Source organism: Spirosoma lacussanchae, assembly GCF_005870035.1.
In the GTDB taxonomy this organism is placed as follows: domain Bacteria; phylum Bacteroidota; class Bacteroidia; order Cytophagales; family Spirosomataceae; genus Spirosoma; species Spirosoma lacussanchae.
In genome coordinates, this window is sequence record NZ_SWJG01000004.1 from 1 (window position 1) to 57,671 (window position 57,671).

Annotated in this window: 50 protein-coding genes and 1 tRNA gene (1 of these 51 running past the window's edge); 13 read left to right on the forward strand and 38 right to left on the reverse strand. The window is 54.5% G+C overall.

Features of this window, described 5'->3' with window-relative positions; translation table 11 throughout:
- The 11 genes from FBR45_RS15910 to FBR45_RS15960 form a co-directional block, all read right to left on the reverse strand.
- Positions 1-235: hypothetical protein (locus tag FBR45_RS15910; protein WP_138504060.1), on the reverse strand; the 235-nt coding region annotated here is incomplete at its 3' end.
- Entirely contained in the window at positions 235-3,687 is a 3,453-nt protein-coding gene (locus tag FBR45_RS15915; protein WP_138504062.1) for a hypothetical protein, read from the reverse strand. The genes FBR45_RS15910 and FBR45_RS15915, both read right to left, overlap by 1 nt.
- 75 nt (positions 3,688-3,762) lie before the next feature.
- Entirely contained in the window at positions 3,763-4,920 is a 1,158-nt protein-coding gene (locus FBR45_RS15920) for a hypothetical protein (RefSeq protein WP_138504064.1), read from the reverse strand.
- Positions 4,921-4,985: 65 nt separating this feature from the next.
- Positions 4,986-5,873: a hypothetical protein gene (locus FBR45_RS15925; RefSeq protein WP_138504066.1), complete on the reverse strand. Its 888-nt coding sequence runs from the start codon at positions 5,871-5,873 to the stop codon at positions 4,986-4,988.
- 308 nt (positions 5,874-6,181) lie between these two features.
- Positions 6,182-6,253 (reverse strand) — tRNA-Met (locus tag FBR45_RS15930).
- Between the two features lie 76 nt (positions 6,254-6,329).
- Positions 6,330-6,518 (reverse strand): hypothetical protein, encoded by a 189-nt coding sequence (locus FBR45_RS15935; protein ID WP_138504068.1) that lies wholly within the window; start codon positions 6,516-6,518, stop codon positions 6,330-6,332.
- Positions 6,518-6,988, reverse strand: a complete 471-nt coding sequence (locus tag FBR45_RS15940) for a hypothetical protein (protein ID WP_138504070.1) — start codon at positions 6,986-6,988, stop codon at positions 6,518-6,520. The genes FBR45_RS15935 and FBR45_RS15940 overlap by 1 nt, the downstream gene beginning before the upstream one ends.
- Before the next feature lie 144 nt (positions 6,989-7,132).
- Entirely contained in the window at positions 7,133-7,342 is a 210-nt protein-coding gene (locus tag FBR45_RS15945) for a hypothetical protein (protein ID WP_138504072.1), read from the reverse strand.
- Positions 7,327-8,946: a hypothetical protein gene (locus FBR45_RS15950; RefSeq protein ID WP_138504074.1), complete on the reverse strand. Its 1,620-nt coding sequence runs from the start codon at positions 8,944-8,946 to the stop codon at positions 7,327-7,329. The genes FBR45_RS15945 and FBR45_RS15950 overlap by 16 nt, the downstream gene beginning before the upstream one ends.
- A complete protein-coding gene (locus tag FBR45_RS15955; protein ID WP_138504076.1) occupies positions 8,939-9,358 on the reverse strand; it encodes a hypothetical protein in 420 nt (139 codons plus the stop codon). The genes FBR45_RS15950 and FBR45_RS15955 overlap by 8 nt, the downstream gene beginning before the upstream one ends.
- An 11-nt stretch (positions 9,359-9,369) precedes the next feature.
- A complete protein-coding gene (locus tag FBR45_RS15960) occupies positions 9,370-11,193 on the reverse strand; it encodes a hypothetical protein (protein WP_138504078.1) in 1,824 nt (607 codons plus the stop codon).
- A 238-nt stretch (positions 11,194-11,431) separates the two neighbouring features.
- Between FBR45_RS15960 and FBR45_RS26400 the strand changes: the two genes are divergently transcribed.
- Entirely contained in the window at positions 11,432-11,578 is a 147-nt protein-coding gene (locus tag FBR45_RS26400) for a hypothetical protein (RefSeq protein WP_171044908.1), read from the forward strand.
- Here the strand turns inward: FBR45_RS26400 and FBR45_RS15965 are convergent.
- The 20 genes from FBR45_RS15965 to FBR45_RS16055 form a co-directional block, all read right to left on the reverse strand.
- Positions 11,565-13,013 (reverse strand): phage terminase large subunit, encoded by a 1,449-nt coding sequence (locus FBR45_RS15965; protein ID WP_138504080.1) that lies wholly within the window; start codon positions 13,011-13,013, stop codon positions 11,565-11,567. The two genes, FBR45_RS26400 and FBR45_RS15965, sit on opposite strands and share 14 nt — an antisense overlap.
- Positions 13,014-13,282: 269 nt before the next feature.
- Positions 13,283-13,642, reverse strand: coding sequence for a hypothetical protein (locus FBR45_RS15970; RefSeq protein WP_138504082.1), 360 nt, complete (start codon positions 13,640-13,642; stop codon positions 13,283-13,285).
- Between the two features lie 19 nt (positions 13,643-13,661).
- Entirely contained in the window at positions 13,662-14,405 is a 744-nt protein-coding gene (locus tag FBR45_RS15975) for a terminase small subunit (protein ID WP_138504084.1), read from the reverse strand.
- Between the two features lie 48 nt (positions 14,406-14,453).
- A complete protein-coding gene (locus FBR45_RS15980) occupies positions 14,454-14,816 on the reverse strand; it encodes a hypothetical protein (RefSeq protein ID WP_138504086.1) in 363 nt (120 codons plus the stop codon).
- Positions 14,794-15,231, reverse strand: a complete 438-nt coding sequence (locus FBR45_RS15985) for a hypothetical protein (RefSeq protein WP_138504088.1) — start codon at positions 15,229-15,231, stop codon at positions 14,794-14,796. The genes FBR45_RS15980 and FBR45_RS15985 overlap by 23 nt, the downstream gene beginning before the upstream one ends.
- Before the next feature lie 352 nt (positions 15,232-15,583).
- Positions 15,584-16,381 (reverse strand): 3'-5' exonuclease, encoded by a 798-nt coding sequence (locus tag FBR45_RS15990; protein ID WP_138504090.1) that lies wholly within the window; start codon positions 16,379-16,381, stop codon positions 15,584-15,586.
- A gap of 245 nt (positions 16,382-16,626) precedes the next feature.
- Positions 16,627-16,812, reverse strand: coding sequence for a hypothetical protein (locus FBR45_RS15995; RefSeq protein WP_138504092.1), 186 nt, complete (start codon positions 16,810-16,812; stop codon positions 16,627-16,629).
- 14 nt (positions 16,813-16,826) lie between these two features.
- Positions 16,827-19,031, reverse strand: coding sequence for a VapE domain-containing protein (locus FBR45_RS16000; RefSeq protein WP_138504095.1), 2,205 nt, complete (start codon positions 19,029-19,031; stop codon positions 16,827-16,829).
- Between the two features lie 18 nt (positions 19,032-19,049).
- A complete protein-coding gene (locus FBR45_RS16005) occupies positions 19,050-19,412 on the reverse strand; it encodes a hypothetical protein (protein WP_138504097.1) in 363 nt (120 codons plus the stop codon).
- Complete coding sequence (locus tag FBR45_RS16010) at positions 19,409-20,959, reverse strand: DEAD/DEAH box helicase (RefSeq protein ID WP_138504099.1); 1,551 nt, start codon at positions 20,957-20,959, stop codon at positions 19,409-19,411. The genes FBR45_RS16005 and FBR45_RS16010 overlap by 4 nt, the downstream gene beginning before the upstream one ends.
- Before the next feature lies 1 nt (position 20,960).
- A complete protein-coding gene (locus tag FBR45_RS16015; RefSeq protein ID WP_138504101.1) occupies positions 20,961-21,356 on the reverse strand; it encodes a hypothetical protein in 396 nt (131 codons plus the stop codon).
- 288 nt (positions 21,357-21,644) lie between these two features.
- Positions 21,645-22,829 carry a DNA polymerase III subunit beta gene (gene dnaN / locus FBR45_RS16020; protein ID WP_138504103.1) on the reverse strand — a complete coding sequence of 395 codons (1,185 nt, stop codon included), beginning with the start codon at positions 22,827-22,829 and terminating at the stop codon, positions 21,645-21,647.
- 214 nt (positions 22,830-23,043) lie between these two features.
- On the reverse strand, positions 23,044-24,006 hold the full coding sequence (locus FBR45_RS16025) for a hypothetical protein (RefSeq protein WP_138504106.1): 963 nt from the start codon (positions 24,004-24,006) through the stop codon (positions 23,044-23,046).
- Between the two features lie 132 nt (positions 24,007-24,138).
- Complete coding sequence (locus FBR45_RS16030; RefSeq protein ID WP_138504107.1) at positions 24,139-24,450, reverse strand: hypothetical protein; 312 nt, start codon at positions 24,448-24,450, stop codon at positions 24,139-24,141.
- Entirely contained in the window at positions 24,447-24,689 is a 243-nt protein-coding gene (locus FBR45_RS16035) for a hypothetical protein (protein WP_138504109.1), read from the reverse strand. Before FBR45_RS16035 ends, FBR45_RS16030 begins: the two co-directional genes overlap by 4 nt.
- Before the next feature lie 16 nt (positions 24,690-24,705).
- Positions 24,706-24,855: a hypothetical protein gene (locus tag FBR45_RS26405; protein WP_171044909.1), complete on the reverse strand. Its 150-nt coding sequence runs from the start codon at positions 24,853-24,855 to the stop codon at positions 24,706-24,708.
- Between the two features lie 146 nt (positions 24,856-25,001).
- A complete protein-coding gene (locus FBR45_RS16040) occupies positions 25,002-25,271 on the reverse strand; it encodes a helix-turn-helix domain-containing protein (protein WP_138504111.1) in 270 nt (89 codons plus the stop codon).
- Positions 25,272-25,273: 2 nt separating this feature from the next.
- Complete coding sequence (locus FBR45_RS16045; RefSeq protein ID WP_138504113.1) at positions 25,274-25,465, reverse strand: hypothetical protein; 192 nt, start codon at positions 25,463-25,465, stop codon at positions 25,274-25,276.
- 32 nt (positions 25,466-25,497) lie between these two features.
- Entirely contained in the window at positions 25,498-26,001 is a 504-nt protein-coding gene (locus tag FBR45_RS16050; RefSeq protein ID WP_138504115.1) for an antA/AntB antirepressor family protein, read from the reverse strand.
- A gap of 3 nt (positions 26,002-26,004) precedes the next feature.
- Positions 26,005-26,247, reverse strand: coding sequence for a hypothetical protein (locus FBR45_RS16055; RefSeq protein ID WP_138504117.1), 243 nt, complete (start codon positions 26,245-26,247; stop codon positions 26,005-26,007).
- Positions 26,248-26,349: 102 nt separating this feature from the next.
- Between FBR45_RS16055 and FBR45_RS16060 the strand changes: the two genes are divergently transcribed.
- The 3 genes from FBR45_RS16060 (at position 26,350) to FBR45_RS16070 (ending at position 28,154) form a co-directional block, all read left to right on the forward strand.
- A complete protein-coding gene (locus tag FBR45_RS16060; protein WP_138504119.1) occupies positions 26,350-27,201 on the forward strand; it encodes a LexA family transcriptional regulator in 852 nt (283 codons plus the stop codon).
- Between the two features lie 6 nt (positions 27,202-27,207).
- Entirely contained in the window at positions 27,208-27,744 is a 537-nt protein-coding gene (locus FBR45_RS16065; protein WP_138504121.1) for a hypothetical protein, read from the forward strand.
- Positions 27,745-27,836: 92 nt separating this feature from the next.
- Entirely contained in the window at positions 27,837-28,154 is a 318-nt protein-coding gene (locus FBR45_RS16070; RefSeq protein WP_138504123.1) for a helix-turn-helix domain-containing protein, read from the forward strand.
- On the opposite strand, the gene FBR45_RS16075 is transcribed toward FBR45_RS16070, so the two are convergent.
- From FBR45_RS16075 to FBR45_RS16090, 4 genes are all read right to left on the reverse strand, one after another.
- Positions 28,151-28,372 (reverse strand): hypothetical protein, encoded by a 222-nt coding sequence (locus FBR45_RS16075; RefSeq protein ID WP_138504125.1) that lies wholly within the window; start codon positions 28,370-28,372, stop codon positions 28,151-28,153. The genes FBR45_RS16070 and FBR45_RS16075 overlap by 4 nt on opposite strands.
- Positions 28,373-28,445: 73 nt before the next feature.
- The gene (locus FBR45_RS16080) at positions 28,446-29,690 is read right to left on the reverse strand and encodes a phage integrase SAM-like domain-containing protein (protein WP_138504127.1); all 1,245 of its coding nucleotides are present in this window, start codon (positions 29,688-29,690) and stop codon (positions 28,446-28,448) included.
- Between the two features lie 435 nt (positions 29,691-30,125).
- Positions 30,126-30,617 (reverse strand): glycerophosphodiester phosphodiesterase family protein, encoded by a 492-nt coding sequence (locus FBR45_RS16085; protein ID WP_246082267.1) that lies wholly within the window; start codon positions 30,615-30,617, stop codon positions 30,126-30,128.
- Complete coding sequence (locus FBR45_RS16090; RefSeq protein WP_138504131.1) at positions 30,607-31,008, reverse strand: WD40 repeat domain-containing protein; 402 nt, start codon at positions 31,006-31,008, stop codon at positions 30,607-30,609. The genes FBR45_RS16085 and FBR45_RS16090 overlap by 11 nt, the downstream gene beginning before the upstream one ends.
- Positions 31,009-31,513: 505 nt before the next feature.
- On the opposite strand from FBR45_RS16090, the gene FBR45_RS16095 reads away from it, so the two are divergent.
- On the forward strand, positions 31,514-35,434 hold the full coding sequence (locus FBR45_RS16095; protein ID WP_138504133.1) for a PAS domain S-box protein: 3,921 nt from the start codon (positions 31,514-31,516) through the stop codon (positions 35,432-35,434).
- A 55-nt stretch (positions 35,435-35,489) separates the two neighbouring features.
- Here FBR45_RS16095 and treF read toward each other — a convergent pair whose 3' ends face one another.
- From treF to FBR45_RS16110, 3 genes are all read right to left on the reverse strand, one after another.
- Positions 35,490-37,097: an alpha,alpha-trehalase TreF gene (treF, locus tag FBR45_RS16100; RefSeq protein WP_138504135.1), complete on the reverse strand. Its 1,608-nt coding sequence runs from the start codon at positions 37,095-37,097 to the stop codon at positions 35,490-35,492.
- 31 nt (positions 37,098-37,128) lie between these two features.
- A complete protein-coding gene (treS, locus tag FBR45_RS16105) occupies positions 37,129-40,494 on the reverse strand; it encodes a maltose alpha-D-glucosyltransferase (protein ID WP_138504137.1) in 3,366 nt (1,121 codons plus the stop codon).
- 152 nt (positions 40,495-40,646) lie between these two features.
- Positions 40,647-42,047 (reverse strand): chloride channel protein, encoded by a 1,401-nt coding sequence (locus FBR45_RS16110; protein ID WP_138504139.1) that lies wholly within the window; start codon positions 42,045-42,047, stop codon positions 40,647-40,649.
- Between the two features lie 147 nt (positions 42,048-42,194).
- Here FBR45_RS16110 and FBR45_RS16115 point away from each other — a divergent pair, with 147 nt between their 5' ends.
- From FBR45_RS16115 to FBR45_RS16150, 8 genes are all read left to right on the forward strand, one after another.
- Positions 42,195-43,115: a hypothetical protein gene (locus FBR45_RS16115; RefSeq protein ID WP_138504141.1), complete on the forward strand. Its 921-nt coding sequence runs from the start codon at positions 42,195-42,197 to the stop codon at positions 43,113-43,115.
- A 97-nt stretch (positions 43,116-43,212) separates the two neighbouring features.
- Entirely contained in the window at positions 43,213-43,764 is a 552-nt protein-coding gene (locus FBR45_RS16120) for a hypothetical protein (RefSeq protein WP_138504143.1), read from the forward strand.
- 170 nt (positions 43,765-43,934) lie between these two features.
- Positions 43,935-45,668 (forward strand): tetratricopeptide repeat protein, encoded by a 1,734-nt coding sequence (locus FBR45_RS16125; RefSeq protein WP_138504145.1) that lies wholly within the window; start codon positions 43,935-43,937, stop codon positions 45,666-45,668.
- A gap of 472 nt (positions 45,669-46,140) precedes the next feature.
- Positions 46,141-47,295 (forward strand): efflux RND transporter periplasmic adaptor subunit, encoded by a 1,155-nt coding sequence (locus tag FBR45_RS16130; protein ID WP_138504147.1) that lies wholly within the window; start codon positions 46,141-46,143, stop codon positions 47,293-47,295.
- Between the two features lie 71 nt (positions 47,296-47,366).
- On the forward strand, positions 47,367-50,585 hold the full coding sequence (locus FBR45_RS16135; protein ID WP_138504149.1) for an efflux RND transporter permease subunit: 3,219 nt from the start codon (positions 47,367-47,369) through the stop codon (positions 50,583-50,585).
- Entirely contained in the window at positions 50,563-52,020 is a 1,458-nt protein-coding gene (locus tag FBR45_RS16140; protein ID WP_138504759.1) for a TolC family protein, read from the forward strand. The genes FBR45_RS16135 and FBR45_RS16140 overlap by 23 nt, the downstream gene beginning before the upstream one ends.
- A 151-nt stretch (positions 52,021-52,171) precedes the next feature.
- Positions 52,172-56,251 (forward strand): hybrid sensor histidine kinase/response regulator, encoded by a 4,080-nt coding sequence (locus tag FBR45_RS16145; RefSeq protein WP_138504151.1) that lies wholly within the window; start codon positions 52,172-52,174, stop codon positions 56,249-56,251.
- Positions 56,252-56,735: 484 nt separating this feature from the next.
- Positions 56,736-57,671 carry the 5' end (the start) of a hybrid sensor histidine kinase/response regulator transcription factor gene (locus FBR45_RS16150; protein WP_138504153.1) on the forward strand. It continues 3,174 nt past the right edge of the window, so only the first 936 of its 4,110 coding nucleotides appear in the window; the start codon lies at positions 56,736-56,738; the stop codon falls past the right edge of the window.

Consider the following 57,671-nt stretch of genomic DNA (forward strand, 5'->3'; position numbering starts at 1 on the left):
AGTACAGCACCGCGCCCCCGGTTGTGCCGCCACAGACGGGCAGCTGGCTGTAGTCGCGGCCGTCTTCGTCGAGGTAGGGCGTGAAGTTGATCCACAGGTCGGCCACGACCTTATTGATCTTTTGCCCCTTTTCGACCGTCACGCCCAGGGGAATCGAGCGGATGTGAATCTGCTGGGTCGTATCGTCGCGGATGCGAACGACCTTGAGGTTAAGTATATCCTCGGTAGTAGCCATCAGAATGTTTCGTTAAGGTGATTGCGGATGAGTCGGGCCATCGTCTGCCGGGCTTTGCCCGTCGGGTCCGAATAGGGGTGCACGTTATCCGGCAGCGAAAACCGCAGCGCCGTCATGTCCTGGCTGGTCGAACCGGCTTCCCGGCTTTCGGCATCGGCGGCAAATTGAGCCCAGGGCATCTGCGCCCAGCGGGCGGCCGTGTTGGGCATCCGGCGCTGACTCCAGCCCGTTTGCTGCCAGAGCCGCCAGAGGGGATACTGCCAGTAGTCGGCCAGCTTCTGCTGACCCAGAGCCACCCGGGCCACCCCCGGCTGCTGGTTCTCGAAGTGCCCCTCGATGACGATTTTTTGCAGGGGGTTGTACTTGAGAATCTCCCGGAACAGGAAATTAGCCGCGCCCAGAAAGTAGCTGCGGTCGAAGGGATCGGCCGGAATGGTCAGGTAGCTGGCCTCCGACTCGCCCGCCAACACGTCGTTATAGCCGTGGCTGAAGACGATCAGATCGACGCCCGGCACCTCGGGGTTACTGCCATCGATGTAGGGAATTATGCGCCGTTCGAAGGAGCAGTTGCGGATGAATTCGGCTTGTTCGGCGGTGAAACTGGTCGGGGCCACATCCGCGTTGACAAAATCCAGCCGGTAGCTGGCCCAGTTAGCCAGCAGGTCATTTTTCTGCGCAACCGTATGCGTCAGGGCGTACGCGCAGTTCTCCCAGTGCATGCCGTTTCGGGTGCCGTCTGAGTTCAGGATGCGTACCGGTGAGCTGGGTACGGCCACCATGATACACCGCGCACCCAGCTCCGCGCAGGCCTGCTCCCAGTACCCTGATCCGGCCGGAATGGACGTCCCCCCTACCAGGATGATTTTGTCGGCGGCCCGGGAGGATACGACCAGATTAGCGGCCGTGCGTCGGCCGTAGGGGCTGTAGCTGGTCGGGACTACGCTGCCTTCGACAATCTGATAGGTATCCTTTTGGGCTACGGGCAGCGAGGGGCGTATATAGGCGGTATCGGCGGTCGTCTCAAACTGCAGCTCCTCCCGATCAAACCGCACGCCCCCCACCCACTGCTTATTCTCATTAAAGAACGTGACGAACTGCTTACTGGTAGCGGTGTAGACGGTGCCCGGCTTGACCCGCTCAAACGGCCCCACGACGTAACCGGGCAGGGCTTCAAGCGTACCGTTTTCCCACATAAAGCTGCCCTCGATGTGGGGGGCGTCCTTATTGTAGAGGTTGGGGAGCCGAATCAGGTAGCGGTCCAGATCGGCCGCGGTGGCCTGGGCGACCTGGGCCGTTTGCAGGGCGGTCGTGCCCTGCGGAGTTGTGCCATTGAAGATTGGCTCCGAAGCGGGAGCCGGGGTAGTGCCTTCGTTCACGTGAAAGGTATTTAGTTCATCGAGGAAAACCGTACAGCGGATATAGACCGTGTCGGGCAGGGTGGTAAAGTGGAGATCGTCCCGGCCGACAGCCGCGCCCTTCAGGGGCCGGTCCAACGCGTCGAAAAAGGCGACGAACTGTTTGTCGCTGGCGTAGATCGGCTGACCGGCCGTGACCGGTATGGGGTGCGATACGAGGTAGTTGGCGTTCTCATGCAGCACCCCATCGTCATCGATGTAGAAGCCCTCCTCGTTGCGGGCGTCGTCCTTATGAAACAGATTGGTAGCGGGCGTGATCAGCGTGGCCAGATCGCCGGTTTGCCGACTCAGAGCCGACTGTAGTATCTGGGCCGTGGTCAGCGCCTGGGTACCCTGGGGGGTCACGCCCTGAAATACCGGCAGGGCGGAGGCTTCCGGTTTGTCGACGTTGCCTTTAATCAGCCGGAACGTGTTGATCTCGTCGGCCGGTACGGTACACAGTATATAGGCCACGCCAGCGGGGACGGTGAAAGCGTCGTCGTCCCGCAGGTAGTCCGCCCCGTTGCCGACCGGCAGATCCCGGGCCGAAAAAAAGGCCACGTACTGTTTGCTGCTGGGATGATACCGCTGGCCGGAGGTTACCGGGATCGGGTGCGAAATCTGGTAGCTGGCATCACCCTTGACCTTCCCCTTATTGTCGATGAATGCGCCGGGCTGGTTGCGGCTGTCGTTTTTGCGAAACAGATTCTCGCCGGGCACGATGAAATTAGCCAGATCGCCCGCGGCCCGGCGGGCGGTCGAGGCAATCTGCGCCTGCTGGGGCGTTTCGCCCAGGAACAGCCGCTTAAAGGGTTGCCAGTCGAGGTTGGCCGCGCCGGGCGTAACCTGAAACTGATTGACCACGCCCGCCGGGATGGTCATGCGCATGAATGCCACGCCAGCGGGCGTGGTGAAGGTGGGGTTCTCACGGGCGTGGTCTTCGCCCCCGATTGACTTTCCGGCCCGGTTAAAATACGTGACGTACTGGCCGGGCACGTTTGGCGTCCAGGTCGTTAACGGCGTTACCGGAATGCGGTGGGATAAAACGTACGCCTGGTTGGCTGTAAGCTCGCCCTTGGTATTCATGTAAAAGCCCGGCTGGTTGAACGGGCTGTCCTTATCGAACCAGTTGATATCGGGTCGAACAAAATCGGTACGCTCCCATGTGACTGCCCCGATCTGAATCTGAGCTGTCGCAATAGAGTCCTCCAGAATGGTCAAAATCGGCAGGTTGTAGCAGCGCGGATCGTCGAGAACCGTGTAGGTACCCCCAGTGCCTCCGCCTGTTCCGCTGCCAGCGCAACCGAGTTCCGACAATTTGGTACAGAGAGCCTGAATGGTGTTAGCCGACGCCGACTGCACCAGCTTAAGCAACGCGGCATCGCGATCGTTGGCTGATGCAATGCTCGTAAGATTCAATAAGGTGGCCAGAGCCGACACTTGAGATGCCGTAAAAACGCGATTTCGAGCCGTATAATGGGCTTCCTGATCGCTATCGACAAGCAGCATAGTGCCTGCCTTACTGGCATCGGCCCGATTAATTGCCCCTGTCAGCTCGGTTTTTGTCTCGTCAGACAGGTTTTGGGCTAAATCAAGAAAGAAAGCGTCTTTTTCCTCATCCGATGACACCTCGATGAGTTTTTCCAACGTAGCCCCGAAGAGCGCCATATAAGCCGGATCCGACAGTTTTTCGGCCAATGCTGATATGGTCGACTCGTTAGCTGCGTTGATCAGACTGCGAAAGGTTGCATTGCGGCTGACCGCCGTGTCGGCCGTTACCAGAGCCAACAACGTCGGGCTTAATAGTCTGTACTTAGCTGGTGCATTAAGTGGGGTTTCACCGGTGTTGGTAGTTGCCAGCACCCTGTAAAATCCATCACCGAATACCATGTACTGACCAGTAACGTACGTTCGACTGCCATCGTAGGGCATCATAATCGAACGTACCAGGGCAATCATAAAGCCGCCTACCCGCTCAGCGGAGTTGGCCCCCTCCTGCTTTTCATCAAATATTTGAGTGGCTAACTGGAGAAGTTGCGAGAAGGTCTGGGGATTCATAGAGCGACCAGCGAGGAGTAAGAAAAAACGGATTGGCCGGACACAACGCGCCCGGGCCAATCCGTCATGACAGAATTAAAGCGCCTTCTGCATGGCCGTCCCTTTCTGGGTCAGCGTCGCGTCCGACTTCACGCGAATGATGCCATTCACGCCGTTGTTAGCGCTCAGCTGAGGGTTGACCAGTGGCAGATACCACAGACGCATCTCCCAGATGTTGTAGATCTCGCACTTGGTCGAACCGGGCGCAATAGGGAGCTTCTTTTTCATGTAGGTGGTGTCGGCCTCGATCGAGCGGCCACCAGCCTGGGTCAGCCCAAATATGGGTGTGCGGTACGTGGTATACGCAAAGCCATCACCGATAATATCCTCTTCCACCGTCGGGAAAAACGCAGCCGTAAACAGTGCCAATGCCCCCTGCTCGACGATGAATGTAGAATCAGCCAGGCTGTTGGCGCCGAAGTTCAAACCATCACGATAGATAGCCCGCAGCGTATCAAAGTGATTCTGCTGGCCAGCATCACCGGCCGGCGTGTTCTGCTGGTATTCGGCGTTGAACAGAGCATAGCGCAGGTTGCCCCCATCAAATACGGCAGGCGAGTTAAGCCGGTTGATTTCGGCCAGTTCAGCTACGTAGGGAGCAAAGTCGAACGCGTTGAGGTTACCAGGAGCCACGCGCAGCACCTTTCGCATAGCGGCTGTGCTGCCATCACCCTGATACGTACCCAGCCGACCGACACCCGCCGATTCACCGGCATTGCCGGCCATGAACAGGGTCATTTTCTGAGCCAGCTTGTTGACCAGGCCAACCTGCTTAGTGAGCAGTAGGTGCTGCAGTTTTTCCGACCGCATGAAGTGGTTACCGCAGTCCTTTTCCTGAACTTTCAGAGTAACCTTCAGCATGTCGTTGATCTCGTACTCGATCGCGCTGGAAGCCGCTTCAGGGCCGTCGATATCGCAGGTCACCGCCGTCTTGGCTTTGGCTGGCAGGTCGTTTTCTTCTTCGACCGTGTGATCCCCTGTTTCGAGCCAGACCACCTTCACGGGCTTGCAGCCGTCGTTTTCAGTCAGATCATCCAGCAGATCGGCCGTCTGCTCGGCGAAGACACCCTGAAGGATGTTGGTGTCGGCTTTGAAGCGCTGGGCCTGGTTAGCCCGCGACGATTCCCATTTCGCTTCCAGATCCTGGAGCAACGTTGGCACCTGAGATGCCGAGAAATCTGTTACCTGTGGCATAATCGTAGCCGGTTGTTCCTTACCGGCAGAAGGGTGATTAAAGCCCGGCTACGATTCGCGTAGCCTTAGGCCGGTTTTTGCTGTTCAGCCCAGTACTTGGTTACCTCATCTCGCTCCGCGTACGAATACTTGTTGCGGTCGCGCAGGATGCTGTTAACCTCTTCCAGGGTTTTGGGGGGCGTACCCTTGAAGTGGGTGAATGTGAACTTGCCACCACCACCGCCTGATCCGGATCCGGGAGGTACGCCAGCACCTTCCTTCTGATCCGAGACTTTAATGGTGTAGACGCTTTCGACCATGCCTTTCAAAAAGTCATCAGCGGCAACGGGGAACAGCTTGCTGTCTTCGATGCGCTTGCCTTCTTTCCAGAATTCGGTCTTTCCATCCACCTCTTTGAGCGTTACGCCCTGAAAACGCTCCAGGAACATGCGCTCCTGAACCGCTGCGATCTTGGCATCTTCATGAATGACCGCCCCAAAATCGTTGAGGGCTTTCAGCGCCATCGCTTTGACCTGTTGCTCGGACACCTTCGCGTTCCACTCCTGTTCTTTCTGGGTGAGCGTGGTTTGAAACTCCTTATCCTTATTCTGCAGCTGGGTTTCCAGACTACGGAAGGTCGGGTGCATCTTGACCTGCTCTTCGGTCAGGTCTTCGGGTTTGATCTCAGGCTTGTAGGTCTTCGAAATCACGTCGAGCAATTCTTCGATCTTATCTGGGTCCGCATCGATCTTGAACAGCTCTTTGGCTTTCGCGTTAGCTGCTTTCTGCAGCATCCCTTTGCCTGATTTGGTACCCTCTTCCCGAACCGACTTGATTCGATCAGAAACCATCTTGTCGACTTCGCTCGGCTTATCGCCGGTCAACAGCGTTTCGATTTCTGATACTGGTCTGCCCAGTGTACTAGCGATTGCTTTGAGCGCGATATCCTGCTGCTCTTCACTCAGATTTGCCATGATCTATTTGAACGTTAGGTGTTCCTACCAGGTAAGTAAGGACCTTGCGGCCAGCCGGGAAGCGCCCGGAGCGCAGAGAATTCTGTCAGGTAAGCGCCTGACGCGCAAATGGGGTCAAGACCCCGGCTCTACCATGCCCGCTTTATCCTTTCCCGCACGGACGAGTTAACCAACGACGAGTATCAAAGTCACCAGGGCAAACTGGCTGGAGGGCTCCTCATCGTTGACTGGCAGAGCTTTCTTGTTTCGGTAATTCGGGGTCGTAAACGACCGACTATACCGTGCGCCCTCATTTTGCATTCCCCTTGGAGCGAGAGCCGGACTCGAACCGGCGACCTTGGAGTTATGAGCCCCACGAGCTACCACTGCTCTATCTCGCTGTGTTGCCGGTCTTTCCCGGCTGTCACACGGTTCAATCGCTCTGTTATGGCCTCTCCCGTGAGTCATCGGCCTTTTTTATTCCTTCGACCCCTTAGGCCCTCTTGGTGCAGGTTGTGCTGGGGGTTGGTCTTTGATTTCCTCCGGAACGTAGTCGTCGGGCGTTACGACCGTGAAGTTTTTGTCATAGCCCTGATCGACGAGTCTCTGCCAGTCAGCCTTACTAATGGTCTGGGTCTTGCGCGTGAGATTGTGCTTGATCTCCATTACTTGTCGTCAGTTTTGGGAGTGTAGGCAGCCTTACCGGTCGACCGCGTAGACTTGCCCGGCTGTTGACCCTCTTTAGGAGGCTCATTCGTATCGGCCGGTGGAACCGTAGAGGTGCCGGCGTCGTCATTGCCATCCTTACCTTCGCTCTGTTGGGCAGAGTCGGTTGAGTCTGTACCGAATCCCAGTTCATTCAGCCGATCGGCCAGGCTATCGAGCGCCTGTAGCTGCTTATCGGACACGCTTTCGGGGCCGTTGGTCGCAAACCCGAAAATGACCGTAGCGGCATGCTCCAGTTCCTGGTCAGGGGTTTTGTCCGCTTTGCCAGCCTTTTCAGGGACGGATTTCGCCTGCTTGTCCACCTCTGGCGGGGTGAACTCCTGACCGCGTTTGTAGCCGAGCTTTTCGCCTACCGACTCGGGCAGATAGGTCTCTTCGCCTTTGTCGTTAATGAATAGGACCTCTTCCATAGTGCTGACTCGTTGTGTGACTCGTTAGTAGACAGGCAAAGATAAACCGATTAAGAATTTCACAAGTTATTTACGAATAAAATTCGTATTCTATTAACTAAAAAAGCCTGACCGTGGCCAGGCTTTTCCTTCAGTATGTGTAGTTCAGACAAGTTCAGCGGTTACGGCTGGCTTAAAAACAGCTTTGCCGGTCTGGTCGTCCTGGATCGTATCGTGTTTATCGTACCCATGCAGCCAGCGATAAGGAACGCCTTCGGGATAGGCTGAACAGGTCAACCCATTGCGGTGCTGGCAGCTGTGGCACCATGACAGAGAGGGTGCATCATCTTCGAGCCATTCTACTTGAGCTTCCATCCTAATTGCCTATTTAGAAACTTACGTTGCTGATCGGAAAGTGCGCTGGCACCATCCCGATCGAATAAACTGTAGATCTCGGCAATGGCTTCCGTGATCTTGCCCTGACCATAGGCCGAACCGACGGCGAACTTGGGCTTATCGGTACGCAACTTACGAAGTACGGCAAAAAAATCACCAAACTTATTCTGATTGTTACTCAGATACTCGTAGTGGACCATATGTCCAATCTCGTGAGATACTACGCCAGCCAGGGTGCCATCAATCCAGTCCAAATCGCGCTCGGCCTGTTCGAAGGTGGCCAGTGTGGCCGCCAGGTCAGCCTGAGCGCCCAGCGTCTTGCGGTTCACCTGTAAGATATACGTGCCCAGGTTATTAACGCGCGTCTGCATGGGATAGTTGCCAGGAAAGTCAACAACTTCAACACCTGAGGGGCGAACACCATACAGCTTCTTAGCCTTGAACAGACCTGCATTAATCTGATTGGCCACCTCGACCGGTAGCTCGTCATACCCAGGCTGATTCATCAGTTTGTTCGTCAGGGCAAACTGCTTGGCCTCCGCAATGCTGGTGGCCGGCGTGAAGTCGTCACCAAATCGGTTGACGGGTTTTTGCGGCTTGCGGCCGGGCTGGGCGATAGGCGGCTCGATGCGATCGTTCGAGTTTTCGACGATCTGCAGAATGCCCTTTTTATTACGACCCAGATCCGGACGTCGACGCATCGCTTCCCGGTCTGATATCGCACTGTAATGATGCCGGCACCCCCACCCGCCTGCGTGTATGAACGGAACGTAGTTGCCTTTAGGCTTGCCAGAGAAAAAGCCGGTAGCCTTATTCTCATAGCCGCCGTAGGTATCCTGGGCAGTCCCGAATTTGTCGATCTCCGATCGCAGAAACACCTTCCCATCCCGAACCCGGCAGAACAGGCGAGTGCCGGCGATGGTGCCACCCAAATACAGAAACGCCGTCATGTTCAGCCCCTCGGCAAACGCCTGCTGAGCCACACGATCGGCCTGCTGGTAGGTGTCGTAGGCTACCGTGTTGTAATGTCGGCTCCAGACACCTTTCTGAGGAGCGTTTGGGTTCGTTGGATCGCCGACGATGAACTGTTTCAGGTTACGTTTGAAGCGCTCCAGCCCTACCCCGCTAGTCTTCTGCGCGTAGGCAAACTGCTGGACCTGGCGCCGAACGGTCGTGTCCTGGCTGAAGAGGTCGAACAGTCCTTTACTGACTATCTCCCCGTCGGGCTTGATGCCAAACGTATCGGTCATTAATGACTCTACACGCTGCTCGACCTGTTCAAACAGAACCTGATTGACCTGCACACCTCCCATGGCCTCGCCGATCGCGCCCTGAAAGTATCCCTGGTTAAGCGTCTGGATGGTCAGCAGGTCAGTGCCGAACTGTTGCAGCACGGGCACATGGTAGCGTTTCTCCCAGCCCGGTAATAGCTTACCAAGGTGTTTGGGGCTGGCCAGTATGGTTTCGGCCGACTCCATCAGTAGCGCCAACAGGTCGACGTTAAGGGTCGCCAGTCGATTATCGAAGCTGGTCTGGAGGGCTTCGATCTGGGCAATGCGCTTTTTGGCCTCGGGTTCAGTCATTGCCTTGCGGTGGCCAGATATTCTGATAAATCTGATGATGGATATGACCAATCATGTAAGCCCATGCTTCAGAGCTTATTTCCGCATTATGTGGCAGGTTGATTGAGTGAAACATAAACTCCACCACATGAAAAACCTCATGCGCTATTGCCGCAAGGTGCCTGTTATGCGTCGGGTATTCTCGTAACCGTAAGACGATACCACTACCGAGAATAGATGCCGTTCGGCCGTCTTGGTACGAAGACATTGGACCGATCAATTCCATCCACTCATCAACCAATGAAGGATTCATAAACCGGGATAAGCCATCGCGTAACCGATCGTCGTTTTCAGCTATAGAAACATATAACTGGCGATTATATGGATCAAGATCGATTAAGAAGCGACGGGATGTTTCTTTAAATTTAGCCATGTGAATGAGTTCTAAGCCCCAATAGACATCTCAACCGGCCGCGGCAACATGGCCATCAGCTTATCGACCTTCGCCATGACCAGCCGGTCCCGCTCAGTATAGGGCAAATCGTAGAACGTAGGCGACTCGATCTCCAGCTCCCCGAAAATCACGTCAACGTTCGCCCGAAGTACCGCCAAGGTCTGGGGTATGCGACCGGTGCTATCGAAGAACTCAAACGCATCGAGCGTCTGCGCGAAGTAGGGCACGTGCTGCTTTTTGATGAAGTACCGCTCCAGGGCTGTCGGGTCCGCTTCGTAGCGTTTGCGGGCGATATCATCGAGGATCTGTTCGATCTCAAAATCCGGAGCACCCGCATCCCGGGCGGCCTTCAGATCGGCATACAGCTGAGACAGGCCTGACAGCTTCAGATCACGCGGAAACTCGTACAGGGTTTCGACGGTACCGCTGATGTTCATCAGCTTGATCAGGAGCCGAACGATTGACTTGTAGACAGCCGACTTCTGATCAGCGAAGGGCAGCAGGGTGTTGTTCTGATCATCGCGGCTCACCACGTACTCAGTAGCCGTCTGGGGCTGATCTGGACGCGGGCCACTGGGGCGTACCTGCGAATCCGACGAAAACACAGTCTGGTAGATCTGCACGATCAGGTTCTGAATCTTCTCGTCGAAACCCTGAACCGTTTCCAGGTCGGGCTTTTCGGTGAAGCTGAGCTTCGACAGATCCATGATTTTATCCTCATCATCCGGCATAGGACGACGGAGCACGTCCTGTTCACTGGTGTGGCTTAAATAACCGGTACCGTGGCATTTTTTACAGGTTGTGCCCAGGATAGGCACTTTGCCGTCATTACAACCCCTCGACGTACCCGTAACCGGATCCGTTTCCCCCGGGCAGGCGGGCGCGTACTCGTAGCGACGTGGGTAGGCATGAAGCGAGGTAACCAGGTCGTTTTTAGACTTCAGATCAAGCAGCTCTTTGAACTGTTCGAGGGCAGCATGAAACAGGGGCGACACGTTGGAGCTGTTGCCGGTCTGGGCATCGGGCATGTAGCCCAGCCGTACCGCCTGTACTTCGTCGATATTGAGGACGTAGGTGGCTACGAAGTATTTCCGCTCGTTGTTCAGCTCAAACACCTCGTAGATGCCAGGCAGGTCCTGACGGCCGTCGCCATACTCAAAATACCGATAGGTGTACTGACCCGTTAGGCACAGGTAGTCGGTCGCGTACCGACGTTCGCCCTCGACACCAGTGTAGGCCACCAGAATCGATAAGACGAGGAAGTCGAGCCGCCCCCGGGTGTACCGGTAATTCAGCACCGACGGCGCTTCAAACAGAATCGCGTATGGCCGTGCCCGTTCGCCCCTACTGGCATCGAAGGGCGCAAAGTCCAACACCAGAAAAGCGTTGGGGTCGTATAGGCTGACCAGATCGTAATGAACCGACAGGTAATCGTCGAGGCTCCCTCGGCTACTGCTGTTCTCTCCACCAAAATCGTTGAGCACGTCCTGCAGATCCCGTTGGTCCCGTTCAGTCGTACCCGAAAAGTTGAGCCCCTTCTTGATATCCTGTATGCGGCTGATCTGGCCGAACTTCTTGACCAGTGGGCTGGACGTCGACGACAGGTTCTGATGCGTGAGCTGCAGGCGCTGCTTATACTCATCGTCTTCCTCCCGGCGAATAAACCTCGTCAGGAAGCGCTCATAGTCGTGGCCAGACAGAATCGTCAGATAGTCACGTCGGAGCTCAACGGTACGGTCATACGCCGAATGACGAAGGCCTTCAATAACTTGACGGGTGATCTCCTGCGCCTGGTCAGGTGTCAACGTGGGCATGGTCGAAAGATGGGTTGAAAGCCCTGTACGACCGGGCAGGCCAGGTAAGAACCAATAACACCCGTAAAATACGAGTATAATTCATAATTTTTCAACAAAAGCCACTCACCTATTGGACCGCTCGCCGATATATAGCCAAAACATCATGTATGAGAACGAGAGAACTAAAAATCCTGCTGAAATTAGCAGCCCGCCTAACGGCCATCGAAGGCAAACTCAAAACCATCAACAAACGCTCATGAAACTCAAAGTCACCCCCACTGTCATTGCCCTGCTCTCGGCCGCGGTTATCGTGTCTGCCTGGGAGATGCGGCCCCTGCTGCTCGGCATCAGCGTAGCCTGCTGGGTCATGGCCGTAGGGTATTACATCTTTAGTCGCTTGTAGTCTCCTCCCCGATCTTACCCCGCTGTTTTTTCCATTCTCGAAAGGCATCCCAGAGAACGGCTCCGACCCCGTAGGTAAACATCGACAGGGCGTGGCCGTTCTTTTCGTATTTGTCGCCCTTGGCATCTTTGGCGTGTTCCTTTTTGATACCAGTCGAATCCTCCAGGGTAGTGGCCAGGTCCTCGATCAGCGTGGGACAGGCCTTCTCGTCGATCAGGATCTCGATACGTCGCCCGTTCCAGATCACCACCCCCGCCAGCACATCATTGATAAAATCCCGCATAACCGACGACACCGTTACGGCTTTGTTGACCTGGTTCGATCGGTTGTGAAGGTAAGGCGCCAGGGACGTTCTGACCCTGTCGAACCGTCTGAAGTTGCCTTCGCCCTCTACCCTGTTCTCGCCCTGCCGGTCACCATGGTACGTAACTGGCCTGGGGTACTTGATCAGGTAATCAGTGATCAGTCGACCGCACAGCCGGTCGGTTCGGTTGTTGGGTGTAGCCAGGCAGTATTCCCTGAAGAAGCGGATCTGGAGCACGAACGGCTGTAGATCGACCTGGAAACAGCCCATTGTCATGTAGGGCACTGTGTTGAAGTCAAGCGAGATATGCACGTCGTTGGTCAGCTCTGGCAGGAACGGCACCGTTCCGGTGTGGCGGCCGTAGTCGAACTCGTGATACCATTCGCCCCCGGTCTTTTCTTTCACATCCCAGTTACCCTCGACGAAGATCTTGTACTTGATCGGATTGGTCAGCTTGAGCATGTTCAACGACTCCCTGAATGATGGCTCAAGGGCGGCATTGTCGTCAATCGTCATCGGGATGTAGCAGACGTAATCGGGCAGCGTGCCCGCTAGGAATTTGTCGTAGAACTCTTCCCGTACCCAGGTGCTCGTTGGGTTGACTGTGATGAAGAGGATCGGGTGAGGCTGCTTACCGACGTGCTTCGGAATAAAGTACGACCCTAACCGTTCCAGGGCCTTGTCGTAGGTTGCGCGTTGCAGCTCCTCAGCCTGTTCGAGCCAGATCCAGTTCATCTCTAAGCCGTTCCAGCGCTTTCGCTCTTTGTCGGTGGCGTCCTGCTCGGCGAAAAACTGAAAGCTGCCCCCGTTGGTAAACTTCCATTGAAACTGGGGATCGCCTTTGAACTGCTTGACGAACGACTGGGGCATCAGCTTCTCGATCGTGGGCAGTGTCGTCGTGCGCAGGTTGGGCAGGGTGTCACGCACGACCATCGAACGCGCCCCCGGAAACCGTCTGTGTAAGGTGACCAGCGTACCCCCAACGCCGAAAGTTTTGCCACCGCGGACGGCCCCACCGCAAACAATGATGCGATATTTACCCGAATGGGCAGCATTAAAGAGTTGAGCCGCCTTGGGGAACAAGGACGGCTCGAAACTCACCTGCGTATTGAGGGTTGGGGCAATGGTCATGCAATCTGAATGAATGCAATATCAAGTCGGAATTGTGAATCAGTGCCTACTCCTACGTAGAACAGATGACGGCTATTGATCTGTAGTAAGCCAAATCCCCAGCAGCTTTCTGCTGACCCGTCAGCCATTTGCATATTCTGCCTGTTGAACAAATTATAGGGTTTGTACAAGACCTTGCCTATACGTCTAAACTGAGGGCTGACATTGAAGTATGTTAAATCGAATGCTTTCATGAGCTATCCGTTTACCGCCCGGTCGGCGCTGTTTTGTCAAAGTTTGGCCTTAACCAGTTGTGAAAACTTGGCCTTCTTACCCGCCAACATGCGTAGGTTGTGCGCCGATATCTGCACTTTCGGCTGCGTATTGATCACTTCCAGAAACCGGGTAGCCGCATCAATAATATTGCTGAAGTAGGGCCGAACACCCCCACCTTGCCAGACCTGCAGGAACCGGGTAGCAAAGCGTTCAGCGGCCTGTGTGTCTTTCTCCCCAAACCGGCTATAGTGCAGACTGCACAAAGCTGAATGGGTCGTCTTGTAACTGACATCGGGCGTGAAATCGAAATTGGAACACTCCTTTTGATAGGGTGTTGTCGAATTATTGTTCGAGCAAGTTTCGGGCTGATTCATAAGTCTCTTGAGATAGCGGTTAAAACAAAATCGTAGTCCCGTCGGGCAGCGTGTACCCCTGCAGGTTCTTCGGCTGGTTCGCATCGCCCGGCAACTGTTTGTATCGGCCGTGCAGCTGGAGAACCTTATCAAGCGCGTTCTCCGCTGAGTACAGCTCGACCTTCGGACCATACTCAGTAAATGAGAGCGTCTTGATACGACCCTCGGCTTTGGCCTTGGCCAGCTTCACCAGGTCGACGTCGATCTCTTCAACCCAGACAGCTTCACCAGGCACATCCCGATACGCATTGGGGTTTCGTTCCAGTTCGAGGGTATAGCGTATCCCCTGCAACTCCCTACGCTTCTGTTCGGCCTTGTGGGTGCCCAGCTCATCACCGCCAAGCATGGCTATCCGGGCGAACTCTTCTTCGAACTCCATCTCCGCGTCCAACTCCTCAATCAGCTGCTGCAGCGGCTTTCTGACCATAGGCGTACGTAACACGGTCTTGATGGATAGAAAGTCATTGATTCGGGATCTTGCAATGTCGGTAAAGTGTTTGACGGCTTCGCCTGCCGACATGCCAATCTGTTCGCCGAGGAAGCTCACAGCCGCCTGAATATCAGGTTTCGTCAAGTTCTCATGCCCGATCCGGTTCGCTGTACGCTGCGAGTATCCAGCCCGTCTGGCGGCTTCAGATGCGTTAAGACAATCAAGATATTCGATCACGAACTTCCGCTGGCGAGCGCTGAGCTTATCAAGAGGGTTTTGAACTGGGGCTTCCATATACGCACTAAATTACCATGAAACGATTCAAATTCGTATTTGTGACAATCAGAATACCACACTCCGGATTGTTATAACGGTAAGTTTGTACTGCTCCACAGACCGAATGATTTGGTAAATGGCTCCTTCACGTTCGTTAGCCTCCTGGAATGCTTTCTGATCAGCTTTCTGGCTATCTGAGCCTACTTTAAACTCGAAAAGGTATAGACGGCCCCGTTTGAAGTACTGAGAATCACAGCGGCCTTTCCTGATCCCTATGGCGGTATTGCGCACACCTCGTCTCCCTCCGACACTATTGTTGAGATTGGCGTGGACTAGGTGCCGATCGTCGGGGTATTCGTCGACGTGCCACTGATAACATTCAGCCTGTAGACGGTCATGCGTCCAGTTATTTTCCTTGATCTGTGTCATCTATGTAAGGGTGATTTACTTTGGCTAATAACCGCTTCATAGCGGGAGATATGGGAAGTGAAATAGCGAATGTGCCATATCGTTGAACGAAGGAGGGCCAGGCCTTCTGAATCAGGCCTTCTCCGCGTGCATAGGGGTGGATCCATGCCCAGTTTAAATACCATCCGCTTTCGTTTTGAAGAAAGTGAACCGCGCCTACCGGCTCCACATTCATAAAGAACAGATAAGCCTCCCCGGCTGGTGCTTTGTAATTGTACTGAAGAAAATCGTAGTGCATCTCGCGTCGAAAATAGCGGGCAAAGGCCTCCACGGCTTTTCGCTGACTTTGGTACGATTGGATGTCTACCAACATATAGCCATCCATCAGTTTGTGATGGGTTAGCAGTTTGGGGGTAATGATGTCGTAACGGCTCATAGATTTTGATTGTCCCCACTTTTCTTGTTGTCCCTACCCTGTCCCTCCCGGTTTTCAGGTGAGAGGGGACAGATAATAATCTGAATTACTGATACTTACACCTACTGTCCCTACTTACCCCCCTTTTTTCTCGTTTTTTGATTTTCTATATATACGAGATACATATATAAGCGTAATCCAGTATACCCTATTCCTTACCCCTTCTTTACTCTTGTAATATTATTTATTGAAAAAAGTAAGGACAGTAGGGACAGAGGGGATAAGTAGCTCAAAAACTGAACGTTAGCTGTCCCCCCTTTGGTCAAAAAAAGTAGGGCCAAAAGGGGGGACAGCATCAAAAGGGGGGACAATATTACCAGGGCAGCTGCCCGTTGGTGGCATCATCCCAGGCTTTGGTCAGCCCGAGCAGGTCTTCACAGATAGCTCGGGTGTCGGGAGCAAAATCAGCTTTGTAGTACATCCAGTGCACGAAGTCCAGAAAGTCGGCCGCTGGGTGGCCTTTATGACGGCCGAAGTTGAGCAGTAACACACCGTCATTACTGTAGGTGAACTTACCGGATAAGTCGGCCGCTTTACAGCCGTAATTGGTGTAAACGGCCAGTTCCTCCACTGTAGAGGGCAGATCCGGGTAGCGTTGAAGCTGGGCCGCAAAGACGGCGAATGTCGCTTTACAGTCAACCATGGCATTGTGAGCATTGGGTAGCTCTTCATCGCAATAGAAGCGAACGGCATTGGCCAGGTTACGGGGCTCCCGTATTTTGAATAGGTTGCCTACGTCGATCATATGGAACATGCCCGTGTGAATCTGAATACCGATACGAGCAAATTCGGCGGCCAGGAGCGGGATGTCAAACCAGTTGGAGTTAAAGCCAGCCAGATCGCAACCGGCCATGAACTCAAATACTTCGCCGGCGATATCGGCAAAGGCAGGGGCATCACGGACGTGCTCGTCAAGGATCCCGTGGATCTGGGAGCTGGCTACGGGTATAGGGATGGTTGGGTTGACCAGTTTACTATACTGATCGACATCGCCCCCTTCAGAAGACGGGTAGAGCTTGGCCAGAGCGATTTGTACGATGCGATCGTTATCGCGGTCGAGGCCTGTTGTTTCGAGGTCTAAGAAGACCAACGGACGGGTTAGATTGAGCATTGAGCGCGAGGTTAGTCGATCAATTGACCGGTGAGCGGGTGAACTATTGGTCCTGTTGACTGACTGACAAAGAACAGATCAACAGCATCTGACCGTTGACTTAGCGTCAGTTTTCCCAAGCCAGTAGCCGGGCTATTTTGTATCCGAATTGCCCCTGATTCGAGCGGAACAATGATAAATTGGCCAACGTGAATCTTGCCAGCCTTATCTACTCGTACCTTCTTTACAGACATCATATTACTGGTTTATAATTGAATTCGATTCAATACATATTTGAGCATTGCCAGGCATAGACCCAGGCATGAGCCAACGATCCGGGCCGGGCGAACGCGTTGGTAGGGATAAGTCATCCGGTTAATCACTAATGGGATCAGGCAGATCAGCAGGACGATCAGGAGTTGAGCCAATGAGGCATGTGGATAGTGTTTCATGGTATGGAGTAGGTTTATCCCTCTAGGACGACCTCATAGGCATAGTAGCGTTTACTACCTTCGCCACGATATCGTTTTTTCTCAAAGCCCATGGCGGCCAATTCACGGCCGATCAGGGCTTCGGAAAGCTTTCGGTTGTTGGCTTTGTTTTCCAGGTAAGTCATAATTTTTACAGCGCTGAGCCGCTGCACATCCTCGCCACCTGCACCGGTCGGCATGCGAACGTATTCAACCAGCAGGTTGTGCTCAGTTGAATAATCCTCGAAGCCGTTTACCTCCTCAGCAATGCGATCCATTTCGGCCCGGGTTAAATGATGCCGCTCTCCCGCCATGTAAGCGTGATAGGCTTCCATCAGCAGGTCCGTTTTATCGACAGCGTTATAGAGCTCATGATTAACGGAGGTGACGTTGATGGCCACAATTTTTCGGTTATTGTCCGGGTCGGCAATGATCTGGGTCGGATTGGAGGTCCCACACATCAGGGCAAGCCGACGACGTTTGACAAAGGCTTTTCCGTAGGGTTCACGGAGCGTGAACCGATCAATCGATGCGTATCCTTTTAGCGTCTCGGGGTCTTTGACCGTCTTGCCCTTCCATTCGTCATTGAAGGTGATCAGGTTCTCGCACATGAGCATATCGGTATCTTTACCCACCGGCCAGGTTGTTTCGGCAAAATACTTATGATGAAGCTCCCGGGGCAGGAGCCGCCGAAACCATTCGGTTTTGCCCGACCCTTTTTTACCCGTCAGCACGAGTACGAGGGGGCAGTGCTCGTCAAAGATGGACGAGATAAGCCCCAGCAGCCACTTGCGAATTATGAACTCTGCATAATCGGGGAAGAACGAATCGTCTTCAAGCCCGGTGGACGTTTCAATCGACTCGGCAAGCGCTTTGATGCAGCCGGTTGGCCGGCGATGGCGATGCTCAGTGAAAAAGTCTTTGAGGGGGTTATAGGTCTTGGTAAATGATGAATGAATCAGCTTATTAACCATCTTGTCGGTGACCTTTTCGCCCAGCACTTTGACCGAATGAATCCAGATGCTGTTAAAATCATCGTCGACCAGACCGTGCCCCTCTTCATCCTCAATGTAGCGGGTAATTTCGTTCCGACGCATGGGGTATTCCTTGTTGAGAAACAGCTCCAGCTGATCAAAAAGGGTTTCGCTAGTCTCAAAGGGTTCACTACTGGCATACACCTGATCAATGATCGGCTCGGCCGCTGTTCGCTCTGCGCCGTCGACCATCTTCAGCACGGTGTCCATGGCAGAGCTTTTTGAAACCTTCTGCTTTTTGGACATCGCGGCCACGCTGACGATCTCTCGGGTCTTCGGCGTCATGATATCCAGCCCCGCCAGTCGACAGTAGTAGTAAAACGTACTGATCGTAATGCGGGCCGGCCGGGTATCAGTCAGGTATTTGAACTTCTTGTCGCAGTCGTCGCTGTTATAATCGGGGTGATACTGGCTGATCTCGTGGAAGTAGCTGCGGGCGCCATCTCCGTATTTGCTGATCAGGGCCCAGCCGACCTTATACCATTCGTTGTAGCCAGGTGCAATGTCGATCCCCCGGGCGTGGATCTGATCGAGGATGTGCTTCAGATCATCTTCAGTATCGATGAAGCTGGTCTTTTTTACCTCTTTCTTTTCCTTCCTGGGGTACTTATTGAACAGCTTCGCCTTGGGGTTGTGGTATAGATCCGGATCGTGGGAGATATAGCGCAGGCGGTTAATATTCGACGACGATGGGTCAAACTCTTTACCCACCAGGCCGTAGTTGCTGATCATATAGTCAGCAATCCCCTGGAAGGATTCAGCCCAGCGGCCCGAATCGATTCTAAAGATCACGCAGAGCCCTTTCCCCCCGATCGAGACAAAAACGGCATATACGTACGGATCCTGGCTCAGCTGAAACCGGATCGCTTCGGTGCGTTCGTTGAGGTGATCCAGATCGGCCGCCAGCAGTCCCGAGGCCTCCCGGAGATTATTGATTTCTTTCTTTCCTGTGAAGGTTCCGCCGATGGTTACGCACTCCGAAAGCGACTTTCGTCGATCGTACTCTTTTTTATCGTCGAGGGCTTCCCGAACCCATTCGGCATGCCGTTTCCAGCGAGCGCCTGAGCGGATCCCGTCGAAGAAGTCCTGCACCGTGATATCTACCCCCTCAACTGTCGATCTATCTTTATAATGGCCAATCAGCCGGGTTTCGGTGGTGTTACTCATTGTCATAGGTTGAGTGGGTTACTCGAAGGATAAGCGTGTCTGGGCTAATGATGCCCGATATTGTTTGATGGCTTCCTTCAGCTTACGGTGCCCTTTACGAGTGGCTGCATCGGGCCATTTTTCGTAATGGGTGGCATGCCGAAACCCGTTATCGAGAGCGGCCAACAGAGCCGAGTGGCGATCCGGATAGGCCTTTCGATACTCATTGTAGCCAGCTGCTGAAGAAGACCCTCCATCATGGATATCCCACTGATAGCCATACACCCAACTGCCGTCGGGGATCTGGGCCAGCTTGACGAGGCCAATGTCTTTCCCGGCCCTGTGTACCTCCAGAACTTCTGGATTTTCACACATACCGTTTTTGTTGAAGACGAAACTCATACGAGTTGTGCGTTTACAGGTGGATTCCATTGTTGTCGCATGACCCAGCCCCGTTTATAGCCCTTCAGTTGGGCAACCTGCTGGATCTGTTCCAGGAACTCCTCTTCGGACTGGCACCGGTCGTTGATCTTATACAGGAGCCAGCCCGCCTTGTACCCTTTGACTTCCTGAATTTCCAGCAGCGTCTCGACAGGCAGTGACGGGATGGTATCCGGACGGTTGAGCCTGATCAGCTCTTTCACCCGTTCTGGCGAAAATTTGGGCTGGGGTACCATATCGGGGGTTACCTCGACGAACTCCTCCGCTTCTGCATAGGTCTTTTCTTTCTGGGGGAACTCGTAACCGCATTTGGGGCACTGACGGCTCGACAGGGGCACGATCGCATCGCAGGCATCACAGACTTTCGCCGGCGCAACATCGACCTTATCCGACTTCTTTCGGGTCTGGTTCCAGATACTGCCCCAGTCGCGTTCAGCTTCCCACAGACCGAGCTCAGTCCAGTTATCGCCCATATCCAGAATGATGAAATTTGGCTTGCCTGGCGCTACTCGCGACCCACGGCCGCAGCTCTGCAACCAAAGACTGACCGACGTGGTCGCCCGGTTCATGATGATGCAGCGCGTTGTTGGATCGTCGAAACCAGCATTCAGGATCCCGACATTACAGATGACCGGATACTCCCCCTGCTTATAGCCCTTCAAGATGCGATCGCGCTTGTGCGAATCAGTTGTGCCATCGACGTGCCTGGCCCCGATGCCCGCATCGTTAAACATCTGGGTCACTTCCAGGCTGTGGGCAACGTTGACATTGAAGATGATCGTCTTCATGGGGTGGCCATCGTTGTATTTGGCGCAGGCCTCCTGATATCGCTGCAGCAAACCAGTGTACACCTGTCGCCCCCCAAAGACCGACATCTGGGACTCGTCCGAATAGTCGCCGGTCTTATCCCGCTGCAACTTCGAGCGGTCGATCTTGGCACCGTAGGTAATGGGCGTCGATAGGTAGCCGGCCGCAATGAGATCCGCGATCTGAACCTGATTGACCAGGGCCTGGTAATAGTTTGACAACGGATCAGACTTCGACGCGCTTAAGGGGGTTGCGGTAGCGCCAATGACAAACGTCGATGGCTTGAAGCGGGCAAACAGTTTGGCGAAATTCCCGTAATGGCATTCGTCGATAATGACCAGGGTCATGTCCAGCAGCCAGGGCATTTTATCGATACGCTTGAAATAGGTCTCGATCATGCCGACATAGCAGCGGGCCCGAGGGTTGATGCGTTTGTTATCGGCAGTAATCTGTTCGAACCGAATGCCGAAGGCGGCCAGTGTACCGCCTGCCTGGGTCAGCAGCTCGATTCGATTGGTCAGGATCAGCACTTTGTTCTCGATCCGTTTGGCCAGCGTCTGTTGCGTCAGGGAGCTGAACATTACAGTCTTGCCGGCACCGGTCGGGGCGCAGAGAATGACTCGTCTGGCCAAAGCCTGGAAATGCACCCGGATGCTGTTCAGGCAATCTTCCTGGTAGGGGCGCAGGGTGATCGGAGTCATATTAGGGCTTCTCGATAGCGGCTGTAAGCAGTGCGAAATAGATATGTTCCTCGTCGGCGAATGTCGAGTCAGGCGCTACCGGTATTTTGATCATTTTCTCATGTTTAGGGAACTGAGCCCGAAACAGGTTGACCAACCCTCCGAAGGAGAATGCCAGCGACTGATCAGTGCCGGCGGCTGGCTTAAGGGTGAAGCCTCGCAATGACCGGGCGATGTACCAGTCTTTTCCGTGTTTCTCATCCTGGCCAATGATGATCATATCGCCCGCCTGCACTTTCAGCAGGTCGACCAGTGGCTTATTGATCTTAAGAATGTTGCCCGTTGAGATTGAAAACATGGGCCGGGGTGAGGGCTTGACCTTTTCAAACGACTCAGCCGTATAGAAAGTGAGTTTCATATTGGGAGACGGTTTACGTGTGAAGGCTATTGATTTGATCGATCAGGGCACGTCGAAGCGGAGATGTCAGGCGGTCGTCGAAGTGGTTGAGGGCCCATACCAACCACTTCGACGTAGTGACCGTTGACAGGAGCTGGCCTTTGAAGCGGCCGCACAGTAGGCGATAATCGGAACCGGTCCAGCTACGCCGGTAGTTTCTGCGCAGCACCGGACCGGCATAGCAAAACATCCGGTCCGGGTCGCGTGTGAAGGTTTCGTCGTCTGGCTGGGAGGGCCTGACCACTGGCATCAGGCGTATGCATTAAGCAGTGCCGGCATTAGCACGGACGTATGTTGATCATTATCGCCAAATAGTAAGGCAGCCCTGTTGGGTGTGGAGAAACTGAAACGAATCTGGTCGCCTTGCAGGTGATTCAGTGTACTTAGTAGATGCTTCCCATTGAATCCAATCTCAAACGGATCCCCCTCGTAGTCATAGTTGGGAATTACCTCAATCCCTTCGTTGGAGTAATCGAGATCTTCAGCGCCAATCTGCAAGCCTACGTCAACATTCCAGGTCAAACGGATTTGCAACGTAGTCCGGTTAGCCACAAGCATTACCCTGTTAACAGCTTGGACTATCTCGTCTTTTTGTACGGTCATTTCGAGGGTATTGTTGACCGGAATAGCGTTTTCATAGTCAGGGAAACGCTCATCAATCAGACGGGCTTCGATGGTTTTATTACCCATTTTAACAACTGCTTTGAGCGGTGTTAGAGTAATCTCCAGATCATCGCCCACTCCCTCGCCGATTAGCTTGATTAGCATCAGAACGAACTTTTTAGGGAGCAATGCTTCAATCGACTCAACATTGACCGACGAAATGATGTATCGATTGAGTTGCATGAGGTTCGTACTGGCCAATTTCATTCCCTCATTGGATATCCTCATGCACACAGCCGTCGTGGCGGGTCTTAGCTCGTCATTTGTGGTAGAGTACCCAGTGCTAATCAGACCCTGATGAAAGTCTGCCAGATCGTCTCCCGACAGTATCATATTCACTGCTTTGCCTTTATTATCATTTTTTCCACTTGGGAAATCGATTGGATCTTCACCTACGAGCTTATACGTGCTCTGGTCGGTGAGAATCCTGTGGGCAAAAGCTTCGTCTTTTCTCCCGATCGATACGAACATGGGTTGGTTTCCGAGCTGACCGACCAGCTTAGAGAATAGGTCAAAGGGCAATAGGAACAGCTCGCCGTCAGCGCCGATCGAGAACGATTCGCAAGGGACATCGATGCGCATAGTCTGCTGCAGATCGGACGTCGTAAGCGTTGCCTGGTCGTCTTTGACGTAAACTTTTACGTTGTCAAGCACGGGGACGATCGGATTAGGATTGACCGCGGCTGATACAAAGCTGAGGGCCTTTTTAAGCGCAGATGCCGCAAAGAGCACCCGAGGACCGCTTTGAGCGGCCTGTTTTTTCTTAGCCATGATAGAGATTGAGTTGAGCCTGACGATGAACCAGGATTACAGAGAATGAATGATAGAAATCAGGCGATCGCCGAAAATCTGATACGCATTGATTAGCGCTGTTTCGAGTTTCGCGTGGGAGGATCCGTCGGCGTTGCGAACGGAGAATGTGAGGTCGGTAACCGTTATTTGGGGAATCGGTGTGTCACCGCCAAACAGATCGGGTGTGGGTTGGCTATTCAATGGGCACCTCCTCCCCTATAGCTTGCTGGGCCATTTCGGCCGCTTCAGGTGTAGCATAGAACCGCTTTGTTTCTTTATCGTAGTCGACACCTTGCTCTTCCGCCAGGGCGACCAGTCCACGAAACATCTTGATTTTTTCCTCCCGGTTCAGATTCGGGATTTTGCCCAGGGCTTCAGCTGCTTTATCATACGATTCAGGGCTATGCACCTGATCAGGATCGCTGACCATGAGTCCAACCGCTTTATTCCATTCGTCGAGGGCCTTCATGAGCTCAGCACTTTCTTTCTTAGACATCTTCACCGGCTCCGCTGCTGGCTGGGTCGTTACTGTAGCCTCTACAGCTGCTGGTTGAATTCGTGCTTGATATTCATGCTCCTTTTCGTAGGGCTTCCGCCGTGACTCTACCACCTCTGCGGTCGTGTCCTGCACTACTGGCGCTTCTTCCAGCTCCCCCTCCGTATACACCGGGCCGCCAAACACATCAGGGCAGTGCCACTTGGCGCCGTTGGACATAGCCCGGTTAAACAGCATGTTTTTTGGGAAGTTTTTCCAGGTGGCTTTTTCCTGCCAGCCTCCCTTCTCCCGGTTCCACTCCATATTGATGTTAGCGGCTTTAGCCTCTGCCATGGTAAAGACCGATTCGCCAATTACCTGGCCACCCTCCGTAAATTCAATCTGGCAGATCGTCGCATCGTGCTTGACAACCCGGTAGTTGTACTTTCCCGATCGCTTGATCAGGCTCGCGATCAGGCCGCCCCCCAGGGACGGCTTACCCTGAACGATGTGAATGCCTGACATGCTTTGAAAAGCGGGCAATCCCAGTTCAGCACCTGCCAGCACCTTCACGAATGCTTTGGTCGCGTCGCTGGCATCTTTAAAATAGCCCGAGCTGGCCAGGCTTTGCGCAATGGTATGCACATCCGCAGGCGTTGTCGGTATCAATGATTGATTCATGATCTTAATAATTAGGATTGCAGATAACAGCCTTGTAGTCGCTGAGGAACATGAGCCCGCAGAAGAAGATGATGCTCACGCAGAGGATAGGGATCAGGTAGTTTATGACCCAATCGTAAAGTCCCTGATTTTTCAAGCCAGCCACATCGCTAGGAATGCCCCCGTGACAAACGAGCTCAGTCTCCCGGCTACGCCCATCATCCATGCATCGTGGGCGTAGCCGGGAGACTGAGGCACATTACCGAAGAATGTACGGATCAAAAACCGCGTGAACCGATTAGGCCGAAAGCTGTCTTCGTACTGGGCCTCTTTGAGTATCCAGCTGAGTTGATTAGCCTGTTGACGTTTATTGGGGCCGATCAGCCAGGCTGACATCGCCGGCCGTGAATTGAATCGATCCAGTGCTTTTAGCTGTTCTATTCGTTTGATACGATTGTAATTCATAATCTTGGTCGAATGGGTGCGGAGTAACCCCGCGAGTGCTTGGTAAACCCTAGTGCATAGGCCCGCTGATCCAAAAGCCAGTAGGCTAGTCCCATCTGTGGGTCGAGCGGATGTTTCTCGCCCCGATGCTGGAACCCTCTCAATACATCCCGTACCCGAGACAGCTCTATATGATCTTCGATCTGGTTGATTCCAGCCTTAAAGTCGTCGATGGACAGACAGGCGCTCGCGATGAACATAACTCAGCGTCAGTGTTTAGAGGACCACCAGGGCCAGCCAGAGTTCAAACCGTTCCTGCTGCAGGGCTGCCCGTTCTTCGATGCTGAGCGGCCCCTGCAGGGCTTCGTTAACTTCCTGCATCCGCTGGGCAATAGCGCTTGCTAGGTTTAGACCGATGTTTTCCATTACTTTGTGGTGAAAATATGTTGAACACAGACCCTGGCACCTTGCCGGGGTTTTGTCTTTTAGCGTGGGTAAAAGGTCACCCGCCAGCAAAGCCGACGGGTGTCTCCCGCTCTATCCACACCATACCGGGCATACACCCGGTGGTATCATTGACGCCGATGGCGTTCTAAGAATCTCTCCAGTTCCGATCGCATCACCCACAGCCGGTTCCCGTACTCCGAGGGGACAATCTCCCCGCGTTCGATGTAGGTCATCAGGGTGGACCGGGCAACCTTTAGCCAGGCAGCGGCTTCTTTGATGTTCAGCGGCACATCTTGCTTAAGCCGCTCCTGTACCGTCGCCATCAGTTGGCGGTTAGCGTCCAGGGTGGCTTGTAGATCACGGGCAAACTGCGCGTCAAGGGCAATCATATCCATACCTAGAAGCTGTAAACGATGGTGAACAACGCGCCAGTGGGGACCTGCGAAGCCTGAATACTGACGCTGATACCGGCCTGGTTGGCTGCCTTGATCGCATCCGACAGGTTTTCGGCGCAATCACGAATGCAGTCCATCAAGTCAGCGGTTGACGGCTGGGGGCGGGTATCTTCGGAGGTTGGGTAAGCGACCATATTGAAACGAGATGAAGGGTTGGTAAGGCGATTTAGAGTTCAAGGTTTTCGACCCAGTAGCGGCCCGTCCGTTCGTCCCGGCGAAGGCGCTGGCGGGCTGGGCTTGCCTGATAGCGTGCCGGATCAAATTCCGGTGCGGGCTGAATCGCGGCCGGGTGCAGGGGCTTTTCAGTGAGCAGGCGAACCATAGCCTCCAGCTGCTCCACCCGGCGTAGTAAATCCCCCGCTTTGGCCCGGCGTTCGCACTCGATAAAATAGAGTCGGGCCGCTTTCCCCTTTTTGTTACCCTCAACCATCGACAGCTCTTTGGCGCAGGTCAGTGTCAGGGCGTATTCTTTGCGAGTTGTGCCTCCGGTTTCTCGCTTCTCAATTTTGAGAAACGAGGTAAAGTCAACTCCCTCAACGAAACCGTACTCTCTAATACGACGGCGAATCCAGTCGGCAAAGCGGGTTTCAACTTCCAAATAGCTGTGAAGTTCACGGGCGTCAACAACTTGCTGGCCTTCCTGCTGAGTGATTGAGACGAGTGCGTTCATAGCTTAGTTGGAGAAATAGCTATTAACTCTTTTTTCGAGCCAAGCCAGCTCAGTATCAGAAACACGGGTATTTCCCGACAACCTAGCTCTAAAGGCTACTGGAGATATTCGATATTGACGACAGAAAGCCCTCTGCTCATCTTTTCTCTCACCGGGATTAAGCCGCTTGTAAGCCCTGCGAAACGCTTGTGTATTTTCTTCGAGCGCTTCAAGGGCGTTTCCTTGTTCAGTGATCGTATTTGACATAGTTTTGTCTGTTTCTGATCGTTATCGATAGCAAATGTAATAGAAAATTATTACATGTCAAGGGGCGATTGATGATTTTTCTATTACAATCTGTAATAAAAAATGGGTACACCTGAAAAGAATGAGGCAGAGATGACTCCTATTGAGTTTAAAATCAGGACTTTGCTGAACGAAAAGAATATGAGCCTTCGCGCCTTTTGCCAGGCTGTACCGATTAACACAAACACCCTGTATGATATTTTTAAGAAAGGGCACGGCAAAATCCCGACCCTTCAAAGGATGGCCGAAGTGCTTGGCGTTAAAGAAGACGACTTACTACTTCCAAGTGTAGTTTATTTGGGCAGGGCTGGCATGAGGGACAATATGGATAAGGGCATATCAGAAGTGCCCGAAAGTCCCGAGCAGAGCCTGGAAGCTATTCCGCTCAATTTTGTTGACGAGACAGAGGTAGATCTCAATTCCAGTGGCATGGAATTTCGTGATCTTAGTAATGGAATGGTTTTAATGACAATGCCCTTGGTCGATGAATTTGCTTATGCCAGTTATCCAAGCGGTTGGCGGGATAAAGAATTTGTAGTAGAGTTGCCCCGGTATTCAATCGTACTTCCCAAACGAGAGTCAGGTTTTTACCGGGCGTTTGAGGTTCGAGGCGACAGTATGGATGACGGCAGTATCAATTCTATCTGTTTTGGCGATATCGCCGTGGGTCGGCTGGTTGATAGTGAGTTCTGGAATCATCGCCTTTTTACCAACGGTGGCACGGATTATATTATCGTCACAACCGACGGGATCATCGTTAAGCGTATCATTAGGCATGACATTAAAGACGGGGTCATTACCTGTTCATCAATCAACCCCAACAAAAAGGAGTTTCCCGATTTCGATATACAACTTGCTAACGTATACGAGCTTTATAAAATACGTAAAGTAGATAGAGACTGGAATCGAAGATGATAGTTTATGAGTAATACTACTTTTCATGATCGCCACTTTACAGGCATGCGCTTTTCTGTTTTTATAGTCTTATTTCTTGCTGCATCAGTAAGCGAACTATACGCCCAGGAGAAGTCAAGCCCTGACTTTAGAGGGGTTCGATGGGGCATGAGCCTGCCAGATGTTAAGAAAACTGAGCCTCAAAAACCCTTCATGGAAAGCGACGGCCAGCTTGTTTATAAAAACGTTCTGGTCGGCCAGGAGAAGGGAGAGCTGATTTACGACTTTGAGGAAAATCAGCTAACCGGGGGCATATATCGCTTTCTGTCACCTTTGCCCTCTAGCGAGGCCTATACCGCTCGGTATAACAAAGTCAAAGCCTATTTGATTGGCAAGTACGGCAGCCCTATATCTGATACGGTTAACCCGTCCGAAAGTAAGGGGCCGGTACAAAGTCACAGCGCAATGTGGATGGGCGCTGGCCGAACCATCCTGCTTACTATGGATAATAACGGAGGGAAAGCCTGGACTACGGCTATCTTCTCGAAAGGGCCCAAGTTTTAGGGTGCCTATCTATTAAGCTTAAATCTAAATTTTGTTCAACTGCGCCAATTCAAATTTGGCGCATATCTACTTACGAATAAAACTCATTAATCATGATTGACATTGGTAATCAACACCAGTCTGTTCGGCTTCGGCTCCGGGAATTTCGCCAGCATCTCAAATTGAATCAGGGCGAATTTGGCGCGCTCCTGGGCCTGGATCAAACGCAGGTGAGCGCCATGGAGAAAGGTAAATCAGATCTGACAATAAAGACCCTGTACGCCCTGGTCAAACTCGACTGCAATCCGATGTGGCTGCTGCTGGGTCAGTCGCCTGTGCAGCTATCGGCCGCGACCAATCCGCCCGCTACTGTAGAGGTCCGGGAAAGGGCTCAGCATGTTGAATATATTATCCAGGTGCCCAAGCCCTAGTTATCGTGTAGCCTGAAGGTGGTTTTCTCTGAGTTGAGTATAGTTAACGCCTTGTCGACGTTGTTGGTTGCCCTGGCCATCTCCTGGTGTAATTCCCGCTCCCGGCTATCCTGATCGGCTAGAAACCGCTGAACCCGCCGGTTGATATACCGCTCGGCGTACAGACACAGCCCCATCAGCAGGGCCGCACCCAATAAACACGTAAGGCCAATTACCATAGATCAGTTGATTTACCCTAAAGGTACGCAGATTGTAGTTGCCTCACAGGCAATCGAGCCCCCCGCTGCGTACCTATTCCGAAAATATAGCATCCATCGCACTGTCAAGTCCCTCTTTGTCGAATGCATTCAGGTAGCGCTGGGTCGTGTCCAGCCGTTGATGGCCGAGCGCCTGCCGGATATCGTCGATCGAGATGTTCTTCGACTCCTTCATTTTACGCCTGGCCCGATCGGCGAAGCTATGCCGGGCCGTATGGAACGTTAGCTTCAAGTCGCTACCTAGCTCAGCCAGGCTGGCCAGCGTCTTCAACTCCCGATTGATCAGTACCTGCACGGAGGAAATCTGATTGAACAAATTCTCCTGCAAAGCCCGAGGCATACGCTGTTTGTCTTCGAACGTGATATAGGCGGCATAGGGAGCCGCTGAGTCCAGCACCCCGAATAGATAATCGTTGGGCTGCTGATCTGGGCGCCGGAATAGATCCAGAACCTGTTTGGCTTTGGGCGTCAGCCCAGTACTCATCAGCTGGCCGGTTTTTGACATCTGGTATTCAAGCCGGGGGCTTTCCTCTCCTACCACGTTGCGCCATCTCAGCTGCAGGATATCGCCACTCCGGATGCCCCCCATCTGGTAGGAGAATAAATACAGCCACTTGGCCCGGTACAACCAGGTCGCTCCCGATCCGACGTCTACAGCCTCCAGCTGAGCCACCTGCTGATCGGTTAGCTTCAGGCGGGGTGCTGGCTTATCATCAGGCATAGTAAAATGCCGGAACGGGTCCTTATCGATGGCGTCGAGCCGAAGCGCCTGCAGGAACATATATTTGATCCGGTTGAAATACGTATGCTGCGTGCCGGCCATCTTACCCGACTTCTGCAGATGCCGCTTGAAGCTATTGAGCGTTTCCAGGGTCACGGCTTTGAGTGGCACGTCTTCACCCACGAACGAAACAAAGGTGCCCAGGCGTGATTTCAGATTGCGCTGGAAACCGACACTATTGACCGACGCATCGGCCACAACCTTATCCCGGAACTGGCCGAGCGTCCAGGCCTGGCTGACCTGGTCCGTAGCTGGCTGATCGGCTGCCTGTTCAGCGGACTGGATCACCTTTTTCAGATCGGCATTCAGCTGGCGGTGGTCAGGATGCTTTGAGCGGATCCATTTGCCGTAGCCGGCAGCCTTGTCGAACTCAGACAGCTTAACAACGATACCGGTTTTCACCCGTCGGTGTTTCCGGTCTTGAGTGATGCGCAGGAAAATAGAATATCGCCCGTCGACGTTAGGTTTGTGGTTGAGTTCAATGGTGTAGGTTGCCATGGTACCGAAACAATTACCGAAACATTCGCCGGTTATTATCGGTCACAATACTACACCATCGATATTTTACTTATATCATAAACCTGCCTAATTTTTTCATACGGACCGATTTTAGATATATGTGATTTGTAACAGTGTCCTCCCCGTGGTCACAAAGCAAACAAGACAAGCACTTACATTTTTTGTAAGTGCTTGTCTGTTTATAAGGGTACAACAACTGTATGTCCCTAATCCCGTTTCAGATTTTCTCACGCATAACAAGGCTAATAGGCTACCTATATATCTGTGAGTGAGAACATAAGGCAATTACTTTCCAGCCGATTCGTTGGCGGTCCGCCTGTACGTAATTAACACCTATTCATATAGCAGCCTGGACTGCCACTAGCGGGCTTAGAATAGATTGGGGTAGTCCGTGATGATACCGTCGACGCCCAGCTACATCAATTGCTCAATGTCAGCTTTCGTGTTCACCGTCCACGGAATAATCCGCATGTGCTGCTCGTGGCTGGTTTTGACCGTTTGTTCGGTTACGGTCTTGTAGTAAGGACTGTAGATGGCCGGTGTGAACCCAAGTGTCTGTACGTTTTCTTCCACTGATTTTGTGTTAGCGGTCAAATAGGCCAGTACGACCGAAGGAGCTATTTTATGGATCAGTTGCAGCGGGCGAGCATCGAACGACTGAATGTTGAACCGGGTTCCAAGTTTCTGCTGGCAGATGGGTAACACCAGCCCGACAAACTCCGCCGGAGCCGGGTGGTAAACGCCGTCGGTGGCAGGTGTTGACTTGATTTCAACATTGTACTTCGGCGCTGGCAGCTTACAGGCTTTCGCGTAGGTCTCTACCGAGTCGATCAGTTCAGCCAGCAGGGGCTTGTAAGTACGTACTTTCTGCTGGTCCGGAAACGGCGGGTGCGGCTTAGTGCCCACGTCGAACGTTTTGATCTGGTCGTTGTCGGGAGCTAAATTTTTTAGTATCTGTAAACCGACGTATTTCCTGACCCGTAGTCAGGCTCCATTGCCTGATGCTGTTGTCTTTCAAACTTCCTCCAGAGAAGAAATAGCGACCGTCGGGAGAGAAAGCAACGGATGGTATGTCATCGGTATGCCCGTCAAATCGATGCAGTTCACGGCCAGTGGCAACCTCCCATAAGCGAATGGTTTTGTCATACGATCCGGATATCGCATAGTGGCCCGTTGGCGAAAAAGCCATGGATGATATACTACCTGTGTGCCCGATCGGAACAAACAACGTTGGTTTTTGGGCGTAGTTCACCGTGCTAAACCATAAAAGCAGGGCGCCAAACAGATAGCGGTTCATATATGCATAAACAGGTTGGTGGACAGGACAATAGATTCAACCCCAAATTAGGTCAAAACCTGTCACTGGTGGTGTTGGTGCGTATAAAGAAATAGCGCGCCGGTTTGCCCGGGGTTTACCCGTAGGGCTTATCTGGTTATTGGTACGGCCTCAGGCCAGCACCTACCTTTATCCTCTGTGTTGTTTCAAGAAGTAGTCTAAGCGGAATGTTGGGAATATTGACATCCGGTTATGCCAGCCCTGTCAGCTTAAGAAGCGTTGGGCGTCGGAATGCTCAAGGGCTATTCCTGTTTGTCTACCGATGCTGAACGCAGGCGTTCAAGCCAGTCAGGGACGCTACTCATCAGGCTATCGACCTGGGCTGACTCCAAATACCTCTCTCCGCCACCGAAATCTGGTCCGGACACAGCTGAGCAGGTAATTTTTGTTTACTATTATTATTTTTCATAAACAAATTCTCATTATTGCCTATCTTTAATTGCCGAATACTTACCTACCGAGTAACATGTTGATTCCACCAAACGAGAAAAAACGCCTGGAGGCCCTTCATCAATATCAGATTCTGGACACCCTTCCTGAAAAAACGTTTGACCGACTAACCGAACTGGCTTCCCAAATTTGTCAGACGCCTATCTCTTTGCTATCGCTGGTCGACGAAAACCGACTCTGGGTAAAATCGAATGTTGGTCTTGGTCTTGAGACCCGGGAAGCCGATCGGGACACCTCATTCTGTCAATATACCATCCTCGACACCCTATTACTGGAAATTGAAGATACGCACCTGGACACCCGCTTTCAGGAGAATCCATCGGTTATCAACGATCCTTACCTACGGTTTTACGCGGGCTACCCGCTCGTAGACCCAGACGGTTATTCGCTGGGTGCTCTCTGCGTACTGGACAACGCCCCCCGGAAATTGACTGAAGACCAACGGAAAGCCCTGAAAAATCTGGCCGAGATGGCTACCGAGCTGCTGATCGAAAACCGGCAGAAACAGGAACAGGTTTATCTGAATAATCTATTTACCCTGTCTAACGACTTGATCTGTGTGGCGGGTACTGACGGCTATTTCAAGCGGCTGAACCCCGCCTTTTCGCATATCCTGGGGTGGGACGAGGCCTATCTGTTGCAGACCTCCTTTGCCGACCTGGTCCACCCGGACGACGTTCAGTCAACCCAGCAGGAGATTAAGCGGCTGGCGGCCGGCAACCCAACCGTCAATTTTTCTCATCGGTTTCGGTGCCAGGATGGGTCGTACAGAAACCTGCAATGGGTCGCTACGCCCGAACCGGGTACCGGGTTCATTTTCGCCATTGCGCGCGACGTGACCAACGAAAAGCAGAAAGAGCAGCAGCTCTTTCAGTCAGAGAGCAAGTTTCGGTCCTTCTTCGAAAACTCCCAGGGGTTCATGTGCATCCACGATCTGGAGGGCCGTTTCCTGACGGTCAATACGGCCGGAGCCCAGGCGCTGGGTTACCAGCCTGAAGAACTCATTGGGGGGCGACTGCATGATATTGTTCCCAAACACCACCACGAGAAGCTGAATGAGTACCTGACGGCAATCAGGGATACCGGTCAGGCCAGCGGTATTATGCACACCCACCATAAAGATGGTTCTCTGCTTATCTGGCTGTTCAACAATACCCTGGAGAAGCAGCTTACCGGCGATGTTTTTGTCATTGGCAATGCCATCGATATAACCCGCCGGCATCAACTCGAAGTGGACCTGAAATGGACTCAGCATATTCTTGAGCAGACCAACGAGGTAGCCCGAATTGGTACCTGGTCGGTAGATATGGTAAAAAATACGATCGACTGGTCGAGGGTAACGAGAGCCATCCACGAAGTTCCTGACGACTATAAGCCTACGTTTGAGACAGCAGTCAATTTCTTCGAGGGCCCTCATCGTTCGCTGATCGTGGAGGCTCTGGACCGGGCGGTTCAGCAGGGAATCTCGTACGATATTGAGCTGCAGATTCTCACCGCCACGGGCCGAAACGTATGGGTACGCACGGTCGGAACCCCGGAATTTGAGGGGGGCGTATGCAAACGGCTGTACGGTACGTTCCAGGATATTGATGACAAAAAGCGGGCTGAACAGGCACTCATGAACGAGAAGTCGCGGCTGTCGGCTTTTGTCGAACATGCCCCAGCGGCCGTGGCCATGTTAGACCGTTCGGTTCGCTATATCGCGGTTAGTAACCGATGGATGGAAGACTATCAGCTGACCGAGAGCGTGATTGGCCGGTGCCATTACGATGTCTTCCCCAATATTTCGGACGCCTGGAAAGCGTTGCACGCCCGCTGTATTGAAGGGGCCGTAGAAAAGAACGAGGAAGATGTGTGGCGCCCTAACGGCTGGAACCACGATCAGTATCTCCGCTGGGAGGTACGCCCCTGGTACCAGTTCGACGGGTCGATCGGAGGAATCATGATGTTCACCCAGGATATTACCGAAGCCTGCCTGCAACGCGACGAACTCAGAAAAGCCAAGCTACTGGCCGAACAGGCCAGCATGGCCAAATCGGAGTTTCTGGCCAACATGAGCCACGAAATCAGAACCCCGCTGAACGGGGTGATCGGGTTCACCGATCTGGTCCTCAAAACCTCGCTCAATGCCACCCAGCATCAGTACTTATCGATCGTAAGCCAATCGGCCAATGCGCTGCTGAGTATCATCAACGACATTCTTGATTTCTCGAAAATCGAGGCTGGCAAGCTGGAGCTGTCCGTGGAGAAAGTGGACCTCTACGAACTTAGCAGCCAGGCAGCGGGCATCATAACCTATCAGGCTCAGCAAAAAGGGCTTGAGATGCTGCTGAACCTGCCGACTAACCTGCCTCGCTTCGTTCATGTCGACAGCGTTCGGCTCAAGCAGGTGCTGGTCAACCTGCTCGGCAACGCGGTCAAATTCACCGAACGCGGGGAAATAGAGCTGAAAATAAAGCCGCTCACCGACAGCAGGCAACCGCTCGTTACCTACCGCTTCGAAGTACGCGACACCGGCATCGGTATAAAGCCGGAGATGCAGGAACGCATTTTTGAAGCCTTCTCGCAGGCCGACCCGTCGACCACCAAGAAGTACGGCGGCACCGGGCTGGGGCTAACCATCTCTAATAAACTGCTTGGTCTGATGGGTAGTCAGCTCCAGCTCACGAGCGAACCCGGTCAGGGCAGTTGCTTTTTCTTCGACATCCGGCTGAAGACTGAACTCGGCGAGCCCATTCTCTGGCGCGATGTTAACCTGATCCGGAAAGTGCTGATCGTTGACGATAACGAAAATAACCGGCTGATCCTGCGGCAGATGTTTTCGCTCAAACAGATTCAGGTCGACGAAGCCCGCAATGGGTTCGATGCCTTACAGCTACTGGGGCAGCACCGGCAGTATGATGTTATCCTGATGGATTATCACATGCCCTACATGGATGGCATCGAGACGATAGAAAAAATCAGGGCTAACTTCCCCAGCGAGCAACAGGCTGTGATCCTGCTTCACAGCTCTTCCGACGATGAACGTATCATCAGGGCCAGCGAAGAACTGGCTATTAATCAGCGACTCGTCAAACCGATTAAAATGGCTGAGCTCTACCATGCCTTATCCCGGCTGAATCAGCAGGAACCGAAGCCCGCACAGTCTGTCGACAATCCGTCCACGCCGTCAGAGCCTACCCTGGTGAAGGTATTGCTGGTGGAGGATAATCACATCAATCAGCTGCTGGCGAAAACCATTGTATCCCGCATTGTTCCCAACGTGCAGATCAGCGAAGCCCTGAACGGACTGGAAGCGGTTGAGCAGTACACGTCCGTTCAGCCCGACCTCATCCTGATGGATATACAAATGCCCCTGATGAACGGCTACGAGGCCACGCAACGTATCCGGGAGTTACAGCAGGGCCGCCATGTACCGATCATTGCGCTGACTGCCGGTACGGTAAAGGGAGAACGTGAACGCTGCCTGGCTGCGGGTATGGACGACTTTGTGGCCAAACCCATTGTGGAAGAAACCATTGTATCGGTATTCCATAAATGGCTGCGGGCTATACCCGAACCGGCCAGGCCTACCCCTGTTGCTACGCCCCGGACCACGGTTGATCACGCTGTCCACTACAACCCTGACGTCATCAAAAACCTGGCGGGCCATGATCCCACGTTTATTCGGGAACTGGTAGAAGCTGCCGGGTTCGAATTGCGCAAATCGCTGTCGGTTCTCCAATCGAGTCTAGTCCCTCTGAATCCGTCGGCCATCAAGGGAGCCGCCCATAAGCTGCGGGGTACGGCCCTGAGCGCTGGCATGCCCACCCTCGCCCAGCAATGCAGCACCCTCGAGCAGCTGGACACCTATACCGATCATGTCGCGCAGGAGCACGTTCGGCAGATCGAGTTTGAAGCCAACCTGGTTCTTTCCCTGATGGCAAGTGCCGTCTGAACGAAGCCAGCTCACTTCCCGTATTGACCGAAAAGGGAGTTGACGCTTAATCAGCTCACTTTTCGGTTAATAAACGCAGCAGAACCCCGTTGGTCCAGCCGAAGCCATCCTGCGTGGGGTACTCGCCCCCTTTGGCCATGGCGGTACTGATGACGTCGTATTTTTCGACCATCTTGCCGGATGCTTTATAGACCCGCAGGTTTTCGTTGACCCAGCTGGTTTTGATCCGGTTAGCCAGCGGCACCTGTCGGTACTGACGAAGCCCCTGAATGGCAATCCACTGCAAGGGGGCCCAGCCATTGGGCGCGTCCCACTGCTCTCCGGAGCGAACGAGGGTGGTTGTCAGGCCACCCGGCTTGAGGAATGACTTTTCCAGCCGGCGCGCCACACTCACCGCCTGACTGGCCGTTGCAATCCGCGCAAAAAGCGGGTAAACACCCGCCAGGGAATAGACGGTAGCTTGCTTGCGCGCAACGAAGTCATAATCGAAGAAAAACTGGTTTCTGGAACTCCAGCAATAGCGCTGAATCGCATCGCGCCGTTGCTGCGCTAGTTGACGATACTCTTTCGCCCGGGTCTGGTTGCCTTTCAGCGAGTAGCCCTCGGCCAGTAGCAACTCGAGGTTGACCAGTAGCGAATTGAGATCGACCGGAATAAAATCGGTGGTATGGATGGTTCGCAGGCGTTTGCCGTCGCGAAACCAGCGGGTGCTGAAATCCCAGCCCGACTCTGCCCCGGCGCGGATGTGCCGGTACAATGCCTGCGGATCCTTGGCATTTCGCGCCAGATTGACATCCTCCCGGTACGACTCGGGCCGGGGTGTCTGCCGGTCATCGTAATACCGGTTCAGGTAGACCCCGTCGGCCAGCCGGACAACCCGCCGGTTGGCTGGTGCCTGATCCGTCAGCTGAGCCTTGCCGTCCATCCAGAAATCGTATTCTTTCTGCAGCTGGGGCAGGTAGCTGACGATAACCCGGCGGCCCTGTACCTCGCTCAGCAGGCTGACCATGAACGAAAAAAACGGGGGTTGCGAACGCCCCAGAAAATAAGTCCGGTTGCCGTTGGGAATAAAGCCGAAGGTATTGATCAGGTAAGCAAAATTATCGACCATGTTGCGGATCTGAGCGTTCTGCCCGGATGCCCGCAAGCCCAGCATGGTAAAGTAACTATCCCAATAGTAAATTTCACCGAAACGCCCGCCCGGCACCACGTACGATTTGGGCAGCGGAATCAGCGACCCGGTCAGGGTACCCGCTTTAGGACGCGGGCTGGCCGGACGGGTCAGCACCGTCCACAGGTCGGTAATATGCTGCTGAGCCGACTGGCCGGTTTTACTGATATAGCCCGAAGCCGGTCTGGTGGGTACCACGAAATGCTGCAATACGAACGACTTCAGATCGAAGTCCCGCTGTTGACTGGCCTGGTTGTAATTGGCCAGAATCGTGGCTGTCGGAAATCGGGGGGTACAGTCGGCAAACGTTTTCGAGTCCGGGAAGACAGCCTTCAGCTGAACCTCCCGGAAGAGCGCCCCAAACTCCTCATCAGGACCAGACAACACCGATCCTGATGAGGTTTCTTTTGACAACACCCGCTGCGCCTGGCTATCAGCCAGGCCGGGGAGCAATAAAACACTAATAAGAAAGCACTTTAACTCAATTCGCATTACGGGTTGCGGTTTTGATTACAGAAATGATCTACCCGACCGGTTCAGGATCGGTAGCGGCCGAAACGGGATCGGCGACCGGATTGGATACCACCCGACCGATGATCTGCAGGGGCAACAGAACCCAGTCGGGCCGGTGGTTCAGCTCGTAAGTCAGATCGGTGATGGCGGTCTCGAGCAGATAGGTTTCCAGCAGCATTTGCAGGTCATCGGCCCGGGCCGGCACGAACGAGCTCGACTCTACCGTTTGCAGATACGCTTTGAGGAAGAACCCGCTCATATACTGGGCCCATACATCGGCAAACGGCAGCAGCCGGGGAGCCTCCTCGCGGGTCAGCTGATCGCTCTGCAGGAATCCTTCGTAAGTAACGTAATGAAGCGAGCGAATCAGCGAGGCCACGTCACGCAGAGGTGAGCGCTTGAGCCTTCGTTCGCTGTAGCTGCGGGCCGGATCACCGCCAAAATCCTGAATAGCCACGTCGCGTCCGGTAACCAGAATTTTATCCAGCTGCAGGTTGCCGTGTAGCCGGATTTTGTCGATATCCAGCTTCCGGGCGTAGATACGGCGAAACGTAGCGAGTACCTGCTCTTTGGCGGGCAGCCGCTGATCGATCTCCTGCCGGACCGACTCGGGTAACCGTCCCTGCGTCCGTTTGAGCGTCTGGAAACTTTCGCGCACCAGCGTCTGCAAACCCGAGAAGAGCGACCGTTGATAATGCAGGGAGAAAGCCTCGGGGGCAAACTCCTTCTGCTGCTTATCCGACGCCAGAGCCAGGTGCATCTGACCGATTCGTATGCCCAGCAAGCGGGCCTGCTCGGCTGCCCGGCGCCCCAGCAGTTCTTCGGTTTCGGCGGGCAGGTCACTGAACGCCACGGGCTGGCTCAGCGTGCCGCGTGGCGCGGCCAGGGCCGCTTCCAGCTGCTCTTTATCCCGCGCCAGAATCCGTTCGATGTAGTTGGTAACCCGGTCCAGTATATAGCTCTTCCCGTCGCCATGCCGGTCTTCCATCCGCTGCATCACGCCCAGCATGACCCGGTTGCCGGCGGGGCCCAGCTCAAGAGCCCCGGCATAGGCAGGCACATGCGCAAAATCCGCCTGTTCGGACAAAAAGCGCGTCAGTTCGGTATCGGGGTTGGTGGCCAGATCTACCTTACGATACAGCTTCAGCTGCCACGACAAGTCGTACATGATCGACGCGTAGCCTCGCTCGGCCGTGCTCAGTTTCGGTTTACTGTCCCCGTGTTCCCGAACGTATTCCTGAAGCATTGGGGTAGTCAGAAATACCAGATTATCAGCCAATCTGGTCTGTTCACCCGCTATGTGGCGGAGCAGGGCCAGCTGCACCTCGGCCATGTACAGGCCATCACACAATACGCCAGTTTCGGTACCCACCTGCAGGCTGGCCATGACAGCCTGCGGACAGTTGCTGGTCAGCTTATCGGCGGCACCGCTGCCGGCAAAGGCCAGTGTCAGCTGGTACGTTTCGGGCAGTCCACGCTCGTAGGCCACTTCCAGCAACAGCACGTAAGCCGATCCTTCTGCCAGGGACAGACTGGCCTGCGCGGTGATAGTCAGTCCGTAGACTGGGGGTTTGTCTGCTCCGAACCAATCGGTTTTAGGCAGATAAGCCGGTAGTATTTCGTTTTCCAGCTGCTCGCGGGTGCGCCCCTGAAGCAGGCCGGGCCAGTCGTTGATCCGCAGACCGGGCAGCTGCGAGAGGCTCACCGATTCGGCCGCCACTTTTTCGAGAATGAACCACTGATAGTCATGAGCCGCCAGCGTAAACACGTAAGTTTCGTTGTCGGGAACCGGCGGGAAGGCGTTTTTACTAAACACCTCAACGGGTACGTAGCCACCGAATCCGCTTAACTCCACGGCCGCGGGCTGGGCAAATTTGGACAGGTTGACGATAACCAGCAAGGTCTGGTCTTCGTAGGTCCGGGTGAAAGCCAGTACTTTCGGATTCTCAACGGGCAGAAACGTCATATCCCCCCGCCCGAAAGCCTTGTATCTCTTGCGCAGGTGGATCATGCGTTTCATGAACCAGAACAGCGACGACGTATTGCGTCGCTGGGTTTCCACATTCACCGACTCGTAGTGATACTCCGGGTCCAGGATAGTAGGCAGGTAAAGCCGGTGGGGATTCGTACCCGAGAAACCAGCGTTCCGGTCGGGCGACCACTGCATGGGTGTTCGCACGCCATCTCGGTCGCCAAGATAAACGTTGTCGCCCATACCGATTTCGTCGCCATAATAAATAACGGGCGTTCCCGGCAGGGAGAAGAGTAAACTGTTAAGCAGCTCAATTTTCTTCCGGTTGTTCCCCATCAGCGGGGCCAGCCGATGCCGGATACCCAGGTTGATTTTGGCCCGCGGGTCCTTGGCGTAGGTCTTGTACATGTAGTCGCGTTCTTCATCGGTCACCATCTCCAGCGTCAGCTCGTCGTGGTTGCGCAGGAAGATGGCCCACTGGCAGTTATCCGGAATAGCGGGGGTCTGATCGAAGATGTCGGTGATCGGATACCGGTCCTCCATCTGCAGCGACATGAACATGCGGGGCATGACCGGAAAGTGGTAGTTCATGTGACACTCATCGCCGTTGCCAAAGTAGGAGGCCGAATCCTCGGGCCACATGTTGGCCTCGGCCAGGAAAACTACGCCCGGAAAATGATCGTCGATGTGTTTACGCAGCTTCTTCAGGAAGTCGTGGGTCTCGGGCAGGTTTTCGCCGTTGGTCCCTTCGCGCTCGAACAGGTAGGGCACCGCATCGAGCCGGAAACCGTCGACCCCCAGTTCGCACCAATAGTCGATCAGCTTAAAAATTTCGGCCTGAACCTCCGGACTGTCGTAGTTCAGGTCGGGCTGGTGATGAAAGAACCGGTGCCAGTAGTACTGCTGTGCTTCGTGGTCCCAGGTCCAGTTAGAGCTTTCGAAATCCTGAAAAATGATCCGGACATCGCGGTACTGTTCGGGGTTGTCGGTCCAGACGTAATAATCACGTTCGGGCGAGCCCTTGGGGGCTTTCCGGGCCCGCTGAAACCAGGGATGCTGATCGGAAGTGTGGTTGATGACCAGCTCGGTAATAACTTTCAGATTTCGCTGATGGGCTTCGTCAAGCAGGGTTTTGAACTCCTCGATGGTTCCGTACGAGGGGTTGATGGTGTAGTAATCGGCAATGTCGTAGCCGTCGTCGCGCAGGGGCGATGGATAGAACGGCAGCAGCCAGATGGCCGTCACCCCCAGTTCCTGGAGGTAGTCGAGTTTTTCGAGCAGGCCCTGGAAATCACCAATGCCATCGCCATTGCCATCCCGGAATGCTTTTATGTGTAATTCGTAGATAATGGCGTCTTTGTACCAATACAGATTTTCGGTTTCTGTTGCCTTACGTTGAGTCATGATCTTGCTGGTTTAGTAGCGCACCTACCCCGGCCAATTACTCGCCTTGTTTGATAGGATAGTATATAAGGAACTGGCTAGGGGCCGTTTTGTATGCAGCAGCCACCCTAAAAGCCCGTTTTGCTATTAGCCGGAACCGATTGCCTACCTTCTTATTCGACCGCTAGGGGTTGATTTTGGGGCCGCTGCGGGTTGGGTTGGGTGCTGGCTTCACGCACGAAGCCTTCTTTGAGGTGTTCATAAAAAGACACCGGATCAACCAGCGACGCGGCTCCATGCGCCATAAGCCCGCCCAGCAGAAGCTGAAAAATAGCCGAGTGGCGGTCAGTCATTTCAAGCACCAGAATGGCCGCGGTAAACGGCGACCGAACGACCCCGGTCAGAAAGCTCACCATGCTCACGAGAATAATGAGGTTATGATCGGCAGGCGATATGCGGGCCAATCGCCCCAGCGCATCGCCCAGGATGGCCCCGGCACTCAGCGAGGTAGCAAATACGCCCCCGGCACCTCCGCTGCTGTAGCTGAGCGCCATACCCGCAAACCGCACCGGAAACAAATACCAGGGGGTCTCGCCGGTATTCTGAAACAGCAGGCGGTTTATAATGGGTTTACCCGTTCCAGCCGCGTCCATGCCTACGCAGAACACCAGTCCGGCCAGCAGCAGCCCGCAACCGGCCACCCAGCCCGCCTGTGCCAACGGCGTCCTGAACCGCTGGCGGTAGCGGTTGATCCACAGCAGAGTTTTGGCAAAAAGAGCGCCCGCCAGACCGCACAACAACGCAATCAGCATTACGATACCCAGCAGCCAGCCCGTAGAGACCGTAACCTTCGGAAAGCCCAGGTACAGATACGGTCCCTGAATAGCCTGCGCCGTCATACCGGCAATGATGACGGCGGTAAAAACGGCGGTACGAAACCGGGTGATGTGGGTTTGGGTCAGCTCCTCTACTACGAATACAATACCACCGAGCGGGGTATTAAACGCAGCTGCCAGGCCTGCCGCCCCACCCGTTACCAGCGCAATTTGCCGCGACAGCTGCGGCCAGCCGGCGGGTTGCAGTCGATTGATTGCCCTGAAAATAGCGGCCGATATCTGAATGGTTGGCCCCTCGCGGCCTATGACCCCGCCCCCCAGCAGCAGGGCTACACTGCTGATTACTTTGACCACCGCCACCCGCAGACTCAGCAGATACGCCGTGTAGCCATGGGTTTTAGGATGGGATAACTCGATGCCAGCCATGACCTGCGGAATACCACTGCCCCGCGCGGCCGGCGCCAGCCACCGCACCAGTCCCCAGGCCAGCAGAAAAGCCACCGGCGTCAGGACGAATGTCAGGAGCGGATTAGTGTGAAACCAGTGAAAACTGAGTTCTTCTGCCCATTCAAAGGCTTTTTCGTAGCCTACCGCTACCAGCCCGGTCAGCAATGAGGCCACCCAGAACGGTAAACTCTGCAAAATCACCCGCCGTACCGGTCCCGTATAGACCCGACGAATTACGTACTGGTCGATCCAGGCCAAAACCCGGGCATACCGGGATTCTTTGTTGATCATTGATGAACACCATTGATTAGATAGACAACGACCCGATATCAATTGTGGTTTACGGCCCCGGTGGTTCTAAGCAGATTGTAAGGTTTTGTTAAGCCCCTTACAAGTAGTGAACCGGATGTTTGTCATCTCAACGAACCGGTCAATCTTATGGAAACCAATGAAACAACTACAAAAACGCTGACGGGCTTAGTCAGCGTACTGGCTGTCCTGGTGCTGGCGGGAGGTATATTTTTCTGGAAGAAAAAAGCGGCCTTCAAACACGAACAACTAAGCACCCAGCAGCGCGTAGACTCGTTACTTACCGCCCAGCTTCGACTCAAAGAGGACATGGGCGAACTGACCAATCAGTTGGCCAGCTCAAACGCGGACAATACCGATCTCAACACGCGTCTTATCAATGCGAACCAGCAGCTGAGCCGTACGGATGCCCGGCTTCGTGACCTTCGTCGGACCAGCGCCGACAGGCTGCAGAAACTGAAGCGCCTGGACGAGTCGAACTACCGGCTAACGGTTATCCGGGATAGCCTGGGCGCCCAGATGGAAGCCATGCATGACAAGATAAACTGGCAAACGAACGAGAACGAAACCCTGATCAGCCAGAATACAAACCTGCAGCAGCAACTCACTACCCGGGATGCCCGCTTATTGACTATGGTGCCCCGCTCCGCCTTAACGAGCGATGCGTTCCGGGTCGAGGTTAGTAAACCGAATCGTAAGGAAACGGCCAAGGCTAAAAAAGCGGATGTTATTACGATCTCGTTTACCATTCCGGCCGAGCTGGCGCTCAGTGGTATGCAGCGCGTTTACGTCAGCCTTACGGATACCCAGCGGGTGGCAATGGTAGACCCGCAGAAACTGGTTACCATTGCCCTGCCCGATCAGCAGCAGACCATTCCTGTTCATGCGGAGCGGACAGTCAACTTTGCCCGGAACCCCCAGCGCCTGTCGGTCGATATCAACCCCGATTCAGAGGTTAAACCAGGTATCTACAGAGCGGCTGTCTTTACGGACAGTGCTTATCTGGGTTCGGTCGAGTTTCGGCTGCGCGACAGTTTCTGGTTCTTCTAACCCGTCGCTGCGGGTTTACCCCTCTCCCTGATTACCCCCAAAATAGACTTCGCCGGTGGCCTTTCATCGGTTATGTTTCACCCTACCCCACAACGTTATGGCAACCGATTCCGATTCTCCCCTACAAGACCATCTTAAACGTCATTCTGTCCCGTATCTGCTGGCAGGCGTCTGCTTGCTAGCCCTGCTGTACATGGTTTTCCGCAACTATCAACTAAAGCAGCTATACGAGAAACAGACGCAGGCCATGCGATGGCGCGTACGAACCAATCAGCTATCGAACGACCGGAGTCAGCTGATGTTCGGTATGACAACCTTTGGCTGGGCGGTTGGCAAATCACTGACCCAGAATAAAAATGATGAGGTAAACGAATATTTCAACAAACTGGTAAAGACAAAGGGCGTTCAGGAAGTGCTGCTGGTCAATCCGGCGGGCAATGTGCTTCTGTCTACCAATAAGAAAAATCAGGGCATCCGGTTCAGCTCCCTGTATCCGGCCTATCTCCTTGAGCAAAACGATACGTACTTCAACAGCAAAGTCCCGTATGAGTTGTCAACGCCTGTTGTCACGTCTGCAAACCGACTTGGCACCCTGGTCATGTTTTTCAGCCCAGCATCCATCATGCCCGATTCGCTGACTCTCCCCTAACCTGAATTCGGGCGCACCTCTGCGAATAGGCGGAGTACGCTGTCCCTGATTAGCCCTCTCTAAGCCAATTCTAAGTATATCCTAAGCTCCTTCTTAGGTTTCGCGTCCATCTTGCCACCATCGAAGACAGCATCCCGCTGTTCAGAAATGCTGAATTAACCCTACATGTTATGAAAAACAAGCATCCCATTCCAGGACCACTAGCCGTTATCGGTTTGCTGGTTGTTATACAGGCGTCGGCTCAGACGCCGGCGCCCGATGCACTGACCCTGATGAATATGGGCCGTTTCGACGAAGCCAAGCAGAAACTTCGGCAGGACGCCCAGCAAAGCCCGGGTATGCAGACGTACTTTAACGCTGGGTACGGCTATCTGCGTGCCGGCCAGCCCGACTCAGCCCGCATCTGGTTCGAGAAAGGTGTTCCTTCGGACGAGAAACGGGTACCGCTCAACGAAACGGGTATTGCCATTACCCATCTGGTTCAGAACAACACTACCGAAGCCAGCGCCAAACTGGCCGATGTGGTCAAGAAAAGCAAAGGAAAAAACGCGGACATCCTGTACCGGATCGGCGAAGCCTACACAGGGTATCTTACCCCCGACAGTGGTTCCATTAAGCCTCGTTATCCGCAGGTAGTCAACGCAGCTTCCGCCATCGACTACCTGAACCGGGCTGCCGAGCGGGACAAGAAAAACGCGTCGGTTCAGCTGGCGCTGGGCGATGCGCATTACCTGAATAAAGACGCCGGTACTGCCGTTACCCGCTACGAGAGTGCGCTGGAAATGGGCCTGGATGCCTCCCGGGTCTATCAGCGGATTGGCGATATCTACTGGCAGGGTCGGAATCTGAACCTGTCGGTCGAAAACTACAAAAAAGCCATCGAAGCCAATCCCCGCTACGCACCGGCTTACCGGCAGCTGGCCGAACTTTATTACCTCGTTAATCGCTACAAGGAGGCCGCTAATTACACCGACCAATACATTCGGGTGTCGGGCGATCGGCGGGCCGACATGCTGCTCCGGTCCGCTCAGTTTCATTTCCTGGCCAACAATTTCCAGCAGGCTGTGAACGTCATCGACAGCAACCGGGCTGTGCTGGCTCAGAACCCAATCGTTTACCGCATTGAGGGCTGGGCCTACTCGTCGCTGAAGCAGCCGCGGAAAGCCATTGAAAACATCAGCACCTTTCTTGAAAAAGCACCCCAGAAGGCCATGCCCGACGATTATAAATACCTGGGGCGGGCGTATCTGGCCCAGGAAGGTTTTGCCAATGATTCACTTAAGGCGCAGAACGACTCGGTTGGTATAGCGTACCTGCTCAAAGCGGCCCCGGCCGACACCAGCGAGAACCTCTACAGCGACGTAGCCAAATACTATTACCGGACCAAACAGCACCCACAGGCCGTGGCCGCGCTCGACTCAGCCGCCAAACACGGCTTCAAAGCCGACATGCAGGACCTGTTCCGGTACGGCATGAGCAACTACACCCTCGGGTTTGCCCGCGATAGCCTGGGTAAACTGCAGCGGGACACGCTTCGTTTCGCCAAAGCTGATTCGGCCCTGGCACTGGCGCAGCAGGGTTCGCCCGATTATTCGCCCACGGTACTGTACCGGGCCAAGGCCAACTACTACGCGTATACGCCCGAAGAGGCCGTCAAAAATGGCAAAGCACGTCCCTATTTCGAGCAGTTCATCGGCATGGTTTCCGACAAGGAAGAGGAGCGGAAGCGGTATCAGAAAGATTTGGTACTCGCCTTCAAGTACCTGATATCGTACCACGAACTGGTCACCAAAGACCTAACCGCCCGGGCCGACTGGCTCAAACGCGGACTCAGTCTTCTGCCCAACAATACCGACCTGGCCAAAATTGCCACGGCCGATACCGACGACTCAACCGATCAGTAACGAGTCATTGCCGACTATTCGGCCTGCCCACTCCTCATACGCATACCGGTCTACGACTACGACGGGTTACGTATGAGGAGTTTTGCGTATACAGCCACGGGTAATTCCCGCATCCGGCCCCTATGGAGCACGAGCGCAATTATTAAAAAAGTGCAATTTTTAGAGATATAACATTTGGAAATTTGTCTACTCGCTGTTGCGTTAATTCAGGTGGCAGACTAAGCGACTAATCCGACTGGCAATTAGTACTATACAGTACTTGCCGTGGGGCAGAATGAACTATGAGGAGTTATTCTTATATTTTTCTAATGTAACACTTCTTTTTGTGGTGGTCTCTAAGGGAATTCTAAGTATTTTCTAAGGTCTTCTTTAGTAGTCTTTCCGTATTTGCCACAGTAGAAGCTGTTCAATTTATTCCACAGGATCAGCGGCTTACACCGGCACCTAACTTTTGTCCAGAATAACTCATCTTATGAATGCATCTTCGGGTATCAGTGTCTTTTTCGTGAGCGCTCTAGTGATTTCACTGGCAGGCTGCTCGGCTCGGTCTGAATCGAGCGAAACCAAAGAGACAGCGGAAAAGCCGGCTTTCCCGGTCATCGAGCTTACCAACCAGGACGCCACCCTCGACCATGACTACGCCAGCAACCTCGAAGCGGTACAGAACGTGGAAGTGCGCGCCCGGGTAGCCGGCTACCTCGACAAGATTCTGGTCGACGAAGGGCAACCCGTTCGGAAAGGGCAGCTCATGTTCCAGCTGAACGACGCCGAATACCGCGTAGAAACCGCCCGGGCGCAGGCCAGCCTCGAAAACGCCACCGCCCAGGCCAAAACGGCAGAAGTCGAGATGGAGCGGGTGAAGCTGCTGGTCGATAAAAACATCATATCAGCCTCGGAACTGAAGCTGGCCAGAGCCAAGCGCGAGTCGGCTCAGGCATCGATCAACGAGGCCAAAGCGGCCCTGGCCAAAGCCCGGCTACACGTGTCGCTGGCGGGCGTTAGAGCGCCTTTCGATGGGGTCATCAACCGCATTCCGTTCAAGCCGGGTAGCCTGATCGAAGAAGGTGCGCTGCTGACGACTGTATCCGACGTTCGGGAGATTTACGCCTATTTCAACGTCTCCGAAAAAGAATATCTGGCCTTCGTCAAAAAACGGAAAAGCCCCGACAAGACGACCAGCAAGCAAGTAGACCTGCTGTTAGCCGACGACTCGCCCTATGCCCACAAAGGAAAGATCGAAACGACCGAAACCATTTTTGAAGGCAACTCCGGCACCATTGCCTTCCGGGCCCGTTTTCCGAACCCCAACCGGCTGCTGCGCCACGGCGCTACCGGTAAAGTACGTTTGTCGACCGATGTAGACGATGCCCTGCTGGTTCCCCAGAAAGCCGTGTTTGAAGTACAGGACAAAAATTTCGTGTACGTAGTTGACGCCAACAACAAGGTAAAGACCCGCAGTTTTATTCCCCGAAGCCGGGTCGATCAGTTCTACATTGTTCAGTCGGGGCTGCGTCCCGGCGAGCGGATCGTATACGAAGGTATCCAGAATGTTAAGGACGGCCTGACCATTACGCCCCAGACCTTACCCGCCAACGAACTGCGCGCCCTGTACGCATCGGCCGATTAGTGTTTACCGACCTGCTCCAGTTGGGGCGTCAGGCTCTCCCTCTCGTAACGCGTACATAAAACTCAACGCATATGTTCAAAACCTTCATTAAGCGCCCGCTGCTCTCGACCGTCATCTCGGTCGTGATTGTGTTGATGGGTATACTGGCCCTGACCAGTCTGCCCGTTACCCAGTTTCCGGAAATTGTTCCGCCCTCGGTAACGGTAACGGCGAAATACACGGGTGCCAACGCGGAGGTATCTACCAAAGCCGTGGCTACCCCGCTGGAACGGGCCATCAACGGGGTGCCGGGCATGACCTACATGACATCCATGTCGGGTAACGACGGCACGACCCTCATCCAGGTCTTTTTCAACGTAGGCACCGACCCCGATCTGGCCGCGGTAAACGTACAGACCCGCGTCACCACCGTGCTGGATGAGCTTCCCGAAGAAGTGATCAAAGCGGGGGTGCAGACCGAAAAAGAGGTGAACAGTATGTTGCTTTACCTCAACATTATCAGCGACGACCCTACCGTCGACGAGAAGTTCATCTACAACTTTGCCGACATCAACATTCTGGCCGAACTCAAACGGATCGATGGCGTAGGCTTTGCCGCGATCATGGGAAACCGCGATTATTCGATGCGGGTGTGGCTCAAGCCCGACCGAATGACAGTGTATGACGTCTCGGCCGACGAGGTGATTGCCGCCATCCGGAAGCAGAACGTGGAAGCGGCCCCCGGTAAAGCTGGCGAAAGTGCCGACCGTGACCCCCAGACCCTGCAATACGTGCTGCGCTATACGGGTAAATTTTTCGAGCCCGCCCAGTACGAAAATCTGGTCCTCCGCGCCAATGCCGACGGTTCGCTGCTTCGGCTGAAAGATGTGGCCAGCGTAGAGTTCGGCTCCGTCGATTACGGCGTCCTGTCCAAAACCGACGGACGCCCCTCGGCGGCTATCATGCTCAAGCAGCGCCCGGGTTCCAACGCCCGCGACGTCATTGCCAACGTGAAAGCCCGCATGGCCGAGCTGAAAGAAAGCTCGTTCCCGACGGGCATGACCTATAATTACGCTTACGACGTGTCCCGCTTCCTGGACGCGTCGATCAACGAGGTTATTCATACGCTGGTCGAAGCCTTTATTCTGGTATTCATTATTGTGTTCCTGTTTTTGCAGGACTGGCGGTCAACCCTGATCTGTGCCCTGGCGGTGCCGGTGGCTCTGGTCGGTACGTTTGCCTTCATGAGCATGATCGGGTTTTCGATCAACCTGCTGACGCTGTTCGCGCTGGTGCTGGCCATCGGTATTGTGGTTGACAACGCCATTGTGGTGGTCGAAGCCGTTCATGCCAAGATGACCGAAGAACATCTGTCACCCCGCGCGGCCACGTTCGGAGCTATGAGCGACATTGCCGGCGCTATTGTGGCCATTACGCTGGTGATGTCGGCGGTGTTCGTGCCCGTCGCGTTCATGTCGGGGCCGGTTGGTATTTTCTACCGGCAGTTCTCGCTAACGCTGGCCATCGCCATTGTCATTTCGGGGGTCAACGCGCTAACGCTGACACCCGCCCTCTGCGCACTGCTGCTGCGGCCGGTTCATGGCGAGCAGAAAGGGTTGCTGGGTCGCTTCTTCGCCCGCTTCAACCGGGGCTACGATGCGCTGTCGAATCGGTACCAGCGCCTGCTAAAGCCAGTTCTGAACCGGGGCGTAATCACCTGGGGGCTCCTGTTGCTCTTTATTCTGGGCACCTGGGGGGTCAGTACCATCCTGCCGGGCGGCTTTATCCCGACCGAAGACCAGGGCATGATCTACGTAAACGTCACCACACCCGCTGGCGCCACCGTAGACCGGACCGAGAAAGTGCTGGACGCGATCGAAGAGGTGGTATCTAAAGAAGAATCGGTCGAAAACGTATCGACCCTGGCCGGATTCAGCCTTATGACCGACGGGGCGGGTGCATCGTACGGCATGGGCATGATCAACCTCAAACCCTGGGAAGAACGGTCGGTAACTATGCAGGAACTGATTGAAATCCTAGAAGAAAAAACGAAGCATATTCACGATGCCAGTATCCAGTTCTTCCCTCCGCCCACCGTACCGGGGTTTGGTAATTCGAGCGGATTCGAACTGCGTCTGCTCGACCGGGGCCGTAGTGGCGACCTCCAGAAGACCGCAGAGGTAGCCGACAAATTCATTGACGCCCTGAAGAAACGACCCGAGATCCGGGATGCGTTCACCAGCTTCGACCCGAGTTTCCCGCAATATCTGCTACAGGTAGACCAGGAAAAAGCCGCTCAGAAAGGGGTTTCCATTGACAACGCCATGGGTACGCTCCAGACGCTGATGGGTAGTTACTACGCGTCTAACTTTATCCGCTTCGGGCAGATGTACAAGGTAATGGTGCAGGCCGATCCCAGCTACCGGACCAAGCCCGAAGACGTGCTTAACCTGCGGGTCAAGAATGACCAGGGTGAAATGGTACCCTACTCCAACTTTGTCCGGCTTCAGCGGGTTTACGGACCCGAGCAACTGACCCGGTACAACATGTATACCTCAGCCATGATTAACGGCGACGCGGCCCCGGGCTACAGCAGTGGCGACGCCATTCGGGCCATCGAAGAGGTAGCCGAGACCCAGCTTCCCAAAGGGTTCGGCTTCGAATGGTCGGGTATGACCCGCGAAGAAGTGCTGTCGGGCGATCAGGCCATGTACATCTTCGCCATCTGTCTGTTGTTCGTATACCTGCTGCTGGTGGCCCAGTACGAAAGCATCTTCCTGCCGCTGCCGGTTATCCTGTCACTGCCCACGGGCGTGTTTGGCTCCTTCGCCTTTTTGCAGCTGCTGGGTCTTCAGAACAACATTTACGCGCAGGTGGCGCTGGTGATGCTCATCGGCCTGCTCGGCAAAAATGCGATTCTGATTGTGGAGTTCGCCAACCAGCGACAGAAAGAAGGGCTGCCGATCGTGAAGGCGGCCATGGAAGGAGCCGTTTCGCGGCTTCGTCCGATCCTGATGACTTCGTTTGCGTTTATTGCTGGATTGATCCCACTCTGCATTGCCTCGGGTGCGGGCGCCGTCGGAAACCGGTCGATCGGTACGGCGGCAGCGGGCGGTATGCTGACCGGAACGCTGTTCGGGCTGGTCGTGATCCCGGGTCTGTTTGTCATCTTCGCTAAACTAGCCGAACGATTTGGCTCGAAAACCCCGGTCGACGGTGATCCTGAAGAAACCGATGACCAACTCCACGAAGCCGAATCTGTTCCTGCTTATTCACAAAACCATACCAATGGTGCCGTCATTCATCCCTAAATCATATTTTGTAAGCGCAGGCCGTTTGGCGGCTCTGGCCCTGGTTGTCAGCAGCTGTCAGGTAGCCCGGCCCGTTCAACCCTCTGCGCCCCACCCCCTTCCTGAATCCTTTGCCGGCAGTCAGGATACGACCAGTATTGCCACCCAGGGCTGGCGCACTTTCTTTGCCGACCCCAGTTTGGTGTCGCTCATCGATACGGCCCTGGCGGGTAACCTCGATCTCCGGATCGCCACCCAGCGGATCGAAGTGGCCCGGGCTGCGTTCGACTACAGCCGTGGCTTCCTGGTCCCTTCGGTCAACGCAGTAGCCTCGGCTGGCGTTGACCGCTTCGGCCGAAACACCCTCAACGGCGTAGGTAACTTCGACACCAACCTGTCCGATAATATTCGCGGGGATCAGGTTATTCCGAACCCAACGCCCGACTTTTTCCTGGGCGCCCGCAGCACCTGGGAGGTCGACATCTGGGGAAAACTCAGAAACCAGCGCAAAGCGGCTTACCTGCGCCTGCTGGCCTCCGAAGAAGGACGCCATGCGGTCGTTACCGCACTGGTGTCGGAGATAGCGCGGTATTATTACACCCTGCTGGCCCTCGACGGGGAGCTGGAAATTTTACAGAAGAACATCAACTTTCAGCAAAATGCGCTGGAGTTGGTTCGGGTTCAGAAACAGGCGGGGCGGGTTACCGAGCTGGGCGTTCAGCAGTTTTCGGCTCAGCTCCTCAACACCCGCAGCCGACAGGGCCAGGTACAGCAGCGGATTGTAGAAACCGAGAACCAGCTGAACCGCCTGCTGGGTCGTTTTCCGCAACCCATCGCGCGGGGGCAGTCGCTGCGGGGTCGTGAGTTACCGGGTCAGGTAGCGTCGGGTATACCCGCACGGATGCTTACCCGCCGACCCGACATTCGGCAGGCCGAGCTGGAACTCCAGGCTGCCAACGTCGATATCGACGTAGCCCGGGCCGAGTTTCTGCCCAGCCTGAACCTGTCTGCCTACGTGGGGCTTAATGCGTTCCGCACGTCGGTACTCTTTAATCCGGGCTCCATTGCCGCCGGTATACTGGGTGGTTTATCCGCTCCAATTCTGAACCGTCGCTTTCTGAAAGCCAACTACGGCCAGTCGGTAGCCCAGAGCCGCGAACTGCTGTATCGGTATCACCAGACCGTTCAGACCGGCTTCAGCGAGGTTATTACCAGTCTGCGGGGGGTCGAAAACTACCGCAACGTGGCCGACCTTCAGGCCCAGGAAGTCAACGTGCTCAATCAGGCCGTTACCGTTTCGAACGATCTCTTTGCCGGCGGCTACGCGTCTTACCTCGAGGTCATCACGGCGCAGCGCAGCGTGCTGGAGGCAGAGCTGGCGCTGATCAACACCCGGCAGGCGCAGTTTTTGTCCCTGACCGACCTGTATCGTTCGTTGGGGGGCGGCTGGAACTAGTTAATCCCTGGCCTGCTCAGCAGACAGACCGCATCGAATCGCCCTGGGGCCGTATTCGATGCGGTTTTTTCGTTGCGTAACGACTTAGACCGCTGGACAATACAGGTTAAGTTCTTGATTTTAGTTAAGTTGCGCATCACTCCTCTCCTGTATGCGGCTTATTTACCTTCTGTTGTTTTTGCCTTTTAGCCTGCTGGCACAGCAAACCGGCTGGCAAGAGCTTACTATCTCGGATGGGCTCTCGCAGGGCATGATCTTCGACCTGGCCCAGGACCATAATGGCTATATCTGGGTGGCGACCAAAGACGGTCTCAACCGGTACGATGGCCATAATTTTCGGGTTTTTACCCACGACCCCTACAATCCGTTCAGCCTCTCTGACAATTCCTGCTCGGCCCTGCTCGTTGACCGACACAAACGACTGTGGATCGGCACCCTCACGCGCGGGCTGAACCTGTTCGACGATCGGACGCAACAGTTTTACCACATCCGGGTCAGCGACCAGTCTGGGCCCAATGCTGGCAACTATGACATTCGTGTCATTACCGAAGACCCCGACGGCAACATCTGGATTGGCACCGATAAGAACAAAATTTTTAAGATTACCCTGCCTCGGGACGAACTGCCCGATCAGGCCGACCTCACCGATCGGGTGCAGATTCAGACGCTTGATATCAGCACGACAGCGTCGATGAACACTATTTTTTCGTTCAGTTTTCAGCCCGACGGGCGGGCGTTTCTGGGGGCTGCCTACGGCGTTTACCGGTTCGACTGGCGCCATCCGACCCGAACCTTCGAGCTGGACTTTACCATGAAAAAGACGCTCGACTTTCATGCCGTCTATACCGACCCCGAGCGTGACCTTTGGTTTGCCAGCACCCGGGATCGAATCATCGGCTGGCATAACGGTCAGCAGAAAAGCATTGCGCTGCCCCACAGCAACTACGTTGGCGTGCAGATCCAGTCCATCGACCGCAACACCCTGGCCATTGCCACCCCGGACCACCTCTGGATCATGTCGCCCGCCCAGCTGTTCGGCCAGACCCGACTGTCTCCAGAAACGGCCTTTGTTCCCCTGCCCGCCCACGTTTACTCGATTACCAATCTGCTCCGGGACCGGACCGGCAATATCTGGGTCGGCACGAGCGGCTACGGACTGCGCCGATTTAACCCGATTATCCGTCAGTTCAACTCCTACCTGGCCAACCACTCGCTCTCCAACCTCTTCGTTGACCGGCAGGGCCGTATCTACGCCCGTCATCAGTTTGCCTATGGTCAGCTTGACCGGGCTTCGAACACGCTGCGGCCGTTTCTCGACGAACGACTGGCTGCAACCGACAAGCGAGCGCGTTTCATGATGCAGGACAGCCGGGGGTTCTTCTGGGTATCGAACGTCAATTTCATGACTCATGAGAATCAGCTGTTCAAGTTCTCGCCCGACTGGAAACTCCTTAAGAAATTCCCTCTGCCGGCCAAGGTAACCTTCGGCTTTTACGGCAACTACACCGTAGAAGACAAAGCGGGTAATCTCTGGATCGGGGCCGTAGATGGTCGGCTTCTGACGTTCAACACCCGCACGGAAACGTTTAGTGTTATCAACTACGATTACTTACTACCCCGGAGCGGAGCCGTTATCGAAACCTATGCCCTGCACTTCGACCCGGCGGGAACGCTTTGGATCGGTACCCAGTCAGGTCTGGTTCGCGTTGCGCATCCGCTCGACAAACCCGCGTTCTCAATCCACAAAACCATCCCTACCGACCGGCAAAGCCTGAGCCACGACTTCATCACCTGCCTGATCGACGATCCGCAGCAACCCCAACGCTATTTGTGGGTCGGCACGAAAGGCGGGGGTCTGGAGCGACTCGATAAACAAACCGGCCGTTTCACCCATTTTACCGAGGCCCAGGGCTTACCCAACCGGGTCATCTACGGCCTGCTCTCCGATGCCTCCAGAATGCTGTGGCTAAGTACCAACCGGGGGCTGTCTCAGTTCAACCCCCGCGCCGGTACCTTCCGGAACTTCTCCAAAGCCGATGGCCTGCAGGATGATGAGTTCAACACCAGTTCGTTTTATAAAACCCCAGCGGGTGAGTTGCTCTTCGGGGGTGTCAACGGGCTCAACAGTTTCAGGCCAGAGAACCTCGCTCGCAAAACGGGCCCCGCCCCCCAGGCCCATATCATTGGTCTCAAAGTCAACAATGAAGTGGTTACGGTAGGGAGCGCCGATGGGCTGCTGGCCCAGAGCATCGACTACACGCACCGGCTTGACCTCTCGCCCACCCAAACCCTGCTGACTCTTGAGTTCGGGCTCATGGATTACAGCCACTCAACCCGAAATCGGTACCGCTACCAGCTGGAGGGCATCGACCGAAACTGGGTAGACGCCGGCACCGTTCGGTATGCCAACTACGCTCAGCTTCCCTACGGGCAGTATACATTTCAGATGATGGGGTCGGCCGATGGCGAAGTCTGGAGCAAGCCGGTTACGCTGGTCATATACGTTCAGCCGCCTTTCTACCGAACCTGGTGGGCCTACCTGCTGTACATCGGCCTGCTCCTGCTGCTGGGGTGGTTATTATACCGTTTCCAGCAACAGCGGTGGCTCCTGCGGCAGCAGATTCTGTTCGAGCAGAAAGAAGCGGCCCGGCTGGCTGAGCTGGATGCGTTCAAGACCCAGTTCTTCACTAATATTTCGCATGAGTTCCGGACCCCGCTAACCCTGATCCTGGGCCCCATCGAGCAGGCTATGCACGACTACGCGCACGACGCCCGCTTCCCGCTCGTGCACCGGAACGCTAACCGCCTGCTGAGCCTGATCAACCAGCTTCTGGATATCAGCAAGCTGGACGCTGGTCAGCTCGCTCCCCGACCAGAACCCGGCGATCTGGCCTCGTTCCTGCGATTATTGGCCAGCTCGTACCGGTCGCTGGCCGAAAGCCGGCAAATCCTGTTCAGCTTCGAGCAGAACGAACCCGAACGGTGGACGAGCTTCGATGCCGACAAAATAGAAAAGATCGTCACGAACCTCCTCACCAACGCGTTTAAGTTCACCCCGGCTGGGCATCAGGTCCGGATGCAGGTGCGGTATCCGGCACCCGGTTTGTCGGGCTCCTGGGAGCTTCGGGTCCAGGACACGGGCATCGGAATCGCCCCAACGCACCTGAAGCCTATTTTCGAGCGGTTTTACCAGATTGAGGGCAAGACTGGCTGGCCAATCGAAGGAACCGGCATCGGCCTGGCGCTGGTCAGCGAGCTGGTCGGCGTACTGGACGGCACCATCGACGTAGACAGTACGGAAGGAGTAGGTACAACCTTTACGGTTAGGCTCCCCCTGGTCAACGTCATCCCGCCCCCGGCCGATGCGGCAGCTACTGCCAGCTCCACCCCCACCGAACCGACAAACCGGGTAGTCAGCGAACGAAATCCGGCTCGAAGCGCCCATCGGTTACCCGTCATCCATGACAATCTCCTGCTGATTGTCGACGACAATGCCGATATCAGAGCCTATATCCGTAGTATTTTCGAGAACGACTACCAGGTGCTGGAAGCGGCCGATGGGCTGGAAGGGCTGGCATGCGCTACCACCTGCTTACCCGACATCGTAATCTGTGATCTGATGATGCCCCGGTTCGACGGGCTTAACTTCTGCAGCACTCTAAAGAGCCAGGATTCGACTAGCCATATTCCCATTGTGATGCTGACCGCCAAAGCAACGCCCGAAGACCGAATCGACGGTTTTCGGCGCGGGGCCGATGCGTACCTGACCAAGCCCTTCAACCGGACGGAGATCACAGTGCGGGTGCAGAATCTGGTGCAGAACCAAATTAGGTTGCGCCAGTACCTGACTGGCGACCGCCAGGTACCCAGCCCGGCCCAGGCGCCCATGACGGCCCGGGAACTCGACTTCCTGCAGCGGGTTCGGCTCGCGATCAACAGCCAGCTGCCCAACAGCAGTTTCGATGTTGGCCAGCTGAGCACGATCGTTTCCATGAGTCAGCGGCAACTGGTTCGTAAACTAAAAGCCCTGACTGGCCAGACAGCCGTTGAGTTCATTCGTAACCAGCGACTCGATCATGCCGCCGAGCTGCTGGCTCAGGGTCATTACAGTGTTTCGGAAGTAGCCTATCAGGTCGGTTTTGAGAGCCTTCCGTATTTCACCAAAGTGTTTCAGGATAAATTTGGCCGTTTGCCATCCTCCTACGTGCCAGCCAGACACTCTGGTGTGTGAAGCCGGACTCCTCCAGACTTTTCTTCCGGGTCTGGCATGTGGATGCCGGCCGGGGATGCCAGTATAGCCCGTCGTCGGGTATTATCATCTCAGGAAATAGCTGCTAAACAAAAAGAGCCCCTAACCAGTGGTTGGGGGCTCAGAGGCACTCGTTGCTTGATAAATAAAGAGGAAGGTTGAGGTAAAATCTGCCGAAGCAGACCCGTGGATGAGTTTCCGAAACCGGATGTTCGTCTGAGGAAATACCCTCGTTTGGGCAGAAGGTCAGACGTTGACGAACATTCGCTCAGGAAGCTCTGACAAAGGTAGTTGCCCTACCCGCCAAAATCCTGTCACTTTCCCGCCATAAATTGTCGCTATTGTGCCATAGTATACTGTTTTACAGTAGTATTTTTACGACCCGGCGGAACATTGTCAACCAACGGACGCGTACAGATAGATGATAGCCAGTCCACACGCTAAATAATCTATTTTATCTATCAACATGGCTTTGTTAATAACCGGGCGTATTTTACATCCTGAAAGGTCTTATTCATATCCGTTTGTCCTGCTGTTTGTCTGTCTGCTGACGAACGGCATGGCTCAGTCATTCCGGTTTTCGAAACCTACCCAGATCATTACGGGTCAGGATGGCCTGCCGCAGTCATTTGTCTGCGGCCTCGTGCAGGACATTGACGGGTTTATCTGGGTCGGCACCCGCGACGGGCTGGCCCGCTACGATGGCGCTGACTTCCGCTACTACCGGCACGACCAAACCGACACCACAACCCTGCAGTCAAACGCCGTTACTTCCCTGTACACCGATTATCAGCATCAGCTCTGGATCATGCAGGATGATGGGCTCGATCAGCTCGACCCACGAACGGGTGTCATTCGGCATATTGGCAATCTTCCCGCCGTGCGTCGGGTGCATAGTCGTTTTCACCAGCATCGGTCAACGGCCTGGATCGACCCACAAGGACGTTTTTGGGTAGCGTCCAAACAGGGCGGTTTGTTTCGTATCGAGCCGCAAACGGCCCGGGTCTGGCATCTGAACCGACAGAAGAACGGCCTGCTCAGTGATACCGTCAAGGCGCTCGTTGCCGATGAGCGTCGGCAGCTCTGGGTCTTCACGCAGAAAGGCATGAGCCGGTGGGATGAGCGCCGTCAGCGATTTATCAACTACCCCCTGCCGTTTACCCTGGCGCAACCTACCAAACCCGAACGGATACAGGATGAGCTGCCCGGCCTGATCGTCAGCACCACCGGCGAACTCATCACCGCCGACCGCAGTTCGTTTATCTTCTTCGACCCCAGGCGGGGCCGCTACCGCCGGCTGCCGGTTCCGGCGCCGATGAGCTACGGTACTGCCTGGCTCCAGGCCGACAGCTCGGGTGGTTTTTTTACCGACCTGGGGGGGCAGGTTTTTCACTATTCATCC

Bases quoted from the DNA above. Each gene is read 5' to 3' on its own strand.
- FBR45_RS15965 (WP_138504080.1), bottom strand. From the start codon at position 13,013: ATGACCATTGCCCCAACCCTCAATACGCAGGTGAGTTTCGAGCCGTCC.
- FBR45_RS16110 (WP_138504139.1), bottom strand. From the start codon at position 42,047: ATGATCAACAAAGAATCCCGGTATGCCCGGGTTTTGGCCTGGATCGAC.
- FBR45_RS26405 (WP_171044909.1), bottom strand. From the start codon at position 24,855: ATGGAAAACATCGGTCTAAACCTAGCAAGCGCTATTGCCCAGCGGATG.
- FBR45_RS16015 (WP_138504101.1), bottom strand. From the start codon at position 21,356: ATGAAACTCACTTTCTATACGGCTGAGTCGTTTGAAAAGGTCAAGCCC.
- FBR45_RS16115 (WP_138504141.1), top strand. From the start codon at position 42,195: ATGGAAACCAATGAAACAACTACAAAAACGCTGACGGGCTTAGTCAGC.
- FBR45_RS15980 (WP_138504086.1), bottom strand. From the start codon at position 14,816: ATGACACAGATCAAGGAAAATAACTGGACGCATGACCGTCTACAGGCT.
- FBR45_RS16135 (WP_138504149.1), top strand. From the start codon at position 47,367: ATGTTCAAAACCTTCATTAAGCGCCCGCTGCTCTCGACCGTCATCTCG.
- FBR45_RS15915 (WP_138504062.1), bottom strand. From the start codon at position 3,687: ATGAATCCCCAGACCTTCTCGCAACTTCTCCAGTTAGCCACTCAAATA.
- FBR45_RS16140 (WP_138504759.1), top strand. From the start codon at position 50,563: ATGGTGCCGTCATTCATCCCTAAATCATATTTTGTAAGCGCAGGCCGT.
- FBR45_RS16025 (WP_138504106.1), bottom strand. From the start codon at position 24,006: ATGAATCAATCATTGATACCGACAACGCCTGCGGATGTGCATACCATT.
- FBR45_RS15990 (WP_138504090.1), bottom strand. From the start codon at position 16,381: ATGCTCAATCTAACCCGTCCGTTGGTCTTCTTAGACCTCGAAACAACA.
- FBR45_RS16050 (WP_138504115.1), bottom strand. From the start codon at position 26,001: ATGAACGCACTCGTCTCAATCACTCAGCAGGAAGGCCAGCAAGTTGTT.
- FBR45_RS16120 (WP_138504143.1), top strand. From the start codon at position 43,213: ATGGCAACCGATTCCGATTCTCCCCTACAAGACCATCTTAAACGTCAT.
- FBR45_RS15970 (WP_138504082.1), bottom strand. From the start codon at position 13,642: ATGAATCAGCCCGAAACTTGCTCGAACAATAATTCGACAACACCCTAT.
- FBR45_RS15955 (WP_138504076.1), bottom strand. From the start codon at position 9,358: ATGGCTAAATTTAAAGAAACATCCCGTCGCTTCTTAATCGATCTTGAT.
- FBR45_RS16000 (WP_138504095.1), bottom strand. From the start codon at position 19,031: ATGAGTAACACCACCGAAACCCGGCTGATTGGCCATTATAAAGATAGA.
- dnaN (WP_138504103.1), bottom strand. From the start codon at position 22,829: ATGGCTAAGAAAAAACAGGCCGCTCAAAGCGGTCCTCGGGTGCTCTTT.
- FBR45_RS16125 (WP_138504145.1), top strand. From the start codon at position 43,935: ATGAAAAACAAGCATCCCATTCCAGGACCACTAGCCGTTATCGGTTTG.
- FBR45_RS16080 (WP_138504127.1), bottom strand. From the start codon at position 29,690: ATGGCAACCTACACCATTGAACTCAACCACAAACCTAACGTCGACGGG.
- FBR45_RS16130 (WP_138504147.1), top strand. From the start codon at position 46,141: ATGAATGCATCTTCGGGTATCAGTGTCTTTTTCGTGAGCGCTCTAGTG.
- FBR45_RS16090 (WP_138504131.1), bottom strand. From the start codon at position 31,008: ATGAACCGCTATCTGTTTGGCGCCCTGCTTTTATGGTTTAGCACGGTG.
- FBR45_RS15975 (WP_138504084.1), bottom strand. From the start codon at position 14,405: ATGGAAGCCCCAGTTCAAAACCCTCTTGATAAGCTCAGCGCTCGCCAG.
- FBR45_RS16075 (WP_138504125.1), bottom strand. From the start codon at position 28,372: ATGGTAATTGGCCTTACGTGTTTATTGGGTGCGGCCCTGCTGATGGGG.
- FBR45_RS16010 (WP_138504099.1), bottom strand. From the start codon at position 20,959: ATGACTCCGATCACCCTGCGCCCCTACCAGGAAGATTGCCTGAACAGC.
- FBR45_RS16045 (WP_138504113.1), bottom strand. From the start codon at position 25,465: ATGGTCGCTTACCCAACCTCCGAAGATACCCGCCCCCAGCCGTCAACC.
- FBR45_RS16145 (WP_138504151.1), top strand. From the start codon at position 52,172: ATGCGGCTTATTTACCTTCTGTTGTTTTTGCCTTTTAGCCTGCTGGCA.
- FBR45_RS16055 (WP_138504117.1), bottom strand. From the start codon at position 26,247: ATGTCAAATACGATCACTGAACAAGGAAACGCCCTTGAAGCGCTCGAA.
- treF (WP_138504135.1), bottom strand. From the start codon at position 37,097: ATGCGAATTGAGTTAAAGTGCTTTCTTATTAGTGTTTTATTGCTCCCC.
- FBR45_RS15960 (WP_138504078.1), bottom strand. From the start codon at position 11,193: ATGCCCACGTTGACACCTGACCAGGCGCAGGAGATCACCCGTCAAGTT.
- FBR45_RS15925 (WP_138504066.1), bottom strand. From the start codon at position 5,873: ATGGCAAATCTGAGTGAAGAGCAGCAGGATATCGCGCTCAAAGCAATC.
- FBR45_RS16035 (WP_138504109.1), bottom strand. From the start codon at position 24,689: ATGTTCATCGCGAGCGCCTGTCTGTCCATCGACGACTTTAAGGCTGGA.
- FBR45_RS16060 (WP_138504119.1), top strand. From the start codon at position 26,350: ATGGGTACACCTGAAAAGAATGAGGCAGAGATGACTCCTATTGAGTTT.
- treS (WP_138504137.1), bottom strand. From the start codon at position 40,494: ATGACTCAACGTAAGGCAACAGAAACCGAAAATCTGTATTGGTACAAA.
- FBR45_RS15945 (WP_138504072.1), bottom strand. From the start codon at position 7,342: ATGGAAGCTCAAGTAGAATGGCTCGAAGATGATGCACCCTCTCTGTCA.
- FBR45_RS15950 (WP_138504074.1), bottom strand. From the start codon at position 8,946: ATGACTGAACCCGAGGCCAAAAAGCGCATTGCCCAGATCGAAGCCCTC.
- FBR45_RS16065 (WP_138504121.1), top strand. From the start codon at position 27,208: ATGAGTAATACTACTTTTCATGATCGCCACTTTACAGGCATGCGCTTT.
- FBR45_RS15920 (WP_138504064.1), bottom strand. From the start codon at position 4,920: ATGCCACAGGTAACAGATTTCTCGGCATCTCAGGTGCCAACGTTGCTC.
- FBR45_RS15940 (WP_138504070.1), bottom strand. From the start codon at position 6,988: ATGGAAGAGGTCCTATTCATTAACGACAAAGGCGAAGAGACCTATCTG.
- FBR45_RS15985 (WP_138504088.1), bottom strand. From the start codon at position 15,231: ATGAGCCGTTACGACATCATTACCCCCAAACTGCTAACCCATCACAAA.
- FBR45_RS26400 (WP_171044908.1), top strand. From the start codon at position 11,432: ATGAAACTCAAAGTCACCCCCACTGTCATTGCCCTGCTCTCGGCCGCG.
- FBR45_RS16040 (WP_138504111.1), bottom strand. From the start codon at position 25,271: ATGGATATGATTGCCCTTGACGCGCAGTTTGCCCGTGATCTACAAGCC.
- FBR45_RS16030 (WP_138504107.1), bottom strand. From the start codon at position 24,450: ATGAATTACAATCGTATCAAACGAATAGAACAGCTAAAAGCACTGGAT.
- FBR45_RS16005 (WP_138504097.1), bottom strand. From the start codon at position 19,412: ATGAGTTTCGTCTTCAACAAAAACGGTATGTGTGAAAATCCAGAAGTT.
- FBR45_RS16070 (WP_138504123.1), top strand. From the start codon at position 27,837: ATGATTGACATTGGTAATCAACACCAGTCTGTTCGGCTTCGGCTCCGG.
- FBR45_RS15995 (WP_138504092.1), bottom strand. From the start codon at position 16,812: ATGAAACACTATCCACATGCCTCATTGGCTCAACTCCTGATCGTCCTG.
- FBR45_RS15935 (WP_138504068.1), bottom strand. From the start codon at position 6,518: ATGGAGATCAAGCACAATCTCACGCGCAAGACCCAGACCATTAGTAAG.
- FBR45_RS16095 (WP_138504133.1), top strand. From the start codon at position 31,514: ATGTTGATTCCACCAAACGAGAAAAAACGCCTGGAGGCCCTTCATCAA.